The organism is Atopobium sp. oral taxon 199 str. F0494 (assembly GCF_000411555.1).
Taxonomy (GTDB): Bacteria; Actinomycetota; Coriobacteriia; order Coriobacteriales; family Atopobiaceae; genus Lancefieldella.
Map to the genome: position 1 here is coordinate 171,728 of NZ_KE150487.1, position 57,671 is coordinate 229,398.

Below are 57,671 nucleotides of genomic sequence, written 5' to 3' on the forward strand. Positions count from 1 at the left end.
AAATCAATAGTACTCTCGATTAAGAAGAGATTCTACAGTTGCTTTCTAGGGACAGAAGCGATGCATTTCGCATACTGCTCCAACAAACATTGAATGCTATATTGCACAGAGAATCAGAAGAGCAACTTTGTGCTTGCTCTATGAGCGCTCAGATATGCGTACCGACAGTCGTAATGGCACAAAAGAGCGAACTCTAATCGCGAGAGTAGGTACTCTTGAGTTGCAAGTGCCAAGGCATATAGAAACGTACCCTTTAAGACCCTTGTCTTTGAGAACTACAGAAGAAGTGAGGCGGCACTTGTTACCACAATGGCAGAGATGGTTATCTCTGGAGTTTCAACGGCTAAGGTCGGAAGAGTTATGGAAGAAATCTGTGGGAAATCATTTTCAAAACAGAGTGTCTCTGAGGCATACATTGAGCTCGATGTGGCCGTCGATGCATTTTGTAACCATCGCCTTAAGACAACTACCTGTTTGTAGTGGTAGATGCTACCTATATAAAGGTACGAGAGAACCATCGTATCGTGTCAAAAGCACTGATGGTTGCCATAGGACTTACTGATGGTAGGTCAAAGGTAATCGGAATATTTCCCAATGTATCCTCTGTAATAAGACTCATGGGTACTTTTCTTATGGAAGAAAATGAATGTTGGAAAGCTAAGCGTAAGATCTACTACACTCCGGCTTGCAAGGAACTTAAGGCCAAGATCCCAACCTTGGCAAAGATTACCCGTAGCCAAATCGAACTCAAAAAAAGTAGCGTAGACAGTAACAGATTCGATGATTACAAATTTACACACTAATATGGACTTGACTCGAAAGACTTGCTGTCCGTCGTTATTCCTCCTGAAATTCGCCAGCGAGAAGCCTGTTGTATCTCCAACTTCGAAAATATCGAGGCAATCTCACAAGGTATAATAGCCGGTGTTATAAAGTGCGTACGCCATACGTATACAGCAATTATAAAAGCGGAGGGATCTGTGTTTTATGAGTGAGCAGAATCATGCTGCGCGCAAGAAAAATACAACCCGATCCAAAGAGGTGGATGACAGTGCCGCTCAAAAAGAAAGAATCATTGCAGCCGCCTATTCTATTGGGGCAAAACAAGGACTTGCCGCAATTTCCGCACGAGGAGTCGCACGGAATGCGAATGTTTCAGTCGGCTACTTGTACAAACTCTTTCCTTCAAAGAGCGACATCATGGTCGCGGCCGCTGAACGTTACTTTGAGCACACTCTCTTCCAGGAAATATGTCATATCAACGTGGAAGAATCATACGTCGAGTATTGCAAGAGACTTTGGGATTGCACCTCTGAAGCAGTTGCTGTCTTTAGGAGAGACTGGCTAAGGGACTGGAAAGATCTTCCAAAAGCCGATCTTATCGCCGCTCAAATTCGCATGGATACCATGCTTGAACATGCAAAAGCGGGACTTGAAAAAGTTCTCACACAAGATGAGCATATTGATTGGAAAACACTACCGGCAGAAATAGATATAGCGTCTATTACGACGTTTACCGTACGTTCCATGTTGGATTCCCTACGCGAGAAGAACGCCGATTGCACGGTACTGTTTACGCTCCTTGAACGTGGTCTTTACGATACCGACCGGCATAATCTCTGAAACAGCGTCTTGACAAAAGCATCGTGAACCAAACCGTATTGTTGTTCACGCTATGGCAACTAGCATCAATACCGTCCATAAATCACAACCAAATGCTTGAACTAAAAGGTAGAGCAATATGTATGGGACGGTGTCTTTATGCTTGGATTTGCCACGATAGCAATTACGGGTGCGCTTGTTTTTTATACTATTGGCGTTTTTGCCGAGCGTCGATCAGGCACGCTCAAACGAAATCATATCGTGCTTTTTTACTTGGGGCTTGCGTGTGACACAACAGGAACAGCATGTATGTCTTTTATTGCGCAAAACGGCTCTCAGAGTCCGGTACATGCGACGACCGGAGCACTTGCAATTATCCTTATGATCGTACACGCAGTATGGGCAACCGTTGTGTATTCCAAGAAAAATCCTGCAACGCTCGCTCGCTTCCATCGTCTCAGTATTGGAGTTTGGCTTGTGTGGCTTGTACCTTACATTTGCGGCATGCTCATGGGAATACCGGCTCTTGCCATGGGACCAAACTTCGCCCTTGGTATAGCGATTGGCATAGCCTTCGTCATTGGCCTCATTGTATATCGATGCAAACCATGCGCCCGCACGTAGCCATGAAAGGATAATTTGGCGATATAATGTGTCGGCACTACATTACATCAGCCGACCGACAGGAGTTCTTACATGAATCCTTTGATTGTGTACTACTCATATTCAGGCATAACAAGAAAGCTCGCGGAAGATATCGCACTCATTACGGATGGAGAATTGCAAGAGCTGAAACCTCAAGATCCGTATTCCTTTTCATATAACACGGCAGTAAAAGAAGTGCGGGCTCAAATTGAGAAGGGGTATTGTCCCCCGCTGCGTCAAGGTCTTGCAAATATAGATGACTTTAAAACAATCTTCATAGGCTCTCCTAACTGGCTGAAAACGTTTGCACCTCCTGTTCTTTCATTTTTGAGAACAACGGATTTAAGCGGAAAGACAATCATTCCGTTCTGCACACATGGTGGTGGAGGCTTCGGCCACATGCTTGATGACTACAAAAGAGAATGCGGTGCGTCTCATATAAAAAAGGGTATCGCTCTGAAAGGCGATTACAGCTTTGACGAATTACAAAAATGGTTGGAAACGTCAGGAGTTTATCGGGATTCAAGAGACTAAAGAGTGTTCCTTTTCCAGCGCGCTAAGTGTACTCAATTCGCCTACTCTTTCTTTTTATTGTTGCCCTAATCGCTCTACAAAAATGGCAATACGTAGGTATCCATCCAGTTCCAAGAAGCCATATCCCACGACTCCAGGCCCAGCTCTTCTGAAGTTACCACTCTGGCCGACGTACCCTCAACCAGAAGCATGCTGCCATCTCCAACGGCTATCAAATGTGGCGTAAGACTGAACGTATCGCAAAAAATCAACTTTGATTTTGTACGTGCACCATCTTTGGTAGGAATCTCCCATATATCAATGGATTCAACGGGAGTATGTCCAACGATTTGATTGACACCAGGAAGCGGATCTTGATAGAGCTCTGATAAATCCGCCCAAAGTGGACTGGCAATTTCGTTTCCACCACGACCCGGCCCTGCACTGTCAAGTGCCGCGAGAGCTTTATCGTCTCCACGTCGAAACATTTCATTGAGAGCATCGGAAAGCGTACAAGGAGTTTCCCTTTGGTCTGACGTAAGAAAGCGATAAGCCCACTCCCTTGTTATGCCCGCGTGAGTTACTACATAATTGCCCACAACGCATGCCATCTGAACCTTCATATAGGTAAGTGCTTCCGAAACTTCTTTATAGAGATCGGTATGCGTACCAGGCCCTGGAATACCTCGTAGATATTGCATGTCATGGTTGCCAAGGACAAAATCAACATCAAAACCGTGTCTCCTTTTACCGTCAATCCATGTTAAAAAGTCATCAATCGCATCCAACATAATCGAGCGGTTGGAATGCCACTCATCAACATAGTCCCCGCAAAATACAACGCGATTAACATTCAGTTTCTTTATCGCTTGGTCAACCCGACTTAAAATGAGATCTTCTTTAAGGTGCATATCCCCTATGACAAGTGTTTTTGCTTTGTTTTCGGAATTACTCATCTTTGCCTCTCAAGAATTTCCTCAAGCTTTGCAAGGTTTTTACCCTGCTTTTTTGATCTTTTGTAGTCCTTTTAAACTTGACTGTAAATTTCAGCTCTAACATGCCTACTCTCTATTAAGAGCATCCATGGCTTCCTTGACAGAACGATAAGAACCAGAAAGATTCCTACCAACCACCGCATCATCCATTGCTGCAAGTGTCTCAGCATCAAATCCATAAGGGTTAGATGGATCAAAAGGAAAACCGCCACGACGATTGAATGCAGACACAAACATGCGAATGGCATTACTTGGAGATGTTCCAATCTCATCGCAAATGGCAGAAAAGCGATCTTTCTCATCTTTACGAAGCTTTGCAGAAATTGATTCTGTAGCAGCAGTCATCATAATTCCTTACTACAATGTCTGACAATGTCATCTATTCTATTCTAAATAAAGCATTACTAAAACGCTGAACGTAATTCAAAAGTATCCAGTCAAATGAGCTGGCAAAACTACTTACGTGCTTATGCGGTATCACTACATGACACGCTTCTACAGCATCCAAATGCCATTATGCTAGTGCTCACTCACCCGATTTCTACTCCTGGGCAGCTCTCACTTTTTGCTAAGATGCTTGCAAATCTCTCGAAAACCGGCTTTTCTGCACCTTTGGATATACTCGGGATTGCAACCGCCGTTACGGTATATACCACGGGTTTTTCTGCTTCGGAAGCTGTGCCTCCTGTGGGAAGTACCTCCAACGAAGATGCTCCTAGTCTCTCTGAAGCAATTAAGTCTCTGCCGGCTGATGAGCTTGATTCGCTCAATATGCTCATTAGAGACATAATGGAAGGTAAGTGGGGCTTCAGCACCCAGTTTGAAAGAGGACTTGACGCCATTCTTAAAGGGTGAGAATAGCGGAAGGCTTTGTAATACCAACGCCTCATCAGGGGATACTTTAGTTTTTCTTACATAGACTCTCATACCAAACATAGACTTAAGGTTAATACGTTTGCTAGACATCATTTAGCATTACGAATTAGATCTTCTTTAGCTTCATCACCTGAGTCATAAAATCTTGCCCATTTTGTTGAAAATGTATCTATAAAACCGATGCTTTTAACTTTATATTTATCGTGAGTAGGTTGAATACAAATCGGACTATAGTCCTGTTCCGTTTCAACTCGCTTCAAATAAGTAAAGTATTTCTTTTCTTTGCAATACGATGTTACAAAATTGCCTACCGGGATTATCGGATATGTATTTATCGTAGGAGCAGTTAAATCCACCCCATTCCAAATTACCTTGATTTTTACATTTCGAATCGGTCCGGAAGAATTATTACAGAGGTATAGACTGTAAAATTCCGCTCCTCCTTCTTTTTTTACTTCAATCCAAGCATTAACTCCATAAGCTAAGCTTTTTTGATTTCGTTTTTCTTCTTCAATTCGAAACTCTCTATCTTTCTTCTGTTCACTTTTAAATTGCTCAATACTTATTAAAATTGCTGATAATGCTATTATGGCTGCTAAAATTTCTGCTACCGCTCCGATTAATCCTGAGTATGTATTCAATACTTCTAACATCATTTCTCCAATCTATCTCCTTAAACCCACTGTTCATATTGGGCAATTGCCCACAGCGGTATATTGACCAACCAACCGTCATCTCGGTATGAAGACAAAGAAGTTCGAATTGCATGAGATAAGTCAAATTTCTCAACCGCAATTTTTAAACTCTTTGATTGAAGGTTTTCCCCAGCTTTAACCTCAATGGGATACGGTTGACTCTTATACTCCACAGCAAAATCAGTTTCAGCTCTTCCAGATTCAGAAGACCAATATACAGGGGCTTTATTTTGACTCAATAACGATTGAGCAACATATTGCTCAGTTATAGCTCCTTTGAATTCTGTAAATAGACGCATTGAATCTGAAAGTATAATCGCAGGATCCAGATTAGAAAGAGCTCCCAAAAGACCAACATCAAGACAGAAAATCTTAAATGCTTGCGCATCCTCATAGCTCGCAAACGGAAATCTTAATGCGGCAACACGAGAAACTTTATAGAGTATCCCGTAATCAATCAGCCATTGAATGCTTTCCTCAAAGTCTCTTGCCCGTCCACCCTTTCGGACAACCCCATAAATGAATTTTTTATTTTCTTTCGCCAATTGACTTGGCAGTGAATGCCAAACGAGTCTCATACGTTCTTGAATTCTTGCTGGCGCATATTTTCCAAAATCACTTTCATAATCATTGATGATTTGCGACTGAATACGTCTACATGCCGAAAGATTTTGATGTAAAACATACGAATTAACCACTCCCGGCATTCCGCCAACAATCAAGTATTCTTTAAGCTTTGCTTGAAGAATATCCTCTACAGCCTTAAGGTTACTTTTATTCGCCTGAAGAAGTTCATCTGCCAGCGGATCACCTGAAGTTGCGCGAACAAACTCAACAAAACTCATTGGATAGAGTATGAGCTGGTCAACCTTTCCTACAGGAAATGACACTCCTTCTCCGCGCATAGAGATGCCCATATAAGATCCTGCAGCAATAATATGATACTCGCTGGCTTGCTCGCAAAAATACTTAAGTGAGACAAGACCTTGTGGAGCTTCCTGAATCTCATCAAAAAGTATTAATGTATTAGACGGATCAATAACATTGCCAGTACGCAGCTCGATCTGTCGAACTATTTTGTGTGGATCCAAATCTTGTTCAAATAAAGAGCAGGCTGATGGCTCCATTAAAAAGTCGATACGAACAACGTTTTTATATTCTTTCCTAGCAAACTCATTCATTAACCAAGTCTTACCAGTTTGTCTGGCACCTTTCAGAATAAGTGGCTTTCTTTCTATACTATTTTTCCACGCAATGAGGTCTTCCATAAGAGATCTATACATCGCCATCACCTCTTTGTTGAACAAGCTTTCAGGCCAGTATAGCGCTTTTAGTAATAACTTACACATTTCTCGTACGACTTTTGTGAAAATCTTGCACATTTCTCGTACGACTTTTGTGCATATAGGATTCTCATACTCATTAATACTTAGCTTAACGAACACTCTATTACGAGCTTCTCGCTTCTCATATATTTAGTAGTCGCTGCCCATTAAAATCGACTCTTTATGCACAGCGCTCCCTGACTAAATCACTATTCAGCCTTCGGGAACCACGGAATGCAACGATTGACTCGCTTGCAGTAATCTCTATATTCATCACCAAATTGCTCTAGCAACCATTTTTCTTCCGTTGCTCGCATCATTATGGTCAGTAAAGCCCAATACACAAAAGGCAGCAGAAGCAAATAGAGATTGCCATAAATCAGCAAAACACCAGTAAGAACAAAGGTGAATGCAGAGTAAATGGGATTGCGCACCACTGAATATACACCCGTAGTTATCAACTTGTTCTCAATAATATTGTCTTGGAGCTTTTCTTTAATTGCAGCCGAAACCCACAGCCAAATACCCACCGCAAAAAAGATCGTTCCTGCTGTATGAAACATTGCAATGATCGCCCGGATACGGAGGTAAGGCAAAACTCCCATCTGAGATAATACAATGCAAGTCATGGTCAGAACCACGATGGTAATCACATACGCAGGCCCGGCTCCAAGCACTGGGAGATGATCCTTCTCGTCTTTTTGAGGTGTCATGGCCTCAACTCCACTCAATGTATTGTAATGTTAGTGTCATCTAACTGTACGCAAGTAAGTATACCGTACGCACAAGACCCTTCGTATTGAGTAAATGTGCAGAGCACCGTCGTTCGCATTGATTTGTAAATATCTGGTCCAATAAGTCCAGCGTCTACCTTTTGACCAGTCTATACGAATCTAAAATTATTGAATTTGCTAGATTTGTTGTAACATATTGACTGTTAAAAAGCTTATTTTTGCTTTAATAGTGCACCCCTCCCCTGAAAGGATGCTCAATGAAACAACGTCAATTGGTACTGGCACTTGTACTTTTCTTTATACTTTCTTTTGGCGCTGTATTTACTGCTTGTTCTACAGAAACCCCTGAACCGTCTGCTGAAGAGATTGCAGCTCAGAAAGCAGAAGAAGAGAAGAAAGCTGCGATGGCTCCATTCATAGGCATCTGGGAAGCTAAGTCCATCAACGACCCAGATCAGGGAGAAATTGTTGAAAGCGTTTATCCAACTGCAAGAGATGCGTACAAGGCAATTTATGGTTACGATTTTGCTGAGGACGGCACCGGTTTGTTTATTCGTTTTGGTGCTCAAAAGCCATTTACTTGGTCTGTTGATGCTGACGGTAAACTTACGATAACTCTTGCAGGAAACGCCGGAAGCTACACGGCAACCGTAGACTCCAGTACGGGTCAGATGACCATTGAAGGTTCCGACGGATCAAAGGCTATTCTTACGCAGGTCACTAAAACATCTGGTGATTATTCGAGTTTGAAATATAAACCTTTTGACGCAATGGCAGATAGAGGTACTATTGGCCGCAATTTCTCTAGCAAAATTGAATCCTCTATGCGCTTTAAGCTGAAGACTGAAGTGGATAAAGTACTTATTGATAACGATGACATCTATGTCCGGTATATGGGCATAGCAAAAAGTCCAGACGGTTATATGGAAGGCTATGTCTTTGAGATTATCAATAAGTCTGATACATGGATTGCTTGCGATTTTCGATTAGATAATTCAGATCATACGCTGTGGTCCTATGATTCTAACTATCTAGAGCGTGGCGAGAGAGTCTATGCCTTTGTTATTAACAGCTCCAATAAAAAAATGCCTCTCGCCGATCTCACTAAGGCTGAGGGAGTCATTGAGTATTACCACATCAAGGATGGTAAGAGCCTGGAAGATAATCAAAAACAAGATATCGACTTGGCAGTTACTCAGAACAAGTGACTCTAGACCATTACTTACATGGTACGTATGTTATGGGCATGATCTCTCTTGTTTCCCGGCTACATAATCCAACTACTACCAAGGTATTCTTACGCTTATTAGGTACCATAATGTTAAAGGTGGTGATAGTATGCGGGTTCTTCTAGCTGAAGATGAAAAAAGAATGGCTGCAGCCATTGTGGCTCTCTTAAAGCAGGAAAAATACGACGTCGATCACATGGCGGACGGCGTATCCGCACTTCTCGCCTTAGAAAGCAACGTTTACGATATCGCAATCCTTGATGTCATGATGCCTAAAATGAGTGGCTTTGAAGTCTCTCGTAAGGCTCGGAGCAAGGGAATCAACATTCCCATTTTGATGTTGACGGCAAAAAGTCAGCTTGACGATAAGGTCGAGGGTCTTGATAACGGTGCCGATGACTACCTGACAAAACCGTTCCATACCGCAGAACTTCTCGCCCGCTTGCGCGCCTTGGGACGGAGAAGCTCCAGCTTCCAAGATAGTATTCTGCACTTTGGAGATTTATCGCTTGATACTTCAACCGCAACGCTTACCTGTAATTCTTCGGGACAGAGCGTTCGCTTGAGCGAGAAGGAATTGCGCATCCTGGAGTATATGATTGGAAGCCATGGTCGGATTATGACACGCGACCAGCTTGCCATTAAGATCTGGGGTTTTGAAAGCGACGCTGAATACAACAACGTGGAAGTGTATATGTCTTTCACGCGTAAAAAGCTGGCATTCGTTGGCTCAAAAGTAGAGATCAAAGCCGTTCGCGGTTTGGGATATGAATTGAGGGAACAAACTGTTTAGGCAATCCAAAAGAAAAATCATTCTCTCCATTATGGTGTCGCTCGTCCTGTTGTTTGTGGTAACACTGTCCGTAATCCTGTTTGCTAGCTCTCAGGAAATCAGACAGAAAAACATGGACATGCTCAACCGTTATGCCGATCAGTATTCAATGCAGCAGAAATCGGAAACCTCTGGTCAGTCTCACACTGACGGAAAACTGGACAGCCAACCGAAAAACAAGCCAGAAAATCAGCCTCCGGAAGACAAGCCAGACTACGAGCTTTCCACATTCTACTCGGTTACCTTTTCGTCTGACGGAAACGTTCTCTCTGTGTACGATGGAGAAAAAACAATCTATTCAAATGATGAGCTGACAACGCTTGCACGACAAATCTTGAACGAAGGCTACCCTTCCGGAAGAAAAGACAATCTTTCGTATGTAATACGTCAGAAAGACGGCTATATCCTTGTAGCATTTATGGACAACACGGTATCGGAAGGCGGCCTTAGGACGATGATGCGCAATGTTTTCATCGTAGGAGGAGCTTCCATTGTTGTGCTGTTCTTCATTTCTGTGTTCCTGGCAGAGCGAATCATCCGTCCCTTGGAAGAAAACGATACGAGACAAAAACAGTTTATCTCAAATGCAAGCCATGAGCTCAAGACCCCTATTTCAGTAATTGGTGTTAATGCAGAAATATTGTCTCGGGAACTTAGTCAAAATGAATGGCTCTCTAACATCCAATATGAGAATAATCGCATGGGTGAGTTGGTAGAACAGCTCCTTGAACTGTCGAGCGCGGAAAATAAAGAAGTGTCCATGGAAGAGCTTGACTTCTCCTATGTTGTTACGGGAGAAGCTCTCGCCTTTGAGACACTTGCTTTTGAGAGAGGAACAACACTTCAGAGCACTATTGAAGAGGAAATCACTCTTACCGGCAATCAGAATCAGCTCACGCAGGTTGTAGCCGTATTGTTGGACAATGCCCTAAGACACACAACAGGCAACTATATTGATCTGACCCTACAGAAGCGAGCACATAACGCCGTTCTCAGCGTTACCAATGACGGTAAAGAGATTCCACCTGAAAAGTTGGAGCATCTCTTTGACCGTTTTTATCGCGTTGATGAAGCAAGAAATAGTGAGGATCATCACTATGGACTGGGCCTCTCGATTGCAAAAGCGATTGTCGAGAAGCACGGTGGAAGCATTAATGTTTCCTGCTCTGGAGGCAAGGTAACCTTTGTTGTCGTACTTCCGACCAAACTTGCAAGGCATCGTTCTCAAAAATTCTTGTAAATTCAATCTTTGTTCAATCTTCGTTTTTTACTATGTCCTCGTCAGATGCAAGGAAGTAACAAACTTACTTCCTTGCATACATCAAATGAGACGCAAAGGAGGCGCTCATTATGAAATGGACGAGAAGAGACGTAGTGCTTGGTCTGCCTACCTTGATGGCTTTCAACCTTATCGGCTGCACGGCAAAGACCACTGCCGCCACGAACGATGAAACTGCAACTACCGCAGAAACTGATAAAAAGGCATCTGGTGCCACACAGATTACTGCTGCCGAAATTCTGGATGGTTATGCATTCACCAGCACCGTCGCCGATGAAAATGCAGTTCTTGTAAACACGGCGGACGAAGTAACCATCAGCAATTCAACAGTCGATAAAACCGGGAATTCCGACGGCGGAGATAACTGCAACTTCTACGGCCAGAATGCTGCAGTTCTTGTTGAGGGAGGTTCAACCACTACACTCACAAACCTCACCGTTACTTCAGACGCAAAGGGTGCCAACGGTATCTTCAGCTACGGTGGCAACGGAGGCCACAACGGTGGTGATGGCGATGGCACCAAGGTTGTCATCAAAGACTCTATCATCACGACAACCGGCGATGGCTCTGGCGGCATCATGACAACCGGAGGTGGTATCACCAACGCTTCTAATCTGACGATTACCACCAACGGTCAATCTTCTGCAGCTATCCGTACCGACAGAGGTGGCGGAACGGTCTATGTAGATGGCGGCACTTATACTTCCAACGGTCTGGGCTCGCCGGCTATCTATTCCACGGCAGAGATTCACGTTGCTAACGCCGTGCTTGTCTCTAACCTCTCCGAGGGAGTTTGTATTGAGGGTCTGAACTCCATTGAGCTCACCGATTGTGACCTTACGGCAAACAACACCAAGTGCAACGGCAACGCAACCTTCATGGATACCATCATGATCTACCAGTCCATGTCCGGAGATGCGGCAAGCGGCAATTCTACCTTTGCTATGACCGGCGGATCGCTTACCAGCAAGAATGGCCACATGTTCCACGTTACTAATACGAACGCTGACATTGAGCTCAACGGCATTAAGCTCACCAACGAAGACGCTGCTAATGTCCTCATTTCTGTCTGCGATGACGGCTGGAATGGCGGTAACAATCAGGCCACCTTTAACGCTAAGGCACAGGATCTGGTAGGAGCAGTGCTTGTTGGTAATAACTCCACGCTTGCTCTGAACCTTACCGAGGGATCTACGCTTGAAGGCTATGTTGACGGCAACATTGTTAACGCCACTAACCAGACTGTTTCCACCGAGGTCGGCACCGTTACCGTAACGCTGGACAACAACAGCACTTGGACTCTGACGGCAGATAGCTACGTCACCGAGTTTACCGGCACTGCAGCAAACGTTATTACTAACGGTCACACATTGTACGTAAACGGCACGGCACTTACCGGAACTAACTAAGGGAGCACACAAGATGAAAGAAACATCGAGAAGATCAGACAAATAGACAGGCTCTTTTCAAACGAGTTTCTCGATTCAATGTTTCTTCAATCTTCCTCCCTTACGATGTGTTCCACAAACGTAAGGGAGGTGTTTTATGGCAACCGATTTCCGACATGAATGGAAACATGTCATCAACTACGCAGATCTTTTAACACTGCGACATCGGCTCGGAGCCGTCATGGAGCGCGATCCTCACACCATTGACGGAAAGTACCACATCCGCAGTTTGTACTTTGACAATCCAGATGACAAAGCACTTCGCGAGAAAATCGACGGAGTGAACATCAGAGAGAAGTTCCGTATCCGTTTGTATAACCGGGACACCTCACTGATTAAGTTAGAAAAGAAGAGTAAGAGAAACGGTCTTGGTACTAAGTATTCAGCCAATCTAACAGCAGAAGAGGCACAAAAGATTGTAGATGGAAACCTGGATTGGATGATGGCTTCAGATCAGGCGCTGGTACAAGAACTGTATTGCAAGATGCGCCACCAGAGACTAGAGCCCAAAACCATTGTTGATTACACTAGGGAGCCGTTTATTTTCAAGCCAGGAAATGTCCGCGTCACACTTGATTACGACATTCGCACTGGTCAGGAGCGCACTGATTTTCTCGACCCTGAGGTAGTAACTATTCCTGCGGGAGATGCACCCATGTTGGTTGAAGTGAAGTGGGACGAGTTTCTCCCCACCATTATCAAAGACGCGGTTACCCTTCCAGATCGCCGCGTTGGATCGTTTTCTAAGTACGCGCAATGTCGCGTTTACGGTTAGATGAAAGGAGTTTAAGATGACTTTCTCAGATATTTTCAAGTCCAGTTTTCTTCAGAACGTTACCAGTGTCAGTATTTTAGACATGGTACTTGCACTGGTACTTGCATTTGGCGTTGGCCTGTTTATTTTCTTTGTGTATAAGAAGACCTACGTAGGAGTTATGTATTCGTCCTCTTTTGGTGTCACCTTAGTTGCACTGACGATGATTACCACTCTTGTCATCCTAGCCGTTACCAGCAACATTGTGCTGTCCCTTGGCATGGTTGGCGCACTGTCTATTGTCAGGTTTCGTACAGCAATTAAGGAGCCAATGGATATTGCATTTCTGTTCTGGTCCATCGCGGTAGGCATTGTTCTAGCTGCAGGTCTTATTCCTTTGGCGGTTTTTGGCACCGTTATTATCGGCATTATTTTGCTGATATTTGCTAACCAGAAGGACAACACCAATCCTTACATTGTTGTTCTTGCTCTTGACGGCAACGATGCTGAGAAGGCAGCAACTGAGTATCTGGCACAGAACACCAAGAAGTGCGTTGTGAAGAGTAAGACTGCTCGTAAGGATAAGGTAGAGGTCAACCTGGAGGTTCGCCTCAACAACGACAACACCGATTTCATCAACACTTTGGCTACCATACCTGGTGTTCAGAATGCGGTTCTTGTCAGTTACAACGGAGACTATATGGGTTAAGGAGGAAACGACGTGGCCACGGATAAAAATATCAACAAGATTTGTATAGTCGTTCTCGTGTTCACGCTTTTTCTGACCATCGCCTTCATGAATGGCGAAAAGCTGGGAATTACACCTGTAGCAGATCAAGACGCGGAGAATTACACCACAAACGCTTACTTTACGGACAACGATCAAGATGGGAATTGGGCAGACAATGCTTATACCACCCACATTACACTTAACGGTACGAATGGAACTATTAGCGGTAACGGTGCTTACTTCCAGGATGGCAATCTGGTGATTGCAAACGGTGGCTGGTATGAGATAACGGGCACCCTGGATAACGGCAGCATTATTGTTAAGGCAGACAATTCTTCTAAGGTTTGGATTCGCCTTAACGGAGTTTCTGTTACCTGCGCCGACGACGCCTGTCTCAGAATTGATCAAGCCGAGAAGGTCTTTCTCACTCTTGCAGAGGATGCGGATAATACCTTTACAAGCGGTGAAACGTATTCCGAGGAGGCACTGGCAGACAATACCGGTGGTGTAATTTATGCACACGACGATCTAACCATCAACGGTACGGGCAACCTTACTATTACTGCTGGTTACAAGCACGGTATTGATGCTAACGATTCTCTTGTTATTACAGGCGGCAACATTAGCATCACGGCTCCTCAAGATGGCATTCACGCCAATGATGGTTTCAGCTTTACATCGGCTCACCTCACCATTGACGCCGGCGATGACGGTATCCACAGCGACACGTTCATCTACACAGAAGGTGGCGCCATTTTGGTCAACTCCTGCTATGAAGGTCTTGAGGCAAAGACCATCGACATTACAGGTGGAGACATCACCATCTATCCAACTGACGATGGCATTAATGCCAATGGCGATACCGCTACAAACGGAGGTATGGGCGGTGGACCTGGCGGTGGAGGCGCTCCTCCAGGTGGCGACAACGGTAACCAGGGCGGTCAAAGTGACAATGGCGAGAAGAACGACACGACCAAGACTAATGAGACTACTGAAGAGGAGGAAACCTACATTCGCATTTCTGGTGGTACGGTAACCATTATCAACACAACCGGTAACGATGCAGACGGATTGGATTCCAACGGCAGTATCTATATCGACGGTGGCGCCATTCTTGTCAGCCTTCCAGGCGGAAGCACCAACAATGCTATCGACTACGGTAGTGAGAATAACGGTAAAGCCATTGTTACAGGCGGTACGGTACTTGGTTTTGGTGGATCTGGTATGGCTGAGGAGTTCAGCTCTGATTCTACTCAAGTAGCAGTTCTTTATAACTTGGACGAAACCGTAGAAGCGGGAACTACTTTCCGTGTTCTTAATCAAGATGGTACAGAGATTTTAGCCTACACGCCAACCACCACCTATTCTTCCATCGCATTCAGCTCTCCACAGCTGGTTGTTGGAAAGACGTACACCATAGAGTACGGCGATACAACTGCTGAGCTTACTATTGAAAGCACTGCGCAAGCCGTTGGAACAACTGGCGGCATGGGTGGAGGTCCGGGACAGGGACAAGGTGGAGGACCTGACCAGGGCAGTGTCTCTGACCAGGGTGGTGGTCCCGGACAGGACGGCAATCTACCAAGCCAAGGCAGTAATTCAAGCCAAAGTGAAAATATAGGTGACAGCAACCAGCAGAGAGGGCCAGGAGGAACACCTCCACAGCAAAATGGTGGAAACGGTGGTCCAAATGGCCAAGAAGCGGAGAAGAACACTGAAGCTAAGGAGACCAACACAACGACATCTGACAACTTTATTTCTCTTGATGAGATTGACGGGACTGTCTGGAAGCTGTTAGGCGGATCAGTACTTGTGCTGATACCTGCAATTCTCTTCGCAATGAAGTATAAAAAGAGCTGACTCTAGCGGTGGCGGTTGAGTTTTTGCCCGCCACCGCTCCTCGCTATCGCTCGCATCTGAAATAGCATATTATTGTTATCAAGAGTTTTCATTTGCACGTATGTTTTGTGTATACAACTTATGGTGTCCGCTGATTGATTACGTGTTACAACTTGCTCTGTGAGACACCCAAGGAGAGAGGAACTATCATGGCATGCTTTCTTGTCAGCGGTGGAGAAGCCATCGTAGTCACAGCTATTCGCACTAAAGTTAGGAAGAAGGAAGAACAAGAAGGCATCGTCGATGCCAAAGGCAACCAGCTGACAGATCCTTCTCAACATGGAATCTGCTGGACACGCAAACTGAGCTGGCTCATGAACATGCTTTGGGGCGGCGTGCTGCTTCTCTGCATTGAGCACATGTGGCACGGCGAGGTTGTACCGTTTCCTCCCTTCCTCACGGCTATGAATACGCCGGAAGAAATACCGGCCATGCTCGGTGAAATGGCAACGGTTGGCGTGAGTATGGCCATTCTCGTCACCGCTATCTGGTTCGTAACCACACTTGTTGCTGACTATACGGTTAAGCACACAACGCTTCTTGCGGTTCAGGAGGCATAACCATGACCTTAGCCATTACACTTGCATGCGCAGCTATCGCTACGGTGCTTTGGTACGCAAAGGCGCCCGACAACTCCATGAGGTTTGGCGTTCTTGCCCTTATGTATTGGGGTGCCGTGCTTATGTGGTTTGTCGATGGTATCTATCGCCTGTTAGATGGAGAAACGTTCATCGAGATAGCTGATACCGCGGTCATGTTCGATGACGCAATGCTCGGACTTCTCGTCGCTATCGTAGGCCTTGCGGCCTGGACCGTATACCTTATCGTCAAGGATCCCAAACATGTCCTGAGAAAAACAACAGCGCATGTATCATAAACAGTTCAAAAACGGGATTTCCTTTGCGATATTGATTTGGTTGCTGGACATGCTCTGTCTATATCTTACGGGCAGACTTTTGGAAAATGATTATGTGTATTGGGGTCTGAGAATCATTCCCGTTGCTGCAGTAGTTCTTGTCGCTTATGTGCAAAATCATGATTTGAGAAGCCTTGGGTTCTACCCCGACCATCTAAAACACGATGGAATCGTTATGCTTTGTCTACTCGTCATCGAACTGCTGATTGGGGTATATCTATACCATATGCCTTGGGAATACGCAGTTGGTGGCTGGTTGTATTTTATTTTTTGGGTTGTATTGCAGGAAGAACTTGTTTATAGAGGCTTCATTCAATCTCATCTGTTTTCACCACACATCAGTAGAAATGCCAGCTATCTGATTGGCGCAGCAATGTTTTCTGTGTCGCACATCCCCTTTCAGATGCAGATCAGACCGTGGACAGGTTTGTTCACGGTTCAGCTGTGTATTGCATTTCTCTCACACCTCTTATATTGCTGGATTATCGAGAAGCGCGGTACTATCTGCATCCCATTGGCACTTCATGTAGCAGGGGATTTCCTAGAAGTTATTTAATCAGACAGGGAGAGACAAGCGGTCGGATAAATCTCAGGGCTGCTCTGGAAAATACGATCATATAGGTTTTGAAATGCAACCTATCCAAACAACAGCAATCCCACGTGGTAGGCCGCACATCCCAAAAGAAGCGCCGAACAAATGTAGAAGGCAGCAGTTATGCCAACCCACTTTGGCGAATGCGCCTCGGCAACAGTCATGGAACAGCTTGCGGCACACGGCACATTGAACGTAAATGCAAAGATAAATGCAAGCGCTTCTGGCGCCGAGATACGCGCGGCGATAAGCTCACCAATGTTGGGCGCTACGGCCGCTGAACCTGAAACGGCTCCCATAATAACCGCGTTAGGAGTCGATCCACCTGCAAACAACGCAGAAAATACTCCCACAGCCGACTCTTTGACGGCCAATGCACAGACCCAGGCAGTAAATGTTTCCCAACCCATACCAAAGATACGTGTCACCGGTTCAATCGCTATACCAATGGCATAAAGCGCGGAATCTTCTATGTTGCCGCTTGCAGTATAAGTAAGCAACCAAATTCCCAATGTAAATACCGCCACCACTTTAAATGCACGACGGAACATGCTCCAGCATTTGATAAGCGCTCCGCGCAACACGTTCTTCGCACGTGGTTTATGGTAAGGCGGAAGCTCCATAACGAGACCGGATCGATCTCCTTTGGGAACAAGATGCGGTCCGAAGATGATACCAATGAGCCACATAAGCAACAGACTTACCGCAAATATGGCAACAATTACAAGCGGAGCCCCTACACCAAAGAAAGTCACAGCCAGCACGGGTACAATACCCCACGTAGAGCCACATGGAATAGCCCAAGCCATCATCATCGTAAGCATACGCTGACCCCATGAGTCAATAACGCGTGCACCCGAGACACCTCCCATGGTACAGCCAAAACACATGAGAAACGGCATGAGCGATTTGCCCTGCAGACCAAAACGAGAAAGCGTTTCGTCAAACACATAGGAGATACGAGCCATGTACCCCCATTCCTCATATGCGAGAAACACGAGGTTAATGCCAAAAACGTAGCCTGTCATCATAACCGCGAAGCACAAGCTATTGGCAACAACGCCCCAAAGTATACTGGCAAGAATCGCCGGAGCCCCTGCATTAATAAGCGCCGCTGCTGCCATTTGACCCAAACTGGATATGCCGCCGCCCAAAAGCATGATAGGTGTCGCCGGAATGAACGCAAGTACGAAGCCAACCAAAATCATGGCAATGGCAAGCGGTTTTGATGCGCGCGATGCAGTGGCTAAACGGTCAAAACGGGAAAGCGTATGAGTTGCCTTTGGTGCAGTCTCGGCGCCCTCAATGATCTTCTCGATCCACGCAAACTTTGCCGCACCGCGCCCTTGGATGGTGTCAGCACGATGAGACATCTCAATGTTCAACAACTTAGTATCGAGAAGAGGCTTCTTACTCAGTGCATAATCGATGACCTTAAGCAACACATCATAATTTGAACTTTCAGCCGCCACGAATGGCACAACAGGAATGCCGAGGCGCTGCTCAATTTTCTTCGCATTGATGCGTTTACCTTGTTGCTCAGCGACGTCCATGAGATTGAGTACAAGCACACAGGGCACATCAGGAGCAATACAGGCAAAGTCAGCCAGCATATACAGGCTGCGCTCAAGTTGGGAAGCATCAGCCATCACAAGGGTTACGTCAGCCACTCCCGATGTCACAAAATCCGCAGTTATCTGTTCTTCGGGCGAATTCGCTGTGAGTCCATAAGCACCAGGCAAGTCAACAACCTGATACGTTGCATCATCGCGACAAAACTCGCCTTCTTTGCGTTCAACCGTCTTTCCCGGCCAATTGCCCACATGCTGACGAGATCCCGTTAAACCATTGAACAGGGTTGATTTGCCCGAGTTCGGCTGCCCTAAAAGCGCTATGCACGCATCGCCGCTTTTCGTAAATTCAACCGAACCATGCGAGCAGTGCTCACAAGAGGATTTTACACTTGCGCAGGCCTCACAGCTCATGAGAGAACCTCCACTTCGATGTTTTTGCAATCGGCACGATCAATGGCAACCACACTGTCTCGTTCAAACACAAGAAGCGGCCTCCGTTTGGCATTCTGCACCATTTCAATGGAACAGCCTTCGGTAAGCCCTATGGCCGTTACGCGTGACACGAAACGGTCCGTTCCCAAAACGGATGTGATTACCCCTTTTTGTCCCGTTTCCATTTCATTGAGTTTCATGCTATTCCCTTTAATCTCATAAGATGTATTGCTAAACACCTGTTAATTAAGGAGAATATCCAAGAAGTTAGATATATGCAACTCCATTTATCCTAAAATAGCTCCATATCTCGGATGTATTGTTAACGGAAAACAAGACGGAAACCTATGAAAAACTCTTTGCTGTCAGATTTAGTTATCCGCAAGGGTATGACGCTTTCCTTCCAAAACGAGCGTATGGTGGAACTGAAGCTCTCCGACCCTATCGGAAAAGGTACGATGACGGGGTACTTGCTTTCTCCTCATGTTATGGTGTGTTTGGTATATTTTGCATGTGAAGAATGCCCAAACATGGTGCCAGCAAGTCAGTTTTCCGGAAACGATATTGTGGAGCATATTAAAAACGCTACCAAGACTAATTCAGTTCCGAGAAGTACCGAAAACTCGGATACCGACAAGTGGCTTTCAATTAACTACTGCACCGAAGGTCGTTGCGAGACCGATATCCCTCACGCAGGTGTTGCCGTAGTAAGTGAAACCGATGTATGCGTGAGCTTTTCTCACACATCAGATGAGGGCTACGAGCCGCCTCGTTCGTTTCGCTATCCGCTTGCACGATACGTTGGTATCGAAGTATTCGTATGCACCGAGGTTCTCAATGAACCTGAATTCAGTCTTTTACGTGAAGCAGACAACGACGTAGTTTATATATGGAGTCAGGCAGGTCCGTCGGCAATATTTTCAGGTGACAAGGAGCTTATAGCTCAGATGAAACGTGCAAGTTCTGCAGCCCAATCAAGCGATTGGGTACAAGCAAAACTCGCAGTACTTGAGCTTCTTTGGGCGCTCTCTCGTCGCGATTACAACTTGGCTAAGCCGCAAACGCTGCTCACACCGACACAGTTGCACATGGCAAAGACAGCGCGCGATCTAATAGAATCCTCACCCACCCAGCCTCATGACGCGCGAGACATAGCCTCTGAGATGGGTGTTTCCGCAACCACGCTTAACGGTTATTTCCAAAAAATGTACGGCATGACAATTGCTTCGTATGCACGCCAACAGCGAATCCGCTTAGCCAAGGAGACGCTCATGCAGGGAAAACGCGTTTCGATTGCGGCATGTGAGGCTGGGTACAGCAATCCGAGTAAATTTGCTGCCGCATTCAAACGCGAAACGGGCATGACGCCCTCAGAGTTCCGAAAGCAATAATGATTGCTCACTATTCAGACTTAGGAGGAATGTTCAAATCAAGCTCTGTCTTCTGCTTTTGCTCCGTCACAGTACCGTCCTTTGCACTGTTATTACAATAGTCCGTCACATAAAAACGATACGTTAACCGACCGTAAGCTCGTAGCCATTCTCTGACTTTTGTATTCTCCAAGTTATGGACGTAGCCGAACTCACCAATGATGCATCATGTGAAACAAGTAAAAGCGCCCCAGGATATACGGAAAGCAGTCGCTCAAGAGCCTCTGTGGATCCAAGGTCAAGATAATTCGTTGGCTCATCCATCACAAGAAACTCAGGTGATTCCAAAATCCCTAACGAAAGCATGAGCTTTCTCATTTCACCCGGACTTACGGCATCCCCCTCAAGAATACAATCTGGATCTGAGTTGAGCTGCGCCACAATGGAAAGCACTTGTCCACGCTGGGCGCTAGTAAGCTCTCTCATTTTTTTCAACGTTTTTTCTTTCTGCAGCATATCCGGTTCCTGAGGAATATACAGTACCCTTGTGTCAGCATGACCCGTATTTGCAAAGGTTGCGTCCATGAAACTCATATCGATAAGTCTCGCATCAATGAACCTCGTATCAGCGGAAATGCTCGCGATAATTTTCTTAACCAAAGTAGTCTTTCCAGATCCATTGTCTCCAACTAGTCCAATATGATCTGTATTTCCAATAAAGAGCGCCGGCAAGCTGAGCAAAGATTCACCAACGGCAATACGACCAGGTTCCATCCTAAAAAGAACCTTTCGCTTACTCGGTTCAGCGTCAAGCCACACGTGAGCGTCATATCGTTTTTCAACCTTACTGTCAGCAACGTCATCCTCAGCTTTTTCAAGCCTGTCCTGCATACGAGCGGACAATTTGCCCGCCTTTCCGTCTTGACCGGAAACAATGTAGTGGCGCTTTTTTGCTCTCGCATCGCTATCGTTTTTCGCAATGCCCTTCCCGCTCCTACGCGCTTGTACCCGAGATGCCTCTTCTCGGCGGCGCTGAGCTTCTCGCTCTGTTCTCGCCTTTTCTTTTTGCACTATTTCTCGAGCATGAATTGCGCTTGAGCGCTCTAAAGCTACCTGTGAAGATGCCTGTGAATATCCGCCGGGCCGCATGGTAGCGGTGCCGTTTGCTATGAACAGACATTGCGAGCAAAGTGCGTCGAGAAGTTCTCGGTCATGCGAAATAAGTACTCCAACGCCTTTGAACTTTGACAACGCTGTAAACAAAGCCTGCCGGGTGGACGCGTCTACATGGTTGGTGGGCTCATCAACAACAAGCACATCGGGAGCGGACCACAACGCACATGCAACCTGGAGTCGCTTCTGCTGTCCGCACGAGAGCGTGTCATACCGCCAAGGCCAGTCGTCTCCGATGGCCAACTCGTTTCTCAACTTTATTGCTGCCCGATCATAGGCCACAGCAAAGTCTTCGAGATTGCCCGGAGGTTCCTCTGTGCTTTGATCGCAATATGTCGAGAAAAGCAAAGGACTCACAACTCCCACATCAGGTTGCAGAAGGCCGCATACAACACGCGCAAGTGTTGTTTTTCCGGAGCCGTTATCGCCGACAAAACCAGTCCAGCCCGCAGGAAGCGTAGCGGTCACATTGCGTATAGTAGGTTCAACTGCCAACGGATAGGTATATTCAATATTTGATAGATTAAGCTGCATAGTACCTCGGTTCTGCCGAAGGCTATACGGAGCAGCATGCAAATTATAAGCTTCAACTGTATCTAACTTTGAATATATCTAACTGCAAAGATATCGTTATTTAGCGTGTGTTAAGACATGAATAAGCGATGCTGCACCCGTGATAGCCGTCGACGACGTTACGTGTATTCGGGTTTATGAGTATCGCTAGTTCTTCATGCACCTGATCCCTTCTCGTACCGGCGCTTGCCAAAGGCTCCGGCAGACTGTTAAAACCATAGTAGCTTTGGAAACGCATTAAGACAAGAGAGCCTGGTGGAACGAGAAACCCATCTATTGGTTCGTGTATCTGAGATCTATCCGACAACAAGACCTTCATCACGTGTTTCACCAAATCTCTCAGCATCAACGATTCTCTATTAGATGCTAAAAGCTATGATTTCTGCCAGTATCGTAGCAAGTACATCGTATAAATCAAATACTGCACTCGTATTAATACATGACAATAGCTCGTTAATAAAAGACATGAATATGACGGAAACACATATACAAAACAGCACTTTCTTAGAAAATCCAATATTTGAGAAGGCCTTACTTTCACCAAATACTGGGCTAAAGAGCTGTTTTAACATAGCTGTCGCAATCCACGCCCCTCCAAAACTGGGTGTATATCAAAATATAGCTACAACTGAATTGATTGAATAATAGTGTCTTAAAAGTATTGTTATCAGCCAAATCAACAATCCCAAGATTGCTATAATTTCAATGGAACTAATTTCTATTGTTCTTTTATTCAAAATGTAGCACCCCCTATTACATTATAATTTACCAATCCCCACTTCTATAAAAGCCTTACGCCAAAATCATAAAGTGGTGATTGCAGGCACTATACAGCGTGTTTACCAGTAAAATCCATAATTCAGTTAAGCAAACGTCAGTGCTTCTTAGCAGTCATCAGGACGAAGGCAACTTCTTCAGGAACGATTGCCTGACGTTCGGTTATAGCCATGGTCGTAAGCATCGTAAGCACAGATAACATCTCGCTCAAGGTCGTTAAGGTTATTGTAGCCACTCCCGACGAGACTCACTGTTGCAATGGTAAACTTGTCACCCATTTTCCAATCAGCGTAAACGTCTCCATTGCCATGACCCGTAAAATGCTGCCTCACACGTCGCAAAACATGAACACTCTGACCCACGTAGTATTCATCTTGAGAGAGATTGTGCAAAACATATATGCCAGTGAAGTCGCCTTCCTCACCATTGATTGCACTCCACATACGCTTAGCGAGAAACTCTTCAGGAGTCACGTCCGAATTCTTCGACATAAGAGCGTTCATGCGGTCACGACGGAGCGCTTTAGCACGACGAATGAGGAAGATCTCACCTATTATCCAAATGATAGTAACCACAATCAAAGGAATGATAAGGCTTTCCCACATGAGTTCGTCCTCGCCAGGTCGGTATACCTGAAATGAACTTGTCACTTTTCTGGGAAGGTTGCTGCGCATATCCAAGAACCTAAGAATAATCACCACTGCAAGTAAGCTCCACACAAGAAAAAAGCCTTCTGCTATCTTGCCATATTTTTCGAAGTATCTACACCCTTGAGCAGCAAACTTTCTTGCTGCGTATCTATTTCTCCATATACGTGGCATAGGACGTCTTCCTTATAGTTGTGCATAACTGTTCGCTTTGGGAAGATTTGTCAAGGACATAAACAAAATTTTTTTGATAAATTTATATCTTCTCTGTTTCTCTCTTGATTAGCTTTAGTATTTTATCCTTATAAGTTTCCCCTGTACCTTGCTTGAAATGTAGGTTTACAGTATATTTTGTCTTTCCAATATCCATTATTAACTGTTTATGTGGTGGTGCTTTTATCTCTCTTTTTTCTTCTTCCATGTGTTCTCCTTTCCATTTTTAGACAATAAAAAACAGTAAACCTTTTTTGATTTACTGCTTTCGTGTTAGCTTTTATTGAATTGTTAGTTTAGCAAGATAAGAATATCCTACTTGCAATACTCTTTTATTTTATCGGCATATTCAGTCAAAAGATTCTTTGAATAAATTTTTTCATTTCTTGAATTTCTGACTTCTTTCCAAAGAATAGAGGCTACTTTTAATTTATTCGAGTAGTTGTAACTATTTTCGTCTGCACAGAAATCCTTTAAAAATTTATTCCATTGACAAACCGAATTGTCATACTTAGCATAATTTGATTTCCCATAATAAACTTTTAGCATATCTTGAATTGTAAAGCTCAAATCATTTTCTCTTTTTACTTTTCTCCAAGCAGTAGCCATATCAGCAGTAAATTTAAATGGCGAAACATCTGTTAAAATTGAGAAATATTCTCTAAAATGTGTGTTAAAGGAGAACCCGCATGCAAGTAATGGAGTATCTAAGGTAATAGTTTCTACTCGTTTCTTTTCATTTTTTATTGATGACTTTTTAATCAAATCACCCTTAAAGTACTGCTCAATAATATAATTGAGTTCCTGTTTTGTACCTCTGTATTCTAATCCTAATGACTTGCATATCTGTGAAAGTTCTTCACGATACCAATAGTATTTATTAAACTCATAAAATGATGTGATTTTATCAAACTCAGGTCTACTTTCTATCAATATTTTACCTCCTTAAACCAATTTACCTAATTCTTTTCCCGATTTTCATTTTCTTACGCCATTCTGGTGCCAATCCATCATCAGACCAATATTCATCCATATCAACAATCAAATTATCTTCAAGATAGATAAAACTTACTACATGAAAAGACTCACTATTATCTGTTGGAAAAACCCGACAAGCTAAAATAATAGTATCTTCATTTTCTTCAATTCTCTCTATTTCTCCGTTCCAATTCCCCGGATATTCACAATTTGCCCTTATATACTCATCTAAGGTAAATAACTCATTTGTGCAATGCCATTTTATAACGGCATTTTCTTGAAAAAAATTCCTAAGTTCTTCTGCATTTTGTGATAAAACTGTTTTGAAAAATCTATCTATATCCATAGTAATCACCTTAAAACCAATTTGCTTTTTCATCTCTAAACAATGGTGTTTCACTCTCTTTGTAAGGATTGTAGTTATTGCAATTACAACCAAACTCTTTTAGACTTTTTATTTTATTATCGGCTGTCCAAACAATCAAAGAAATACCGTCAAATTCTTCAACTTTCCCCTCATTCATTTTATTTTTGAAGTGCCATTCTACAATAGTTTGATTATCCTTATGAAAAAATTGCTTTATATCCCAAGCAAGCACTTTTCCTCTTGTATTCCATTCATTAAACCAGTGCTTTACTGTTTGACAATTTTCATACTTAGGACTCCAGCTCTCAATATAAATTACATCATCTAAAAAAATATCATCTATACCTAAGTCTTGTTGTATAAGCCACATATTAAACCATAAACGAATGATTTTCTCTCTTTCATCCATGAATTTAAGCACCTCCAAAATCAAATACTTATTTGATTTTATACCATTTTTTCACCCAGTTTTATAGGTCTAACTCATTCCGCTTTACCTGTGATAGTTGTTTTTCTTGTATCTGTAACTGCTCTATACAGTTCTTAACTTTTTCAGCTTGTTCAACTTCTTCTCGTATTTCTAATATTTGATTGTATAGGCTCTTTTTCTCTTTCTTCAGTATGTCCCATGTATTCTCTTTTTTCTAAGATATATCCTACTGTGGTCGGTGTCCAAAAATGCGGGTCTTCTATTCCTCTTTTCTTGGAGCTATGGTTATTTTCAGGGTGATATATTTCTGCATAGGCTGATGGTATAAGGACTTTATCTTTGGTTAGTATATCTGCTATCTGTGTTACTCCATATCCCTCTATTACAAGATTATAAATGCGTTTTACGACCTTTGCACTCTCTTTATCGATAAGTAGCTCCTGTTTGTTCTTAGGGTTTCTGTAATAGCCGTATGGAACGCTTGGTGATACTCTTTTGCCCTCTTCCATTCTTGCTCTGAATATGGATTGTATTTTTCTTGAAGTATCTCTTGCGTACCATTCATTCATAATGTTTAGAAATGGGGTAAAGTCGCTTTCTGCTTGCTTTTCACTGTCTATTCCGTTATTGATGGCAATAAACCTTACTCCCTTTTCTTTGAAAAGTATTTCGGTGTAAAAGCCTACTTTGAGATAATCTCTGCCAAACCTGCTCATATCTTTTACTATCACAGTAGATACTTTGTTTTCTTCTACTGCTTTTATCATCTTTTGAAATCCCTCTCTATCAAAGGTTGTTCCGCTTACTCCATCATCAGTATAGTGATAGATATTTACAAAGCCGTTTCTTTTCGCATAGCTTTCAAGTAGTTGTTTTTGATTGGTTATGGAATTGCTTTCTCCTTGCATTTCATCATCACGACTTAAACGCTCATAAAGGGCTGTTTGTCCTGTTCTTTTCGTATTTGACATGAGAATTACCTCCTTTCCAAGTTTTTATTATTTTCTCTGTCCTTATGAGGTTAATCCTTTTGATGGATTATAAGTATAAGGTCAGAGAGTCAGTAAGGCAAAAGGTGAGATGGGCAGCAATAGAAATCCCCATTTCGTCAATGTTTAGTCGCAATCACCCGCATAGTGGTCGGTTTTATGTGTTACGCGTTAATCTCACTCAACAGGCTAAAGTCCTGAAAAAGCAGGCGCCATTACGACGCCTGCTCAAAAGCACGAGAAATAGATACAGATTTGGTTTAATCAGGTGGCTCTCGTTGAAACAACTACCAACTACACAACCTTCTCAACTCTACGCAAAACCCATGGATGGTTTTGATGCTAAAGGAATATCGATTTTAAAGTCGCATCCACGCAGCTCCATAAGCTGCTTATCGTCAATAGGCTTCTTGGAAGAGTCAATTTTCTCTGCTGTCTCAGCAGCTTCTGCAGATCCGACGTCCTGAGCGGCAGTCCCAGCTAAGACAGCATTTACACGTACAGCCTGTACCACCATAGCGTCCTCAAGCATCGTACGAACTACACGAGCATTACCAAAGTTTGGTAATTGTGCCATTGCGGCAATCTGTTTCTTAAAACGGGGCAATACATCATCCGCTAAAGTAAATCCAAGCTCACAAGCCATAAGGTTCAGAATTTGACCCAGCTCATCAATCGAATAGTCAGGAAACCGAATCTGTGTCTTTATTCGAGATGCGAGCCCTGGATTGCAGCTCATGAAATCAAGTATTTCTTGCTCATAACCAGCAAAAATTACCACCACATCATTGCGCATATTCTCCATACATTGAACGATAGTATTGATTGCCTCATCACCATAACTATGCGACCTGTCATCAATAAGCGAATAGGCTTCGTCGATAAAAATTACTGAGCCTCGAGCTTTCTCAAATAACGCCTGCACTTTAGGTGCCGTAGATCCCACAACCGTGCCCACCAAATCGGCACGACCGCACTCGTAGAAATCACCTACCGATAAGATGCCTTCATCCTTCAAGATCTTTCCTATCAGACGTGCTACCTCGGTTTTTCCAGTACCGGGATTGCCGAGAAATGCCATGTGCATCGGTAAATAATCAGACTCAAAGCCATTGTCGCGCCTATACTTTTGCACTTTCGCGTATGTAAGGCGTTCAAATATAACCTGCTTTACCTTATCCAATCCAATTAAATCTGCAAGCCGCTCTTGTGCAGACTGACTACGTATATCCCGTTTTGATGTCTGTCCTGCGAAAACTTCTCCAAACTGAGCAATGGCATCACTGTCTGCCAAAGACACAATATCGCACCCTTGTAACATCCCAAGCTCATGCTTAAGCTGCAGGGAATCGCTCGCATCTGCATATAAATGAGCCAATCTCAGCTGCTGGGCACCAAGCGAATCTTCAAACAGCTTGCGTACAAATCGTGCATTACCCTGATCTCCTCGGCGACCAGCACCAGAAAGCTTATCCCGTACACAAGTACGCGTCTCATCTGTCAAAGCTACCTGCACATGCTTTGCCATCAACTCAAAGATCTGTTCCAGTTCTTCTGTGGTATAGTCGCCAAACCTCATAGTAAAGCCAATACGCGACCTAAAGCCAGGATTTGTGTCTAACAGTTGTTCCATATGACGAGAATATCCAGCTAGAATAACTACCGTTTCCTCGCGGTTATTTTCCATACCAGCTATCAACGCCGCCACTGTCTCAGGATAGCCAATTAACGTATAAGCTTCATCAACAAACAGTACCGAGCCACGTGCCGCTTCAAATATCTTGGGGACATTACTAGGACTAAGTTCTGAACCAGAAATAACAACCAAACGGCCTTCTCGCAAAACACCTTCACGGTGCAGGATTTCTCCATACAGTTTTGCTACCTCAGTTTTTCCAGTACCAGGATTGCCGGAAAACACCATATGCATCGAGAAGTTCCTTGTGGGCTGTCCCAGCCTTGCAAGCGTGCGATTCATTCTAATACGCAAAACAATATCTTGAATCAGCTGCTTTTGTGCTGATAGGCCAATCAACTCCTGCAAACGCTGCATAGGATCTGCCTGTTTTATCGGAGACTTCAGGTACGTATGATACGCATCTCGATACAAGGGATAGACTTGTTGTGTCTGCGACAGTGTCTGCCAGTCATCAAATATTTGCGTTACCGTGCGGTCGCTGCGGTTAAATTGATATTTTGCAAGTAATGACTCCATTGATGCAGACGGCTCTACCCCACGACGTTTTGCTACTTGTACAAGCTTGTCATATGCATCCGTCTGATTCCAAACAGCCAAACCTTTCTCATATTCTATAGTCAACACAGGAGCCTGTAGCTTATCCGCTAAGCGCCGCATATTCGCCTCATTACCTGCTGCAACCATGAGCACTACTTGCACACGATCGAGATGATTGTTAAGAAGCCCAATAAGCTTTGTAAGTGCTTGATACTTACGAAGGTCAAGGTCCCTATCATTTGGGGACTCGGAATATTGAATAAGTAACAGATTGTCTTCGAAGCAGCTTACGAGGTTATCGTTAAGACACTCTATAACCTCGCTCCTGTATGCGCTCTCCCATTGCGGGCAGTCAAAATTAAGCTTGTACACGTGTGTCGAGGGAACACGACCGGCATCTTGCAGCGCACTGGCCAATACGTTAAAACCCTGCATACCAACAGGAGAACCTGCGCCTTCCAAAATATAATGCACGGGGAAATGATTGTACCTTTCACTATCTGCAGCCACTGTATCAGCACTCTCATAAATGCGTTGCACTTCTTTTGCGAGGTTCCTACCAAATTTTGATTGCAAGGCATCCTTCAATAATGTGTCTTTGCCATGCGCTGTATCAATAAATGATTCCGTAGCAAAATCATTAGACGATTTAAATACGTCATAGAACTCATTTGCGCCCACAACGCTCAACATGGAACGCAGGGAATTCAATCCCTGCGTAGTGACCTCACCCAAAACTTGCATGGCATTGCTTTCCTTAACCGAAAGGTTTTTTCGCAAATCCTTATCGAAACCGAAATTCCAAATTTCGCATGCTCTTACAACTTGGTCCTTCACGAACTCTGTATTATCAACAAACGGCTTGCTGTATACGATGACGCAAAACGATAGTAGACTTCTAAAGCCAAAGCGTGATTCGTACACAGCCACAAAACTTTCTTTATCCAGCTCGCTGTATAAAAATGAGACGCTCTCTGCCATAGGTCGTTTAAAATCCGAATCTATATAGTACTGGTGCGCTACTTCTGCAATGTACGTTCTCATACTCTCTCCTGCCTGCTCGCTCGCTATTCGTTGATAATTACCGTGCTCCATTTCAATACGCAGAGTTGAGCGTCAAATCTTACGTTTTCATATAGCCTCCTAAATTGAGCAGTGGCCAGTGACGTGGCGAGAAGCCCGTCCATCGAGACGCGTTAATGTCTCTCGTTGCAAGACACAACGCATATATGTAGATATAAGTTGTAGGTATTAGTAATACTGTTAGTTAACTACGGTCAGGTTCTCATACATTAACAAGCTAAACAATCCGTTATCCCGGTCTTGTTGCTTGCTTACTTTTACCTCACCGTTTGCTGAAATTACTTCTCAATAGGTACGGGAGCGAAAGTTCCTGTTGTATCTCTTTGCTTGAGCATATGCTCATCCAAACTAGGACTGCCAAACTGCACCGGCAGATATAGGTGTATCCATCTCATTTCTGAACATCGAATCCTCTGTATACGTTTGAACCCAAACAACGCCATGCATACCCCTTTTCTCTTTGTATCCTTCACGTCTTTACATGAACAAGCGCTCGGGACACCTACTGTTTTGGCAACAAATAGACAAAAGGTAACAAATAGTACTTTTAGCTAAGGGACAACAACAAAACGAGGTCAATATATACGAACACAAAATCGCTTCCAATAACGGCGAAAGCGATTATACCCACTGTCTAAAGTATTATTCAGTTCTTTTTAAATATTTTTTCTATCGTGGGATTCGTTATGCATTCGGGCATTCGGTCCTTGGCGAGAAAATCTTTCTTACCTTCAATTATATAGGTAGGGTTTTTTATTTATGCAGGTATATAGAAGTGTAAAACCGTCATTTACTCCCCAACAGATAATCCCGTCCCAAAACTTATCCAGGTGGGTTTTGGAACGGATTTAGCGCTCTCGGTGGCATTTTTCAAAAACCGTACTCCTTATAACGAACTGTACTTTTTCAAATCAGGCTTTGGAAAGAGCTCTTAAATCCAAACTGAGCCCCAACTCGACACGTAAAAGTACTGGGATGATAACAGGTTACTGAGGAGCAAATTCACAACCTACGGAAAACACGAAATGATTGAACGTAGCTGAATTCACGTCCGGAATCACATGGAACCGGCAGGGACTCACCCCGAGCGAAAACTGACAAGACGAGCCCGAGAAAATAGAATACTAGGCCATGCGGAAGGATGTAGATTATTACGATTGTCAAGGAAGCCGAATAAGGTATAGCTACCCCAACCTGCACGTGAGACGAGGATGTTTTTACTAATGCATTCACTTGTATGTACAGACAAGCCAACCTACATAGGTGATCTTAATCTGCAGATAGGATAAAGTTTGAATCCTTGGAGATGTTATTGATTACCTCCTTGGGCAAGAGCGTGAATTCTTTGGACTCTTTTTTATCTTTAGTCCATTCTTTAACCAGATTGAATACCGCTATCCCCATCGGCTGTTCTATACTAAACGTTATGGTACGTAGCTTCTCACCAGTGTGTAGCTTCTCATTAAAAACAATATTACCACTCTTGTTTTTATACTTCTCGACGCCCCACTTTTCTATGCTTCTGGCAAAAATTAGGCAAACGTCACTACTGCGTTCCTCCGCCAAGGGAATCAAGCACTCGCGTACAAACTTCTTTGTTGCCACTACACTGGGCATCTTCTCCAAACAATAATTGGGAATATCCTTCATTCCCTCAGTGTGGTAGGGAAATAGCTCTATTATGGCAGTCATTTTCGAAAGGAGATTGAAAATATCCTCATCTTTAACGCATTGCTCAGGTTTATGTTTCTTATACTCTTTTGCAATATTTCTTACTAAGGATTTGCTTGTGACCTTTTGGTTAAATATTTTTTTCCAATAATCAACCCCTGGTGTATCCATACCTTTAAAGCACCCGCATTTAAACGGGTATTCTATGCCTTGGCTCAGATTATCGATAACAAACCCTTCTCCATCGTCAGTCTTAAAGCAATCGTCTGTGTTGCACCCTTTCTTATACCTAGGATTCAGCACACAGATAAAAAGTTTTGCGTGTAGCAAATCGCCTATAACTACTGTCGGGGGCAAACCTGTTTTATTAACGTTTTTCTCAGTCTTTAGTTCACTATTTTTTCACACTTTTCCCTTATCTCTTTGATAGTAGGTAAGTCACAGGGAAGGAACCTTTTTTCATCGGGTACCTTTTCATCGGATATCTTTTTTGCTTCTTTCTGTTCTTCTAGACTTTCATACACCTTTGGGTACTCGTCATACTGTTTTTTTAGAAATTCGAAATATTCATTCGCCTTTACGCTAATCTCGTCCTTGGAGCTCATCCGATCACCTGCCAAATCAAATAGTGGGGGTTTTCTTAGTAAGAATCTTCTAATGGATTGAAAATGCGCCTTTTGCATCTATCTAAATCCACCTGTCTGAATACCAGGCATTTGCGAACTGTTGTAACGGATATCTATTGAGGCGCTGCTGTAATGTATCCACCTCCTTGTAAAGTAATAATAGCCAGAATCTGTATGCGCACTTTCCCACAGAAAAACATTGAGCAGCCATATGTATTTTTATTATAATTTTGGGCTAAGACTCTTACAACTCTCAACTACACCGACAACGGCGCAAAACCGATAGGGTAACGCTATCCTACATCGGGGATTATTACCCAATCAATTCTCAACGCACAGTGTCCATCCAACCAAAAGCTCAAACATTTAAGACTGAAATATCCGGCATCCGAAGAGGTACAATACCGCTAGGTAAAAACAAATGATAAACGAGCAGTTCAGAGAGATGTCTAGTCCTGCTCTGCCGTTTTATGACCCGTTTTCATGTAGCTGTTACGTCATCTGACTTACGGTTGTTATCTCACCCCTATTGCAAGCCACCTGGTAGTCAGAAGTAACTACACGACATGTAATCGCTAGGCAATATGAAAGTAATAGCCTAGTCTACGGCAACATGATTAGATCGTATCAATTGACTACATGAGAGGAAGCAGTACCGATGGGACGGAACTCTTTCCTACCCAAGAGTGATGATTCATAAACAAAGAGTAGTAGCTTTGATCTAGGGAGACATCTCTCGATAACTTGCAACAGACTACAGCTTGCTGGCATTATCTTCAACGCTCTGTAGTAATTCATCCACTGATAGAACCGTGTCATTTGTACTTGCTCTAAGTCGATAATCGCTAATGTCTACCGTGAAATAAATCCCACTTTTCCTTCTTTATCTCGGTTTCAATATATTCGATAGTTTTGGCTAACCATTCCCTATGTTTCAAATATGAAACTCCCGCTGGCAGTTGTTGTTCAATGGCTTTTAACACGTCTATCTCTCTTTGCTTTGTCGGGATAAATCCGACTTCAAATGATCCACTCATTGATGACCGACGAAGACTCAAATGACCTATCGTGGATCCTTCTTCATCCAATGTCAAAATGTAGGAAAGGGCGCGAATCCTTGTTTGGTCATTGCATTCCGACATTGCCCAACTAATTGCATAGAGATTTTCTATACCTGTCCTGTTCTCCACTACCAGCGATTCAAAGCGACACCAAAACACATCATCTGAGAAGGCCGCAGCATTGTGTATAGGGAAAAGGGACGAAAGCTCGAAGCGTTTAAGAGGTTTATTCAGTACATCATCAATACAAGATTTCAAAAGTTGCCAAGCTATTCCGTCTGATTCAGTCCAAAACACACTAATTCGCTGCATGAGTTCATGCCAGACATCGAAATCAAGCTTTGATGAGTACTCAATAAATCGATTCTTGACTGATGGATTAATTTGCACAATACAGCGCAAAAATGAGAGGTCATAATCGAAATGAGAAAATCCTTCCATCGCACGGAAGTATAAATCAACGATTGGCGATGGATTGGAAGAAAAGCTATTGGTTAGAGCACTTATATGTTTCTCATTCTTGCTCCCAAAGAAGCGCCATACGTTGCTGAAATCCTTGACACTTTCAGAAAATTTTGTTGTGTACAAAAGGGTATAACCAGGATGTTCTAATTCTATTTTCTCCAATGTTGTCAAATCAAAATGGTATCTTCCATCTTCAAGCCTAGCAAGCAATTCGTCGAGTACTTGGTTATCCAGACCTTCGTTAATCACTAGTAAATCAAGACTATCAAATAAGGCTGGATAGGCATTGATATCGAGTGCTTTGCTCAACTCTTTACGAAGATTCTTGGCGCCGATGGTACTAGCAAGGTAACTTAATGCTGCATTTGGGACAACGTGAGCGTCTCCCAGCGACTTCATGAACTCTGCAATTATTTTTAGAGCTGCATTTGGTTTTCTGTTTGCGATTTCCAAAAGAACGTTTTCGATGGCCTGGTTTGCATCCCACTGTTTTTCTAAGAGCAAACTATCTTCAACGAGTTTAGGTAAAACACCTTCCAAACGTTCGTAGGATAGGTCTTTTGGTAAAGTTTTATAGCCTTTTTCTACAGAGGAAAATGCATTCTCACAACCGAGAGCATCGAAAGTCGCTTGAGAGAACTTCTTAAGATTCAAAAGAGGATTTTGACCACAGGCTTCATAAATCTTGTTAATACAAAGAGAACAAGACAAATCACTTGTCGAGTCCTCATCGATATAGAGAGGGATAAAATCTTCGATTTTTGAAAGAACTTCATTCATGCCCTTAGCATGCTTAGCACCTGGCTTTTCACCGTAGAAGGAAAAACGCTGTCTAAAGTTTGACTTAACTCGTTCTTCGTATTCAGTTCCCAACAAGTTAGAGAGCGCTCGGAAGCACTTGGCATGCAGATTGGCTAGCTCAGGAGTGAAATTGTAACTAAGAGCGCTAATTGTATACGTTGTACCATCTAGGCTAACCCGTTCTGCCCTCGATGCAAGATATGCTTCCGTTAGGAAAATCAGGCATACCGCAATGTTACATGAACCTGTTTTGTGATATTCATCGACAAGAACATCGAGTTTTTTGTTCTCGATTTTAAACTCACCATTTTTAATATTGCATGAAAAGGCGTTATTAGCCCCGCACGCCCATCTGTATTGCGACAGCTGTTCGGTGCCCTTTTCAACACATTGCACAAACAGATCTAACGCCATATCCGAGTATTCCTCTAGGTTCATCAGTGAAACTAAAATAGACAGAACCACAGAATCATCCGATGTCACGCTCTCGCCTAAGGCTTCTTCGGAAATATCGGCTCTGGATGACCCTTCAATATGTTTTGCAACATATGCAAGCGCCTTGACCGGAATGAATTGATTGAAAGCAGTCAGGAACTGATTCGCTGCTCGTCTGTTTCCTCTCTCGAGAATATTCCAAGCCTCTTCGCACTCCTTACGGATATAACTGTTCACACTCTCGCTACCACAAACTTCGACCATGGACTTAGCTGCTTTCAGGTATGATGCTCTTGGCATTTCCGAAGTGGACACAATGAAATCTGCATAGCTCCCATGATTTGCTTTTGCAAAATGATGACATATCAGGAAATCTTGAAGATTTTGTTCTTCCATTCGAACGCTCAATTCTTTGTCCGGTGACAGTAGAGTCGTTACGATTTCTTGTTCCGCCAGTTTGGAAATCGTTTCCTCGATTTCGATCTTGTTGTAGCCCATCTTCAATAATTTCTCATAACAGGGATCACCTTCGACGATGTCTAAACCGTCGTAAATTGCAACCACCTCAATAAGGAGTCGCTCTCTGTTGGTATATTTATCGAGAGCTGAATCCATATAGAATTTTAAGAGATCATATGGTTCCCGAACGGCTTCACGATTACCTTCAGTAAGAGAAATAGCTGCCATAATAGCTAACCGTAAATTCCCATTTGCAATCGCTGTTACTCGTTCTCTAAATGATCGATTTATTGTTCCGTATTCGTTTTCAAGTACGATGTTGATTTTTTCTGGTGCTAAGGGAGCCAACTCTATATCGACGTGTTTCAGACGAGTCTCGATCATCGCAACCAGTTCGTTTCGGTACATCTTTCTGCACGTAAAGACAATCTTCAGATTATCGTTGCCTGCGCAGACGCTTAGCAGATGATCCAGCGAAACCTGATTATTTGCATCATCTACCAAAATGATTAGGCTTTCTGACTCTGTCAGGATCAACTCTATATCTTCGTCGATACTGTCCGAATACTTCGAATCGAGTACCAGGAAACCCCAGCTCTTCTCCTCACTGAATTTGCGACAAGCTTCGAGAGCGATTCTTGTTTTCCCGCATCCTGATTGCCCATAAATAAGCACAGCTTTATTTTGGTTAATTGACTTAATGATATCCGACATATCATCGTCTCTATACAAAAGAGGCTTTGACTGATCGGTCGTAAAGCGACCCTGGGAATTGCGTTTAACAAAGGCTTCTGGACTGATGAAGGATCCTTTTCCAAGTGGAATGCCCAGTGTCAGAAATGCCAAAGGAGCATATTTTTTGTCAAGATCTTCTGCTATCGCTTCTGGACCAATGATTTCTATTCTCGAGTCAATGTTTAACACCTCAGCAGTTATCGACGGGTCTAGACGAGGCGTTGTATGACAAAGGACGATACGGTCAATAAGGGATGAATCAATATGTGTCTTGCTTTCGTCTAGGCAATTATGTGCATCTGCTAAAAGCTTTTTTCTGATATCAGATGTTGAACTGGTAAATGCTGCAAAGAAGAACTTGTTGTCTTCAACCGAGTACATATCAGGTACGCCTGTGGTAGTTTTATCTGTACCAAAATTCGATCCGTAATGTACGCAGTTTCCAAGGGAATATCTCCTGCAGAGATACTGGTTCGCGAGCGTTTGAAAACGACCGCCTTCTATCTGCCTTAATTCTTCTTCTATCTGATTGATCCGAGACATTATCCTCCCCCCCCTTTTTTTTATATATTCGTCTTTGCAGTTCTGATACACGATCTCATCGCCGGTCTCCTTCAGCTCGATCTAAGCGAAGTGCCAGTCGCGGAAGGATTTGTTGAGAGGTTTCTTGTAGCCAGAATGGACTAGCATCACCACGTCCCAGCTGCGTACAGCCTACCTTTCCTTCGTCTCTGTCGGCCCCTCTTGCCTCCAGCGCAACAACTCGGGATCCCATGAGGCATCATGCCCAAAGAATCCCCTGAGGGCGGGATTGAAGAACGCGGAGGCGAGCGACGATGCCGCCTCGAACGAGACATACTTCTTGGAAATGCCGCTCTTCTTAGCAAACGCAGCAAAACTCCCGGCCCAAGCTGCAGGCGCCTCAAAGCGCTCCGGCACGCTCATGCCACGTTTAGAGCACTCGCACTCGATCGAGCGGACAAGATCTTCGAAAAAAAGGGTGACGTTCGTTGCATAGTAGACGACATCGACAAGATCTTTCATCCTCGATGAAGGCCAGCCACTTGGCTGCATCTCCATTATGGCACACAGCTTATCGGCTAGCTGGTCGGGAAGCGGATAGACGAGATAATCGCACGACTCGAGCTCCTCAACACAAACCCTGTTGGCGGGAGATATGCGCTCCGCGGGCTGCGTAATGCTGCAGTCGAGCGACAAATCGATGAGGATGGGATCCTTCTCCTCGTGACCCAAGAAAGTCTGGAATCGCAGCTTGAGCAAGCGCGAGTAGCCGTTCTCATCTAGGGATTCCACCCACTTGTCCAACTTGAACGTAAGGAAGTCACTCATATCCTTGCTAGCAAGCGCGACAAGCGCCGCAAGGGCAGCTTCAGACGATTCTCGAGAAGCCGTCGTGAAGTCAATGTCTCGCGTGGCACGACCGTTGGGAATACGCGCGAGCAGCCCACTCCCACCCTTGAGGATGAAGCGCTCATCGGGGTCGCTGAAAACCCTGCACAGAAAGCGGTCACGCAAAGCCTGACGATAGCCATCTCCTAGATCACCTCCACTCTCGCGTATTGCCTTCTTCAGGGCTCTGTCGAACTGGCCGCCGTTCTCGTACGTCATTCGTCCTATCCTTTCGCTAACGTATCGTACAGGCTGACCCCCGCCGGCATACCGAATTTGGACCCTCTTGTGTCGACCGATTCTCTCAGTCTGCCTTCATCTTCGACAAGACCCCTTCCGAGCGCGTCCGTGAGCACGTTCGCAACCAGGCTCAAATCCTCCCCGGAGTCGATTAGATCGACCACCGTACACCCGGGCTTCGTTGCGGGAACGCTAGAGACGATTGCTACGTCCTTCAAGTCGAGCCGACGCTTCCTGAGGATCAGGTTGGGGCGCTTAGTCTGCTTTCTTTCTGGGGTGCAGAACTCGTAGGGCGAAGGGCCGATTTCGCCGATCTCGTAGAGCCACGCCGCCGTCGCCCCCATGGCAACGGGTGCATTTTCAACCAAAATATCGCCAGGACGCCTCCCTGGGTAGATCGACAACCATACTGCGAGAACATCTTCCTCCCGCACGCTCGGCGAACCACCCATGCGGTAGACGCCCTTCGCAAGCCTCTCTATGTTGCCAAACCTCTCCAGTCTCGAGAGCGTGTATCGCTCGACGCCGAGCGCCTCCGCCTGCGCAGCAGTAAAGAGCCCCTTTTGGGAAGAGGCAATGTCATTGATGGTTCGTATGGCTTCAATCGTTTTCATGCTTGCATTGTAGCATAATATGCAACAATGCAAGCATATTGCTTGAGAAAATGCTACCACGTACCTACAAGTGAATAGTTACAGGTAATTGGTATCTGCACTGAACACTACGTAGTTAAAGGCTAGTAGCTTAATCTCGGTTTTTAGAGATGAATAAAAAAAGGTCCGCAATGTCGATTTGAGGGCACAAACCGGATCAAATCTCAGCTCCGGATCCATTTTAGACGAACTCAAACTCTGCATAACTGCAGTTTAGATAGTTAAAGTTGCAACCTACAAGCCACCTCCGCTTTACTCCCACTCGATGGTCGCAGTGCCCGTTTCCGTTAGTCGTCATGTAGTCACTTGAGGAGAGTATTTTCGACCGACCCAAGAATGACATATTTGTCCTACGGAAATAGCGCCAGCGGGGTGGGGAACCCCATGACCCAAGAGTGACGATTCCCGAATGAAAAGTGACAGCTCTAAACTGGGGAAATGCTGATTTTTGCTCAGTAGGTGACTACATGAATATCTTCATGCGACTAACCGACCACCAACAGATTGCGATAACAGCAACATATATACAAGCGATGGAATTGCTTACGCGAACCTCAACATCGACACGGAAAACCGCATCGGAATGCAAAACGCTGCGCAAGCATGCGTGCCGCCCCTGCAACACGAAGCAATATCGATTAGGCATATAATATTGTAAAGATTTTTTTAAATGGAAGGAACACAAATGTTCGGCGCTAAAGAATCAGTGGTCATTGTCGAAGCAAAGGGCTGCGGTAAGTATTGTAAACAGCTATATACGCTTATCGGCACCAATAACGACCGCAAGGATGATGTTATCGGACCGATTGACGGTTCGGTGGAAGCGTCTATTTTCAACGAAAAGCAATTTGCATCCACCCTGCTTTCCTCAGACCAGAAAATTATCTTTGTTGGACGACCTAAGTCTGCCAAGGACTATCTCGATGCCATAGAGACCGAGGCAACGGTACGCCTAGTAGAACATGGCATCAAAATCCATGTGAGCGGAAAGCAGGCGTCCATCGACGTTGCTGGCAATGGCCTCAGTAGCGAAGACTACCATGCATTTCTCGACTACACAAAGGAACATGGACAGGAATTCGAGGACCTGATGAAAGACCTGCGTCAGGAGAAAGGCGAGCAGGAAGGCAAGGTTATCGCACCACTGGCTTTCATTGGAAAGGCGGTAGGTAACGCTGGCACTTCAATTTCGACTGCACTCAAGGACGGGGGCATACGAGACCAACAGTTCCGTTTTGCCATAAAGCTCTTCTACCTGAAATACCTGCGCACGTTCGTGGAAGCGTAGAGTCATGAACGAATTCGAGCAAGGATACGCATTCGCCATAAAACAAGGCGCCGCCACCTGGGGCGCAGCTGCCGAGTCTGAATACGTAGAGCATGTCGAACAGGCCATCAGCAAGCTCTACAAACGTATGAACGCGTACAACTACTACAAGGCTACCATACCTTCACAGGAATCACTGAAGGGCTTCATTGCCGAAGAGTGGGCATCGGGGACTCTCAATGTCGATGCCGCGGTGAAAGGCAAGTCGGCGCTCGCCGAAGTTTTGAAGTCTACGGACCTCGGATCCGTAGACGTAGCCACCTTAGAAGGCGGTATGTACCAGCTTAAGTTTTACCTTGATCCAAGCGCCACCGTAAAGGCACTGGGCACCACACTCAGAGAGGTCTACCAGAGCTCCAAAGCCAGCGCGACCATGAGCTTCGACGAATGGACCGCTTCGAAGGGGTTCACAGGCAAACTTCCGACCGACCTCCTCTATGACGGTCAATGGGGCGTCGTTCCCTCAGACAAGCTGGCAGATTGTCAGATGGAGGCATTCAAAAGGCTATCGAAAGCAAAAGCCCTGGATCGCGCTGACGAAGTATCCCGCTGGAAGAGAGTCTCGGATGCCCTGACCGACAAGCTGGAAACCACAGACGGAATATCCAGCAGGCCACAAACGCTGGAGGATGCCCGCCAGAAGGCAATAGCCATCAGCAGAAACGAGGAGCTTCTCCCCAAGGCGGACGGCATGACCACCGCAGAACTTATCAAGATAAAGAACCTAATGGCACAGTCCTTCAAAGCCGGTGCCACTGCCGCCGCAATATCGGCTGTTGTTAAAATGGCCCCGGAGATATACAAGGCCATTGATTACTTGATAGCAGGAGGAGAGCTCGACGAGGAAAACCTGAAGGCGATCGGAGCTGCCACGCTCGATGGTGGTAAGACGGGTTTCATAAACGGCTCCGCTACAGCAGCAATCACGATCGCCGCTGGAAAGGGAGTCTTTGGGCAGGCGATAAAGACTGCAATCTCCAAACCATTCGGCCCAACGGTTATCGGAACCCTTGTCGTACTGACCGTAGAGACCTGCAGAGACGCATACCTCCTTACGCGCGGTAAGAGGACGGCAGAAGACTTCGCCAACAATCTGGCACAGGACGTCTTTGTAACGATCTTTACGCTCGCTGGCGCAGCAGTCGCCTCTATTATCGCCCCTGAGGCCACAGTACCTATGCTCATCGGATCGGCGGTTGGCTCGGCCGTCGGCTGCCTCGCTTTTGCACCTGTAAAGTCCTGCATTCTGCAGGCCTCTACCGTTTCGGGTCTTACCTTATTCGGCCTCATTGAACAGGACGAGAGTCTTCCTCCGCAACTGTTGAAAGAAATAGGCGTCAAGGGCGCTAGGTTCAAGACCGCTGAATACCGCATAGAACACCATAATATGCCTGACGTGCATACGGCAAACGTAAAGCAAAGCGGACTTCACACACTGGGTGTTAAGCAGTTGCGACGCGATGTTATCGGGATAAACAAGGTGGGTTACGTGCTCGCCTAATACAAACAAAATAAGACGCATCAATCCGGAACCGCTATTGGCTTCAGGTCTTTCTTTTGTCGTGAGTTTCAAGATGCTTGAGTGTGCCGTCGCAAATATATTAAGAAACGCGCAAGAAAACCTAATCACAATCCAGCGAGCCTTGCGTAATCTAGCACTTTATGTAGCCTTGTACGCCCTCCAAACAGGTACATCTCTAATTACCATTGAAGAGACTTTAATCTTTTGCGACCTAAGGGTACCAGATACAAGGCGAGAGACGATTGAGCTATCCCATGAAAGACGACACCCTCCAGATGACACGCGATGCATTCGCGACACCTTGTGCAATATCGGATAATGATGCGAAAATCCCTGAGAATATCGGAAGGAAATACAGAAATCTACCACCCTCCGACATCCAAAGCGAACGACCTTCTTGACAGTCTCATGAACGTATCACAGGTCACCGATTACCTTATACCACTACGTCTTTGGTCCACTCAACGAGCGAATCGTAGCTTACTGTCCCATCTGCAACACCCAGTATGACCTTTAAATAAGCTGTATGGTCAGGTCTGAAATCGATACCAGACATCCTGAGGTAAGTTCCAAGCAGGGCAGCGCCTGTCCTCTTGTTGCCATCAAGAAACGGGTGGTCGGATATGATACCAGAAGCATACCTACACGTCTCCTCAATAGCGCTTGGATACAGGTCCGCACCATCGAAGGTTTGGAACGGCTGCGCTAGCACCGAATCTAGGAATCCTTCATCGCGCAAGTCGCCAAGTCCGCCGAACTGTTCGATTGTCGCCGCATGGATGGCGAGAACTTCTTCTTTAGAGAAACTTAGCATACTCATTTAGCAAGTTCTTCGAACACGTCAGCATACTCATCCATAAAGTCAACAGCCACATCTATGGCATTACCGATTCCTTGAGCTGGCTGGATGACAACCCAAGGCTTGTTGTTTTTTAAGATGGTGACCGACCTGCCAGTCCTATTCACCTCTGCCGTCACACGAGAGAAATTATTCTTGGCCTCTGCAAGGCCCATTGTTAATGTTGCCATCTCCAACCTCCTTATATATTAGCTTAAATTATAGTCAATATATAGGCTATATCAATCGAGGACATAAACAGTCGATACCTGTGAGCCCGATTTGCGACCGCGAATCGGGAGCACTATAAATCGAACGGTTATTTAAGGAAATCTTTTTTAGCAAATCGAAAAAATATCCCGTTAATAGAGAGTTTTAACTTGAAAGCTCTACTCCCACTCAATCGTCGATACTCAAGCATCCGTGAATTCAACACGTGCTTTGATCTGTGTATATACTTACTCTTAATAGCGCGAAATCGTCCCAAAACTAGAACTCACCTAGAACTCAGCGCTAAGCTCCATTTAGCACGCAAAAGTGCTGAAATGGTAACAGGTCACTGAGGAGTTAACTCCTGAACAGTGAAAACGCAAAACAATTTGTGCTTCTGCTTCCCAACGTTCTTATCGCCTATCTTCATAAAACACTTGAGCGCGGGCACAGACTCCCTGCTTAAAACTACAGAGCAATATTTCACCTTGGCAAAAATTAGATCCCCCAAACGGGAACTGCCTGAACGGTTCGCGTGATGAGGTACGGCTCTGGAGTTTGACAAACAACATGACCGAAACCTACCTCATAACCAGGAAGGTTTTCAAGGCAGGCAAAATTCTTCACAGCATCCTTTCTCACCGTCGCTGATACCTTTACCTCAACGGGATGTAGAATATGCCCATCTTGAATAACGAGGTCAATTTCTCTTTTCTTGGCATCGCGGTAGAACCAGACATCGTGCAGACTCTTTCCTGAGTTCATAAAACTCTTAAGAATCTCGGAGACGACAAACGTCTCAAAGATGTGTCCTGCTGCTGCGCCATTTCGCAACTGATCAGGTGTCGTCCATCTGGTTAGATGACATACGAGACCGGTATCCATGAAAAAAATCTTCGGAGTCTTCGTCAGACGCTTATCGATATTTGGCCAGAACGGTTCGATAACGCGCACGATATTGGAAGCCTGAAGAACTGAGAGCCAGGCTTTGACCGTCTTATGATCCACGTCAACGGCGTTTGCAATATCAGAGGCATTCAGAAGCTGACCGGTCCTTGCTGCACATGCAACCATAAAGCTGTAAAACTTTGCTTCGTTCTTTACGCTAACAAGTTCGCGAACATCGCGCTCAAGATAGGCAGCTACGTAGTCGGTGTAGAAGAGATCCCAATCAATGTTGGGGTCTTGCAGCTCTGGCATCGAGCCCCGGTGAATTAAGTTCCAAACGTCCGTTAAGGGCGGATTCGAGGAGCTGGCCATCACTTCTGGGATGTAAGGATGGGGGTTGGAAGAATTACCGGAGAGTTCCCTCAGACTCAAACCGGGCATCTCTAAAATCCGTATCCTTCCTGCTAGGGACTCGCTCACACTCTTCATAAGATGATATGTTTGCGAACCGGTAAGTACAATGCGACCCTTTTCCTCCGATTGATCAACGATCCATTTTATCGGCGAGAAGAGCTCTGGCACACGCTGCACTTCATCGATAATAAGCGGAAGGGCCTTTGATTCGAAAAAGAGGACAGAGTCCTCTTTGGCAAGAAGATAGTCCCTGGGATTTTCCATCGAAACATAGTTAAAGTCATTACCGAGATGCTGTTTGAGTACGGTTGTCTTTCCAACCTGGCGAGCACCGGTCACAAGCACAACTTTTCCCTGCTTTAGCATTGCGTCAATCGTTGGTTCAATTTCACGCTTTATATACATACAAGGACCTCCCAGCAACAGGAGATCATTTTCTCATTAGTATTCAATGTTGTCAAATTTGGGAATTATATTCCCAAATTTATCTTTCTCTTCTGGCTTTCGCGGGTTTCTTTTCCGGAAGCTCAGCATACATACCATCCAGAAGTTCCAGAACAAGCGCCGTATCTTCAAATCTATCAAATACATGCATCAGTGTCTTTGAGCCTTCATACGGATAACGCAATTCTGAATCGGCAAGTAGCCTATCCGATGTAGGCGTTCTCTTCAAAAACAGTTCATTATCGCCAATATCGCCTATCAACTTGCCATTAAGATACACAAGATATCCGCCCATCATGGATCTTATAACGATATCGCCTGCTACAGAAAAGACGTCACGAACATATTCATTGAATTCATTCACCTTGAATGCGCTCCCATCAAATTTGAATTTGTACGACTCAGCCGAGGCCGTCTTAGCAGACGCTTCCCCCCAAGTATCAGGCGGATGCATTCGTCAATCGGACCCAACACTTGAAACCTGCAAGGTCGTGGATTATACGCCGACCGGATCGCCATACTCACGCAACATAGCGTCATGATTAACAACCCACTGCTTCTCATACTTGCGGGCGTCCACACCCGGAACTATCTTACCATCCGCGACGACCTTACGCAGCGTGGATTTGCTCAAGCCCCAGAGCTCACTGGCATCCAAAAACGATATAAGTCCGTCGAAAGGTGTTACCAACTCTGCGCCGTTTTTTCACAGCTCGTCACAAGAGAGGTCCAGGTCGTCGTTCCAGACAATACCATAGCCTCCTTGTTCCACCTTTACGTCCCTGAACAGAGCTTCGTCTCCCAGTATTTTGAAGACAGAAAAACGCTGCATAAGTGGAGCCACATCGTATATTTTTGTGGTTCCATTGGTAAACTGGATATTCAACCTCAGATTAGATAAGGCGGAGACATCCTTTACCTTATGGAATTTCATAGTGCGCCTCCTTTGATCAAGCGAGTCGGGCATCTTGAATTCCTGCGTCTCCGGACATCTTAAAGAGCTCGGATTAGTGTAGTTCTATCCACCCGAGCACCACATCAGCAGCACGGGCAAGTAAGTTGCCACCGATTACCTCACCGGATCTAATGTCAAAGGCTGCGGCATCCTCGCTATAAATTGTATGCACGTGCGGCGGGTTATGCTCCAATCCCAAGAAGTACATACGTATAACTATTCCTTAAAACCTTGCAAGTATTGATGTGTAAGTCCTTTCGTTTTGCTATTTATATCACGTTAACGTGATATAAATAGCAAAGTCTTAGCATACAAATAAACTATCTACGTTTCTCATTGAAATTACCAATCGCAAGATTTTATTCACAAAGCTGGATTTCAATGTCCTCAGCCTCTATAAAAATCTGGCCGTTGCTCATATAATTCTCAAGCTTTTCCGGTTCTGGTCCTACAACCTCATAGAGCACAGTCGGCATGGCTACATCCAACGATAGAGCAAAGTTACTCACCTCGTTCGCCCGGATGTGCGCCACCGTAGGTACGCCACTAAGATCGGTCGGCTTCCTAACTTCCGAATGATCCTCAATGATCAAATGGAAGGCCTTCCCCTCAAAATCGCAGAAACCCACGTTCAAATCATGGAACGCATCCACCTTGTCGAGAAGTTCCGCAAAGCTTTTCGTCCACTCCCCCATCCCGTTACTGCTTTGTTCACCTAAAAACTGGAGAAAATAAGGACGCAAAAAATGTTAGTAGCGGAGGTTTTGAGTTGCAACTACTCCCACTCGATCATCGCATAATCCGTTTTTATGTACTCAGCAGGGTAAGTAAGCTGGGGAAATGAGGCTTTCAACTCATCGGGTGGCTACATACCTATTGTTTATGATGAGGCTTCGTCATCGCGAGTAGATGAGTTTCAAATTCGCATACCTCGCCGCAACAAAACTTCGCTAATCGAATGCGTTCCTCAGAGGTTGGCTCTTTTCCCGATTATGCGAACAGCGTCCATGGCATCCACCACTGAGACCGCAGAGGCATATGGATTCAGACGCGTATACGCGCTCCATATGCGGGCAATTTCATCGGAGCCTTCAATCTCTCGACTAACAAGCTCATAGTCTTTCATAATGTCTGAGGAACCGCGATGCTCCGAGGTCCGCTGTACAGCCTCACGTAGCGTCTCCCAGTCAATCGTCTGTTCGTACAGTCTTACGAGCGTGGCGAGATCGTACAGATCTCGAGCACGCGTGGTAGCGACACCACGCTTCACTACCGCCTCGAACTTCTCTGCGATACACGTCTCTAACGGGTACGACATTAAATGAATCGACCTTTCCCCGAACAGGGTGGAGAACTGGTATTCAATCTCCCTCGGGGTGATGACGTCGCCCGTCGTGACATCAACCTTCAATGGTGCCCTCATACGACCGAATGTCGCAGTCAGATGCGCACGCAATCCGCCGTAGTCGTCGTCCTTGCGGATGGACTCTACTCGCTCGAACGCAAAGTCAATCCCATCTCCCAGGTTAATGGAACAAATATCTCGCATGGCGGCCGAAACTGTCTCCTCGCTCACCGTCAGAGACCTAATAGTCGCATCTAAATCCATGGTGGTACGCTGCGCCACGCCCATCATCGAGGAAAGAAGCAGCCCTCCCTTGATGACGAAGTGTTCACGGTACTGCGTCCTCTCTAGTCTCATGAGAAGTTGCTCGAAGAAATAGCGCTGCACAATCTCTTGGGCGGAAAGGCCGTGCTCTTTTGCCAGAGCCTTCGCTTTGCCTCTCAGGCTCGCATCGTTGAGGATTGTCATGACAGCACCTCCAAGTACATCTGAATCTCTGCTGTTGCGTTTATGACCTTCGCATAACGCATCAGCTGGGGCAAGTCCTTCTCGGGAGAGTCAAAGTACGCATTCATGGCCTGTCCGAGAAGTTGGGTGTCAGCCTCGCCGCGTCTGCGCGCCATCACGAGGTCACAGATGCTGCGTTCGCGGTCGTGAAGCAGCAGCAGCGTGCCCGCGGGAGACTCGCCTTGCACCACACCTAGACCATAGAGCCCCTTGTCCTCATGCGAAACAAGACAGTTGGGAAACTCCCCTACTATGCCATCTTCCTTGTATCCCCGGGGGAGCGAGATCTCGTACACACCCGGCACGATATCAGTCATGCCGTGGAGGTAGAGCGAGCTACTGCAGCGAAAGATAACCTTCGGCCATCGAAGCGAGATGACGGCGAAGTCATCTAACGGTGTATCCGCGAGTGCGAAGACCCCACGGCTCTCCTTGACCGCTACGCCCTGGGAAACGAGCAGCTGCAACATGCTCGATGAGAAGCCCGCCTCACGTGCCTGCTTGGTGGTGATGCGACCGGCGCTTTCATGCATGAACTCTATGAGGGCGTCCTTTTTCGTTTTTCCTCCAGTGGTAAGACATACGGCACTCATACTTATAATATAGTATATATTGCCATATTCTTAGATGCACTTAGATAATTTAAGGCTTGCATGGGGAGCGCAGAAAAAACATTTCAGGCGTGTTGGTGTAGGCGCGCATAGCTACACGGGAATTATTCGACATAAGCAAGCAGACGTTTTCTGCACACTTTTCACTGGCTACCAAAGCGTTATCCCTTACATGGGTTCTTGCTCATATAAAAGATTTTCTATGGTTGAACGGACCGCAGCTTGAACCGTTCTTCCGTTTGACTCGGTAACGATGATTTTTCTTGCCGCTAACCGTATCACCTGTTGGCGATTGATATCTTCATGGTTGACAATCTGCGACAACTGCTTATCTGCTTCTATTTCCAATATTTTCAATAAATTGTTTGGGGAGAAGTCTTCGAAGTAGATACTTTTGTCAATTCGGAAATAGATTGGATCCCCAAGGTTTCTTCTTATGTCTTCTTCAGTAAGGAAGTTACAAGTTAACACAATTAGAAGGCCGCTTATGTCAACTTCATATGTTGTGTCGAGAAAAGTTGGATTGTCAAACAAGGAATAGAATGCCGATCGATATGACGCTCCACATTTGTCCATCTCGTCAAAAAATACAAGATTCGATTCGCGCTCATTTAGCTCATATCCTAATGAGTTGACGTTTGGCTTTCCTCCGAAAAGATAATCCGAATTTGCAAAGGAAAAATCTTCAAACATCGAAAGATGACGCTCTATCATCTTCCCACCAAAGAATGTATCCGCTATTGCTTTTGCAGTTTCGGTTTTTCCCAAGCTGCTATTTCCGTATAACATTAATACGTATGGTTTATTTCGTTTGGTGCTTGCCAGGTAGTTTAGTGTTTTAGCTATTTGCTCTAAGGCATTGTCTTGCCCAATAATTTTCCGCCTGACGTCTTCGATCTTTTTTTGAACATCAGATATTTCTGCAAGAGAGGATCTCGGTTCTTCGATTAATCGAAGGTTGCAATTTTCAGCCTCATACTCGCGGCGTATGTAATGAAAAAGAATCCTGGTGGGGTTGTGTATGTATACAAGCGCATCTTTTTCCGTTACGTCTTCTATTAAACCTCCCAGACGAGCATGTGCACTTTCTACGATTCCATGATAGTGATTGTTTCGCACAATGAGAGAGTCAATTTTTTGAGGCATCTTTCCAGCAGTTCTCACAGTATCGAATAACGTTATAACGTCATTGAACTCAGCTCCTTTTGCAGATAGTTTTTGAAGGTTCTTCTCGAAAAATGAAACTGAGCCAATAATGATGAAGTAGCTACGCATGACTATTGCTCGCTTACATAAGCGCATAAGACGTCATACAGCTTAATATTTCGATTACTTTGCTTATTTTCACTACAAGCTTTTTGTTCCACTTCGATCCCTTCTGGCGAATTACTGGAAAAGTAGATATCCTCCAAGGTTTTGTCCTTTTCAGTAGGGACGTCAAATAGCGATTGCATGGCACTTAATTTCTTTAGATAATCAAAGCTGTCGGAAGGGTAATCGCCAACTTGCATACAGTACAGGTCTAGGACAGACATCGATATGTCATTTCTTTTATAGTTGCTCAAATATGCCTTCTGGTTGAACCTAACGTATTGATTGTTTCCAATATCGTATAAGTCATATCCCTCCATAGAGGTCAACAAGTCCGCCACTTCTCTAATGTTGAAATCTTGGTTATTGGGCTTCGCAAGCTTAAGAAAGGTTGCAGCTACTCTGAATGATGTTAGTGAATTTTTTACGTCATGAAGTTGGACTTTGTTAAATGATTCAAGGCTACTTTCAATAACGCGAAACATACTGATATCCGTTGAAGTTACTGTTGTTCTACTATCCCATTCACGAAGATACTGCAATTCAATCTTTCCGTTGAATAAGAATTTGAGTCTGCCAATAAATGGAACTCCCAATGCTGTAGAGAAATGGGATTTCGCGCTTGCATCTCCATTTAGAAACTTGTTTGAGCTTTGGGAGCTAGTCTCTTGAACAGCACCCCTATTCTCTCTTTGCAGAGCGTTATTGATGGTTTCGCGGTCAAAGTAAACGATCTTCTTCAAGCTGTTTTTCAATTCATATGTCCTTTGTTATCACGTTTCAATGAAGCTTTAACGAGTTACCTGCTAGCACGAGGAGAAAGGGGGAAATAGGAGGTAAAAATTTCCTCTTGGAGAAGGCGAGCGCACTCATTTAGCAAGCTTTTCGAACACGTCAGCATATTCGTCCATAAAGTCGACGGCTACGTCTGCGACGCTGCTACTACCCTGAGCCGGCTGGATCACGACCCAGGGCTTGTTGTTTTTTAAGATAGTGACCGACCTGCCAGTCCTGTTCACCTCTGCCGTCACACGAGAAAAGTTGTTCTTGGCCTCCGCGAGCCCCATCGTCAATGCTGCCATTTCTGACCTCCTATACTACTAGCTAGAATTATAGCCAATATACAGGAGCGTCAATTGAAGATATAGATGGAAAGTGCGTATACAGCTGACCAGCATCGTATTCGATACATCTTATAGGCAGACGATTTTTGTCGAGGATAATCTTTCGCTCATTTTGGAAACTATTTAGGAAGACATTCGTAAATTGCTCCATGAATAGCTTTCTGAATTACGAAAAAAGTGGACATGGTGTTCTCGGCGGTAACGCTAAGGTCATACCCCCGTACATCCATGCTTAATATATGTAGAAATTAAGCATGGACGAACAGTCGCATCCCGAGGCTGCAACAATTGCAAAGGAATCGTCATCTCGCATTATTGTGCCGGTTTTCGGAGCCGAAAATGGCTCCGAAATCGTCTATTGCACACGGTGTTAGTTGCTAACCATCGCGACTAGACGTGCAGGATGAGACTAGATGAAATGGGCTGAAACCCTACTCCCACTCAATGGTTGCGGGCGGCTTCGGTGTAATATCATACGCAACGCGGTTCACACCGGCAACTTCACCGACAACGCGAGAAGAAATACGGCCCAAGAGCTCATACGGTAGTTTTGCCCAGTCCGCGGTCATGGCATCGCTCGACTCAACCGCACGCAGAATCACCGGACGAGCATACGTGCGCTCATCGCCCATAACACCAACGCTGCGGATATCGGGTAGTACAGCAAAGTACTGCCAGACACTATGTGCAGAGTTGCGCTCTCCTGTTTCTTTGAACAGGCGCGCATTGTAGGCATCAATCTCTTCTCGCACAATGGCATCGGCGTTGCGCAAGATCTCCAGTTTCTCAGGCGTTACCTCTCCAATGATGCGAATGGCAAGGCCGGGACCTGGAAATGGCTGTCTGTACACAAGGTTCTCCGGCAATCCCAAGGACACACCCAACTCACGAACCTCGTCCTTGAAGAAGTGATCAAGAGGCTCAATCAGGTCAAAGTGAACGCCTTCGGGGAATGGAATCAGGTTGTGGTGGCTCTTGATGGTCGAAGCCTTGCCGCCCGTCTTGCGAGCACCGGATTCAATAATGTCAGGGTAAATGGTCCCCTGCGCCAAGAACTGAACGCCGTCCAGCTTCTGAGCCTCTTCGAAGAAGACCTTCCAAAACTCGGTGCCAATGAGTCGCCGTTTCTGCTCCGGCTCAATCACTCCGGCAAGCAGCTTTGCATAGCGCTCCTCTGCGTGCACGTGTACCAGCGGTACATTGAACTGCGTACGGAAGACCTGCTCAACCATCTCCGGCTCACCCTTACGGAGCATACCGTGGTTCACAAAGACGCAGGTCAGATGATCGCCGATGGCGCGGTGGACAAGAGCCGCAACAACGGAAGAGTCAACACCACCCGAAAGCGCCAAAATGACGCGACCGTCGCCAACCTTCTGGCGGATCTCTGCCACCTTCTGCTCAATGATGTTGTCCATGGTCCACGTGGGCTCAAGGCCGCAGATATCAAAGAGGAAGTTGGAAAGCATCTGAGAGCCAAACTCGGTGTGATTGACCTCAGGGTGAAATTGCGTGGTATACAGCCGGCGTGCAGGATCCTCCATGGCTGCCACGGGACAAACGTCGGTGGAAGCGGTTACGATAAAGCCCTCGGGCACAGACGAAACCGCATCGCGATGGCTCATCCATACGGTCTGCTTGTCAGGAGTGCGGTCAAAGATCTTGCTGCGTGAACCGGCCTCGTTAAGCGACAGACGCGCCGGGCCATACTCGCCCTTCTCGGTGTGTCCGACCACTCCACCCAACGTTGCCGCAATGATCTGATGTCCATAGCAAAAACCAAAGACCGGAACGCCAAGTGCCAGCACATTCGGATCGATATGCGGAGCATCTTCGGCATAGACGGAAGCAGGGCCTCCGGACAAAATCAACGCCGAGGGCTTCATGGCACTCAGCTCATCGGCAGAAATATCACACGGAACAATCTCGGAGTACACGTGTAAATCACGCACACGACGCGCAATCAATTGCCCATACTGGGCACCAAAATCAAGCACGGCAACAAACTGCTGGGGCCTTGCCTCATTCATGAAATCTCCGCTTCTCCGGCAGACAGACTTGAATCATCCCGCCGGGCTTCTCGCCAGCATAATCCCCGCGCCGGCAACCTGATGTGCCTTTCCATAATACATGCCCCGCAAAGCATTCTCCACAAGAAAACGCGCTACATAGGATTTTGCGAAAGTTTAGCGTATAGTGGTAAACCAACCATCGGGCAAAACGAACACTACACGCAAAGGAGTCCCTGTGGCCAAGTGGTTTTCAAAAAAGTCTCAACACATGCGCGACTTCGATGAGGACGCGTCTGACAGATATGCCGACCGTGCTGACGAAGATGCCGCTGAGGCTGAACTGACAACGGCTCCGCGGACGCTCGGCAATGCGCGGCAGGCAAGCGTCTCTTCCGCCCGTGAGGCTCACGGCACGTTTGATTCCCCGTTTACGCGCGAGCCTTTGATTGGCAACACTAACACACAGGAAGACTGGGGGGCGAGAAGTACCGCGGAAGCAGAACATCGCACGGCGCGCCGCTCCCCCGCCGCGACGTCTTCCGACCCTGCGCGCGCTTCGTCACACGACACGGCGTATAATCCGATGCGCGAGCCTGCTCATAACCCCGCACACGCGAGTCATGCGCGCGTTGGCGTAGCTCAGCACGCCAAGAGCCGCGCGGAAGGCGTGAGTTCCTACGCTCAAAAACGGCGCGGTTCCAAAAGGCATCGCAAACTCAAGATTTTTCTCGGCATCTTTGCCACCCTTTTGATAGCCGCCAGCGCTCTGGCGCTGTGGTGGCTTGTTGACACGAACGCCAAGCTGCGCAGCGGCCTGGACGCCAATCTTCAAAACGCGCTGGTAAAGGCAAAGGATTCCGAGCCGTTCTACATGCTGCTTCTTGGCGTCGACAAGGATGAGGACAGGTCCGAAATTTGGGGCAACGACACTTCAAACTTCCGCGCCGACACCATTATCTTGGCGCGCGTTGATCCTAAGAATCGAAAGATTACTCTCATTTCTATTCCACGCGATACCATGGTCGATATGGGAGCGGATGGCAAGCAGAAAATAAACGCCGCGTACTCGTTGGGTGGCGCGGCAAATATGGTCAAGGTAGTCTCCAAATTTGCCAACGTCAATATTTCACACTATGCAGAGGTCGATTTCGAATCCTTTACTAAGATCGTTGATTCCATCGGTGGCGTAGACGTAGATCTACCGCAGCCGGTCAAAGATATACAGTATGCGGGTATCGATCTTCCAGCTGGTAAACAAACTTTGAACGGCGAGCAGGCGCTCGGGTTAAGCCGCAGCCGTCACGCCTATGACGATTACGGCGGAGGAGACTTTTACCGCGCAGCCAACCAGCGCATGATTCTCATGGCCATCGCAAAGAAGGTTCTGAAGCTCGATCCCGCCGCCATGGCTTCCGCAGTCTCGCAAATCGCCGAGAGCGTCACAACCGATATGAGCGCCACCGATATCGTCGGCCTCGCCCTCCAGTTCCGCGGTATCAGCACGGCAGACGACATGTATTCGGGTCGCACTCCCACGGAATCGCAGCTTATCGATGGCGTATGGTATGAAATTGTCGATAAGGACGCCTGGCGCACCATGCTCGAACGCGTTGAAAAGGGCTTGCCACCGCTTGAAGACGCGAGCGCTGACGAGACAAACGGCGTAACTGGGACCGTTGCGGGCGATCCCACCGCGGAGTCTTCCATTAAACCCGACTATACCGGTGATGTCGCCGTCATGAATGGCACCAACAAGCAAGGTCTTGCGGCGCAAAAAGCATCGGCGCTCAAAACCGCAGGATACAACGCGTTTGCTGAGAACTCAGACGAAGATCTTGATTCCTCTGTTATTGTCTACGATGGCACAAAGGAAGGGCGTGCAAAGGCCTACGGCGTTGCCAAAACACTCAACATTCCTGCAAGCGCTATCAAACCGAACGACGGTTCATACCCAACCGATGTGGACGTCAGCGTTATTCTCGGCGCAGATCAGATAGTGTAAAGAGGTAGTGTAAAGAGGTGATCTAAAGAGATAGCATAAAAAGCCTCTGTACCACAAAAGTACCACGCACTACACGTTAGTCCGCGCAAAGTACTCAAGTGCTACGGCTACACATTAAAGCGGAAATGCATGACATCGCCATCTTGGACGACGTACTCTTTGCCCTCCATGCGAAGCTTGCCGGCGGCCTTGCATCCCGCCTCTCCGCCAAGCTCAACATAGTCCTCATAGCTTGCAACCTCGGCTTTGATAAAACCGCGCTCAAAGTCTGAATGGATGACGCCCGCCGCCTCAGGTGCTTTCGCGCCGATGTGCACGGTCCACGCCTTGACTTCCATTTCGCCGGCAGTAAAGTAGCTCTGAAGACCCAGCAGCTTATAGGCTGCCTGAACAAGCGTTGCAAGACCTGAGCGTTCAAGGCCGAGAGATTCCAGGTACTCGGCGGCTTCCTCAGGGTCAAGATCTGCAAGCTCCGCTTCAACCTCAGCGCATACGGGGATTGCCTCCACGCCGTTCACAAATGGCGCCGGCTCTGACAGCGCATCCTCATCCACATTTACCACATAGAGGATAGGCTTCATAGTGAGCAAAAAGAGGTCGTGAGCAGCAGCGCGTTCATCGTCGGTCATATCCATGTCGGCAGCGCGCCTGCCCTCGTTCAGCCACTCTTGCAGACGTTTTGCCACCATAAGTCTAGGCTGGAGGTCCTTATCGCGTCTGACCTCCTTTTCCAACTTAGGAAGCGCTCGCTCAAGAGTGCCCAGGTCGGCCAGGATAAGTTCCGTCTGGATAATATTGACGTCTTCGTCAGGATTAACGCGTCCTTCGACGTGTACTACGTCGGGGTCGGAAAAATACCGGACAACCTCGCAGATGGCATCGGTTTGGCGGATGTTAGCGAGGAACTGGTTACCCAGGCCCTCCCCCTCATTCGCACCTTTAACCAGACCTGCAATGTCCACGAACTCAACGGTTGCAGGAACAATGCGGCCGGGGTGCACGATGTCAGCAAGCTTCTGCAGGCGAGTATCGGGCACGTCAACGATGCCCACATTGGGATCGATAGTTGCAAACGGATAATTTGCCGCAAGACCACCCTTACGGGTCAGCGCGGTAAACAGGGTAGACTTGCCTACGTTTGGCAAACCGACAATACCAATGGAAAGCGACATATCAATCCTTATCTTCCGGGGCTTCTCTCAGGGCTTCTTCCGCAGTCTCTTGTGCAGCTTCTTCCGTCGTCTCTTCAAGCGATTCAACGAGATTGCCCAGCTGCTTTTTGCCCGTTTCAAGCATACGCCGAGCACGCTCGCGGGTGCGAATACGTATGCGCTCGGCCTCTTCCGCCTGACGGTCATGTACCACAAGCTGCGTGATATCCATAGATTGCATGACAAGAGCGCCAGGTTCGGGACAGACGCGCACGCAAGCGTCACAGTTGGTGCAGAATTGCTGACGAATCAGCAAATTACCGCGCTCATCGATATCGATGGCGTGCATGGTACAGGTCTTCTCGCATTCACCACACAACGTGCAGCGTGTTGAATCCCACACCGGGGCTTCAAGTTTGACGAAATCGGCCAACCCCTCATCATGTTGCAGGGCGCCCATCATGAGACGACGGTCCTGTGTCAGCATGGCCTGGCGGTTATTAGTTGTACGGATGCCGATAGACTCGTCAAGTTGATTCTGCAGCTTATCAAGGGCACGAGCATGCGTATTGATGCGGTCAGCAACGGCCTGCGCTCCCGCAAGCAACGGTGTTGTTCGCGTCACCAGTCGTTCGGCAGCGTTGACGGAACTACTGAGGAACTGGCTGCGCTTATAGGCGCGCGTTAGGTCATGGTCGAGCGCGGACTCGTCCGACTCAAACCCAACGGTCGCTCCCGTCCATGCTTCGGCAACGGCGATATGGTCGCAATAGGTCTGTTCACCTGTGGTCGTGCGGCACTTGTCGCACACGCCAAACGGCAGATAGACCGAAACGTTATCAAAATCAGTCAGAATAGCGAACCATGTATCTCTGGACACCATGCCCACGCACGGCAAACAGATTTCGTTGCCGAGCGGCTTGCGGCCAAGCGCACGCGTACAGGTCACATACGCCTGATTGTACGCTGAGGCCGCGCGAGCTACCTGATCGTAGAGTTTGCGTGGCGCATGGCGGCGCGTGTTGAACACTTCCATCGGGCAAACCGCATCGCACAGACCGCACTGGATACAGTGTTCGGCAATGGACACCGTCTGATTATGAATGTCAATGGCGTCCACCGGACACACGTTTTGACACCGGCGGCATACATTCGCATCACCGGAAGCGCACTGCAGACAGCGATTGGGATTTGCCCATGGCTGTTCTTTGTAATCGGCAGGATCATAGGGCTTGTTTTCAGCATTGTTGCCGCCAAGGCTTCCCATCAGCGCGTCTAAGGGATTTGAAAGCGCCTGCCAGTCGCTCTGAATGTCAATCAGATCGTCAAGAAAATCATGCTTTTCGGCCACGCGCTCCCCTCCCTTCACGCCATGTTCTGCTTCAAGCCTGCCTTGAACCCGTTTCGGGCCTGTTTCGAACCTGCTCCAGGCCTGTCCGCGGTTTAGCATCATGCCCATTTTTATATCTGTCTCGTCAATACCGTGTTCCACCGTTACCGCGGTTCAATATTGTAACCAATCGCGCGGCGAGAAGCCCCTCGGACGGAGGTTCTTCTCGCTTCGAACAAAAAGCCGAGCCCATAAGGACTCGGCTTTGCAACAATCGGTCTTACCCGAACGGGTTTAGTACATGCCGCCGCCCTGGCCGCCTGCAGCAGCCGCATGGCTGATGGCCTCTTCAATGGTGGTATCCTTCGGCTGATCGGTCACGGTAGCCTCAGTGATAAGGATGAGCGACGCGACAGACGCCGCGTTTTGAAGCGTTGTGCGGGTGACTTTGACCGGGTCAAGCACGCCCATCTCAATCATGTCGCCGTACTTACCGGACGCGGAGTCAAGACCCTGACCAGCAGGAAGCGCCTTGATCTTCTCGACTACCACTGAACCCTCAAAACCGGCGTTGTTTGCGATGGTGCGAACCGGAGCTTCAAGTGCCTTACGGATAATCTCAACGCCGATCTTCTCGTCCGCGTCAGCGGTCTTAACGTCGTCGAGCGCAGAGGAAGCCGCGAGGAACGCGACGCCACCACCAGCAACGATGCCCTCTTCGACAGCCGCACGGGTTGCCTGAAGCGCGTCCTCGATGCGATGCTTGATCTCCTTGAGCTCCACCTCAGTAGCCGCGCCAACCTTGATAACCGCTACGCCGCCGGCCAGCTTAGCAAGACGCTCCTGGAGCTTCTCGCGATCGAAATCGGAAGTAGTATTCTCAATCTCGCCCTTGATCTGGTTGATGCGGTCGTTGATGGCCTCTTTGGTGCCGTTGCCGTCAACGATAGTGGTGTTGTCCTTGGTAACCTTGACGGACTTCGCGCGGCCGAGCATCTCAGCCGTGACCTCAGAGAGGTTGTAGCCGAGCTCCTTCATGATGGCCTGGCCGCCGGTAAGAATCGCGATATCCTCAAGCATGCGCTTGCGGCGATCGCCGTAACCGGGAGCCTTAATGGCGCAAACGTTGAGCACGCCGCGAAGCTTGTTCAGGATGAGCGTCGTCAGAGCCTCGCCGTCAACGTCCTCAGCGATGATGAGCAGCGGAGCGCCCTGCTT

At 46.2% G+C, this 57,671-nt stretch carries 55 protein-coding genes and 3 pseudogenes (1 of these 58 cut by a window edge); 20 read left to right on the forward strand and 38 right to left on the reverse strand.

Going from position 1 to position 57,671, the window contains the following annotated elements; translation table 11 throughout:
- Nucleotides 1-133: 133 nt before the first annotated feature.
- The 5 genes and pseudogenes from HMPREF1527_RS08045 to HMPREF1527_RS06810 all read left to right on the forward strand — a co-directional run.
- Nucleotides 134-226: pseudogene (locus HMPREF1527_RS08045) on the forward strand (transposase); the annotation flags it as partial.
- A gap of 26 nt (nucleotides 227-252) precedes the next feature.
- A pseudogene (locus HMPREF1527_RS08050) lies at nucleotides 253-803 on the forward strand (transposase); the annotation flags it as partial.
- A 184-nt stretch (nucleotides 804-987) separates the two neighbouring features.
- Nucleotides 988-1,623, forward strand: a complete 636-nt coding sequence (locus HMPREF1527_RS06800) for a TetR/AcrR family transcriptional regulator (protein WP_016477956.1) — start codon at nucleotides 988-990, stop codon at nucleotides 1,621-1,623.
- A 138-nt stretch (nucleotides 1,624-1,761) separates the two neighbouring features.
- Nucleotides 1,762-2,226: an HsmA family protein gene (locus HMPREF1527_RS06805; protein WP_016477957.1), complete on the forward strand. Its 465-nt coding sequence runs from the start codon at nucleotides 1,762-1,764 to the stop codon at nucleotides 2,224-2,226.
- A 72-nt stretch (nucleotides 2,227-2,298) separates the two neighbouring features.
- A complete protein-coding gene (locus HMPREF1527_RS06810) occupies nucleotides 2,299-2,781 on the forward strand; it encodes a flavodoxin (RefSeq protein ID WP_016477958.1) in 483 nt (160 codons plus the stop codon).
- Between the two features lie 74 nt (nucleotides 2,782-2,855).
- Here HMPREF1527_RS06810 and HMPREF1527_RS06815 read toward each other — a convergent pair whose 3' ends face one another.
- Both HMPREF1527_RS06815 and HMPREF1527_RS06820 read right to left on the reverse strand, forming a co-directional pair.
- Nucleotides 2,856-3,716 carry a metallophosphoesterase gene (locus HMPREF1527_RS06815; RefSeq protein ID WP_016477959.1) on the reverse strand — a complete coding sequence of 287 codons (861 nt, stop codon included), beginning with the start codon at nucleotides 3,714-3,716 and terminating at the stop codon, nucleotides 2,856-2,858.
- A 105-nt stretch (nucleotides 3,717-3,821) separates the two neighbouring features.
- A complete protein-coding gene (locus HMPREF1527_RS06820) occupies nucleotides 3,822-4,100 on the reverse strand; it encodes a type II toxin-antitoxin system RelB/DinJ family antitoxin (protein ID WP_016477960.1) in 279 nt (92 codons plus the stop codon).
- Nucleotides 4,101-4,196: 96 nt separating this feature from the next.
- On the opposite strand from HMPREF1527_RS06820, the gene HMPREF1527_RS06825 reads away from it, so the two are divergent.
- Nucleotides 4,197-4,610, forward strand: coding sequence for a TetR/AcrR family transcriptional regulator C-terminal domain-containing protein (locus HMPREF1527_RS06825; protein WP_016477961.1), 414 nt, complete (start codon nucleotides 4,197-4,199; stop codon nucleotides 4,608-4,610).
- Between the two features lie 110 nt (nucleotides 4,611-4,720).
- Here the strand turns inward: HMPREF1527_RS06825 and HMPREF1527_RS06830 are convergent, their stop codons facing one another.
- The 3 genes from HMPREF1527_RS06830 to HMPREF1527_RS06840 form a co-directional block, all read right to left on the reverse strand.
- Entirely contained in the window at nucleotides 4,721-5,284 is a 564-nt protein-coding gene (locus HMPREF1527_RS06830; RefSeq protein WP_016477962.1) for a hypothetical protein, read from the reverse strand.
- 20 nt (nucleotides 5,285-5,304) lie between these two features.
- A complete protein-coding gene (locus tag HMPREF1527_RS06835) occupies nucleotides 5,305-6,594 on the reverse strand; it encodes an ATP-binding protein (RefSeq protein WP_232209547.1) in 1,290 nt (429 codons plus the stop codon).
- 266 nt (nucleotides 6,595-6,860) lie between these two features.
- Nucleotides 6,861-7,364, reverse strand: coding sequence for an isoprenylcysteine carboxylmethyltransferase family protein (locus HMPREF1527_RS06840; RefSeq protein WP_016477964.1), 504 nt, complete (start codon nucleotides 7,362-7,364; stop codon nucleotides 6,861-6,863).
- A gap of 278 nt (nucleotides 7,365-7,642) precedes the next feature.
- On the opposite strand from HMPREF1527_RS06840, the gene HMPREF1527_RS06845 reads away from it, so the two are divergent.
- The 10 genes from HMPREF1527_RS06845 (at nucleotide 7,643) to HMPREF1527_RS06890 (ending at nucleotide 17,028) form a co-directional block, all read left to right on the forward strand.
- On the forward strand, nucleotides 7,643-8,593 hold the full coding sequence (locus tag HMPREF1527_RS06845) for a hypothetical protein (RefSeq protein WP_016477965.1): 951 nt from the start codon (nucleotides 7,643-7,645) through the stop codon (nucleotides 8,591-8,593).
- Nucleotides 8,594-8,723: 130 nt separating this feature from the next.
- The gene (locus tag HMPREF1527_RS06850) at nucleotides 8,724-9,407 is read left to right on the forward strand and encodes a response regulator transcription factor (protein WP_016477966.1); all 684 of its coding nucleotides are present in this window, start codon (nucleotides 8,724-8,726) and stop codon (nucleotides 9,405-9,407) included.
- Between the two features lie 112 nt (nucleotides 9,408-9,519).
- The gene (locus HMPREF1527_RS06855) at nucleotides 9,520-10,686 is read left to right on the forward strand and encodes a cell wall metabolism sensor histidine kinase WalK (protein WP_232209548.1); all 1,167 of its coding nucleotides are present in this window, start codon (nucleotides 9,520-9,522) and stop codon (nucleotides 10,684-10,686) included.
- 110 nt (nucleotides 10,687-10,796) lie between these two features.
- Entirely contained in the window at nucleotides 10,797-12,134 is a 1,338-nt protein-coding gene (locus HMPREF1527_RS06860; protein WP_016477968.1) for a hypothetical protein, read from the forward strand.
- Between the two features lie 136 nt (nucleotides 12,135-12,270).
- A complete protein-coding gene (locus HMPREF1527_RS06865; protein ID WP_016477969.1) occupies nucleotides 12,271-12,948 on the forward strand; it encodes a polyphosphate polymerase domain-containing protein in 678 nt (225 codons plus the stop codon).
- A 16-nt stretch (nucleotides 12,949-12,964) separates the two neighbouring features.
- Entirely contained in the window at nucleotides 12,965-13,636 is a 672-nt protein-coding gene (locus HMPREF1527_RS06870) for a DUF4956 domain-containing protein (RefSeq protein WP_016477970.1), read from the forward strand.
- Between the two features lie 12 nt (nucleotides 13,637-13,648).
- A complete protein-coding gene (locus HMPREF1527_RS06875; protein ID WP_016477971.1) occupies nucleotides 13,649-15,517 on the forward strand; it encodes a carbohydrate-binding domain-containing protein in 1,869 nt (622 codons plus the stop codon).
- Between the two features lie 188 nt (nucleotides 15,518-15,705).
- On the forward strand, nucleotides 15,706-16,116 hold the full coding sequence (locus tag HMPREF1527_RS06880) for a hypothetical protein (RefSeq protein WP_016477972.1): 411 nt from the start codon (nucleotides 15,706-15,708) through the stop codon (nucleotides 16,114-16,116).
- A gap of 2 nt (nucleotides 16,117-16,118) precedes the next feature.
- Nucleotides 16,119-16,433: a hypothetical protein gene (locus HMPREF1527_RS06885; RefSeq protein WP_016477973.1), complete on the forward strand. Its 315-nt coding sequence runs from the start codon at nucleotides 16,119-16,121 to the stop codon at nucleotides 16,431-16,433.
- A complete protein-coding gene (locus HMPREF1527_RS06890) occupies nucleotides 16,423-17,028 on the forward strand; it encodes a CPBP family intramembrane glutamic endopeptidase (RefSeq protein WP_016477974.1) in 606 nt (201 codons plus the stop codon). Before HMPREF1527_RS06885 ends, HMPREF1527_RS06890 begins: the two co-directional genes overlap by 11 nt.
- An 80-nt stretch (nucleotides 17,029-17,108) precedes the next feature.
- Here the strand turns inward: HMPREF1527_RS06890 and HMPREF1527_RS06895 are convergent, their stop codons facing one another.
- Together HMPREF1527_RS06895 and HMPREF1527_RS06900 are read right to left on the reverse strand one after the other, a co-directional pair.
- Nucleotides 17,109-19,049, reverse strand: coding sequence for a ferrous iron transporter B (locus HMPREF1527_RS06895; protein WP_016477975.1), 1,941 nt, complete (start codon nucleotides 19,047-19,049; stop codon nucleotides 17,109-17,111).
- Nucleotides 19,046-19,270, reverse strand: coding sequence for a ferrous iron transport protein A (locus tag HMPREF1527_RS06900; RefSeq protein WP_016477976.1), 225 nt, complete (start codon nucleotides 19,268-19,270; stop codon nucleotides 19,046-19,048). Before HMPREF1527_RS06900 ends, HMPREF1527_RS06895 begins: the two co-directional genes overlap by 4 nt.
- A gap of 147 nt (nucleotides 19,271-19,417) precedes the next feature.
- On the opposite strand from HMPREF1527_RS06900, the gene HMPREF1527_RS06905 reads away from it, so the two are divergent.
- Nucleotides 19,418-20,461, forward strand: coding sequence for an AraC family transcriptional regulator (locus HMPREF1527_RS06905; RefSeq protein WP_016477977.1), 1,044 nt, complete (start codon nucleotides 19,418-19,420; stop codon nucleotides 20,459-20,461).
- A gap of 123 nt (nucleotides 20,462-20,584) precedes the next feature.
- Here HMPREF1527_RS06905 and HMPREF1527_RS06910 read toward each other — a convergent pair whose 3' ends face one another.
- From HMPREF1527_RS06910 to HMPREF1527_RS06970, 14 genes and pseudogenes are all read right to left on the reverse strand, one after another.
- Nucleotides 20,585-22,147 (reverse strand): ATP-binding cassette domain-containing protein, encoded by a 1,563-nt coding sequence (locus tag HMPREF1527_RS06910; protein ID WP_016477978.1) that lies wholly within the window; start codon nucleotides 22,145-22,147, stop codon nucleotides 20,585-20,587.
- A 953-nt stretch (nucleotides 22,148-23,100) separates the two neighbouring features.
- Nucleotides 23,101-23,664: a GIY-YIG nuclease family protein gene (locus tag HMPREF1527_RS06915; protein ID WP_198009261.1), complete on the reverse strand. Its 564-nt coding sequence runs from the start codon at nucleotides 23,662-23,664 to the stop codon at nucleotides 23,101-23,103.
- 202 nt (nucleotides 23,665-23,866) lie between these two features.
- On the reverse strand, nucleotides 23,867-24,031 hold the full coding sequence (locus HMPREF1527_RS06920; protein WP_016477982.1) for a transposon-encoded TnpW family protein: 165 nt from the start codon (nucleotides 24,029-24,031) through the stop codon (nucleotides 23,867-23,869).
- Nucleotides 24,032-24,138: 107 nt separating this feature from the next.
- Nucleotides 24,139-24,756, reverse strand: coding sequence for an SAP domain-containing protein (locus tag HMPREF1527_RS06925; protein WP_016477983.1), 618 nt, complete (start codon nucleotides 24,754-24,756; stop codon nucleotides 24,139-24,141).
- 22 nt (nucleotides 24,757-24,778) lie between these two features.
- A complete protein-coding gene (locus tag HMPREF1527_RS06930; RefSeq protein ID WP_009525608.1) occupies nucleotides 24,779-25,147 on the reverse strand; it encodes a nuclear transport factor 2 family protein in 369 nt (122 codons plus the stop codon).
- A gap of 10 nt (nucleotides 25,148-25,157) precedes the next feature.
- Complete coding sequence (locus HMPREF1527_RS06935) at nucleotides 25,158-25,577, reverse strand: hypothetical protein (protein WP_016477984.1); 420 nt, start codon at nucleotides 25,575-25,577, stop codon at nucleotides 25,158-25,160.
- 61 nt (nucleotides 25,578-25,638) lie between these two features.
- Nucleotides 25,639-25,788: pseudogene (locus tag HMPREF1527_RS07995) on the reverse strand (conjugal transfer protein TraA); the annotation flags it as partial.
- Nucleotides 25,730-26,569, reverse strand: coding sequence for a recombinase family protein (locus HMPREF1527_RS06940; protein ID WP_016477985.1), 840 nt, complete (start codon nucleotides 26,567-26,569; stop codon nucleotides 25,730-25,732). The pseudogene HMPREF1527_RS07995 and the gene HMPREF1527_RS06940, both read right to left, overlap by 59 nt.
- Nucleotides 26,570-26,900: 331 nt before the next feature.
- A complete protein-coding gene (locus HMPREF1527_RS06945) occupies nucleotides 26,901-29,867 on the reverse strand; it encodes an AAA family ATPase (RefSeq protein ID WP_016477986.1) in 2,967 nt (988 codons plus the stop codon).
- A 1,308-nt stretch (nucleotides 29,868-31,175) separates the two neighbouring features.
- Nucleotides 31,176-31,748 carry a hypothetical protein gene (locus HMPREF1527_RS06950; RefSeq protein WP_156825496.1) on the reverse strand — a complete coding sequence of 191 codons (573 nt, stop codon included), beginning with the start codon at nucleotides 31,746-31,748 and terminating at the stop codon, nucleotides 31,176-31,178.
- 215 nt (nucleotides 31,749-31,963) lie between these two features.
- Nucleotides 31,964-32,260, reverse strand: a complete 297-nt coding sequence (locus HMPREF1527_RS06955) for a hypothetical protein (RefSeq protein ID WP_016477988.1) — start codon at nucleotides 32,258-32,260, stop codon at nucleotides 31,964-31,966.
- A gap of 788 nt (nucleotides 32,261-33,048) precedes the next feature.
- Nucleotides 33,049-36,702 carry a hypothetical protein gene (locus HMPREF1527_RS06960; protein ID WP_016477989.1) on the reverse strand — a complete coding sequence of 1,218 codons (3,654 nt, stop codon included), beginning with the start codon at nucleotides 36,700-36,702 and terminating at the stop codon, nucleotides 33,049-33,051.
- Between the two features lie 171 nt (nucleotides 36,703-36,873).
- The gene (locus HMPREF1527_RS06965) at nucleotides 36,874-37,788 is read right to left on the reverse strand and encodes a nucleotidyl transferase AbiEii/AbiGii toxin family protein (RefSeq protein ID WP_016477990.1); all 915 of its coding nucleotides are present in this window, start codon (nucleotides 37,786-37,788) and stop codon (nucleotides 36,874-36,876) included.
- Between the two features lie 5 nt (nucleotides 37,789-37,793).
- Nucleotides 37,794-38,423: a type IV toxin-antitoxin system AbiEi family antitoxin domain-containing protein gene (locus HMPREF1527_RS06970; RefSeq protein WP_016477991.1), complete on the reverse strand. Its 630-nt coding sequence runs from the start codon at nucleotides 38,421-38,423 to the stop codon at nucleotides 37,794-37,796.
- Between the two features lie 724 nt (nucleotides 38,424-39,147).
- On the opposite strand from HMPREF1527_RS06970, the gene HMPREF1527_RS06975 reads away from it, so the two are divergent.
- Together HMPREF1527_RS06975 and HMPREF1527_RS06980 are read left to right on the forward strand one after the other, a co-directional pair.
- The gene (locus HMPREF1527_RS06975; protein WP_016477992.1) at nucleotides 39,148-39,750 is read left to right on the forward strand and encodes a hypothetical protein; all 603 of its coding nucleotides are present in this window, start codon (nucleotides 39,148-39,150) and stop codon (nucleotides 39,748-39,750) included.
- Between the two features lie 4 nt (nucleotides 39,751-39,754).
- Entirely contained in the window at nucleotides 39,755-41,290 is a 1,536-nt protein-coding gene (locus tag HMPREF1527_RS06980) for a hypothetical protein (RefSeq protein ID WP_016477993.1), read from the forward strand.
- Between the two features lie 457 nt (nucleotides 41,291-41,747).
- Here the strand turns inward: HMPREF1527_RS06980 and HMPREF1527_RS06985 are convergent, their stop codons facing one another.
- The 14 genes from HMPREF1527_RS06985 to guaA all read right to left on the reverse strand — a co-directional run bounded on the left by HMPREF1527_RS06985 (nucleotide 41,748) and on the right by guaA (nucleotide 51,988).
- Nucleotides 41,748-42,131 (reverse strand): type II toxin-antitoxin system death-on-curing family toxin, encoded by a 384-nt coding sequence (locus HMPREF1527_RS06985; protein WP_016477994.1) that lies wholly within the window; start codon nucleotides 42,129-42,131, stop codon nucleotides 41,748-41,750.
- The gene (locus tag HMPREF1527_RS06990; RefSeq protein ID WP_016477995.1) at nucleotides 42,128-42,340 is read right to left on the reverse strand and encodes a type II toxin-antitoxin system Phd/YefM family antitoxin; all 213 of its coding nucleotides are present in this window, start codon (nucleotides 42,338-42,340) and stop codon (nucleotides 42,128-42,130) included. The genes HMPREF1527_RS06985 and HMPREF1527_RS06990 overlap by 4 nt, the downstream gene beginning before the upstream one ends.
- A 517-nt stretch (nucleotides 42,341-42,857) precedes the next feature.
- Complete coding sequence (locus HMPREF1527_RS06995) at nucleotides 42,858-44,066, reverse strand: ATP-binding protein (protein ID WP_016477996.1); 1,209 nt, start codon at nucleotides 44,064-44,066, stop codon at nucleotides 42,858-42,860.
- 79 nt (nucleotides 44,067-44,145) lie between these two features.
- Nucleotides 44,146-44,469, reverse strand: coding sequence for a TfoX/Sxy family protein (locus HMPREF1527_RS07000; protein WP_016477997.1), 324 nt, complete (start codon nucleotides 44,467-44,469; stop codon nucleotides 44,146-44,148).
- Between the two features lie 132 nt (nucleotides 44,470-44,601).
- Complete coding sequence (locus HMPREF1527_RS07950) at nucleotides 44,602-44,796, reverse strand: helix-turn-helix domain-containing protein (RefSeq protein ID WP_035434205.1); 195 nt, start codon at nucleotides 44,794-44,796, stop codon at nucleotides 44,602-44,604.
- A gap of 15 nt (nucleotides 44,797-44,811) precedes the next feature.
- On the reverse strand, nucleotides 44,812-45,039 hold the full coding sequence (locus tag HMPREF1527_RS07955) for a DUF2442 domain-containing protein (RefSeq protein ID WP_016477998.1): 228 nt from the start codon (nucleotides 45,037-45,039) through the stop codon (nucleotides 44,812-44,814).
- Between the two features lie 73 nt (nucleotides 45,040-45,112).
- Entirely contained in the window at nucleotides 45,113-45,280 is a 168-nt protein-coding gene (locus tag HMPREF1527_RS08055; RefSeq protein ID WP_369745458.1) for a DUF4160 domain-containing protein, read from the reverse strand.
- A 139-nt stretch (nucleotides 45,281-45,419) separates the two neighbouring features.
- Nucleotides 45,420-45,755 carry a hypothetical protein gene (locus HMPREF1527_RS07020; RefSeq protein WP_016478000.1) on the reverse strand — a complete coding sequence of 112 codons (336 nt, stop codon included), beginning with the start codon at nucleotides 45,753-45,755 and terminating at the stop codon, nucleotides 45,420-45,422.
- A 272-nt stretch (nucleotides 45,756-46,027) separates the two neighbouring features.
- Nucleotides 46,028-46,873, reverse strand: a complete 846-nt coding sequence (locus HMPREF1527_RS07025) for a nucleotidyl transferase AbiEii/AbiGii toxin family protein (protein WP_016478001.1) — start codon at nucleotides 46,871-46,873, stop codon at nucleotides 46,028-46,030.
- Entirely contained in the window at nucleotides 46,870-47,505 is a 636-nt protein-coding gene (locus tag HMPREF1527_RS07030) for a hypothetical protein (RefSeq protein ID WP_016478002.1), read from the reverse strand. The genes HMPREF1527_RS07025 and HMPREF1527_RS07030 overlap by 4 nt, the downstream gene beginning before the upstream one ends.
- A 186-nt stretch (nucleotides 47,506-47,691) precedes the next feature.
- On the reverse strand, nucleotides 47,692-48,798 hold the full coding sequence (locus HMPREF1527_RS07035; RefSeq protein WP_016478003.1) for an AAA family ATPase: 1,107 nt from the start codon (nucleotides 48,796-48,798) through the stop codon (nucleotides 47,692-47,694).
- 2 nt (nucleotides 48,799-48,800) lie between these two features.
- Nucleotides 48,801-49,589, reverse strand: coding sequence for a DUF6414 family protein (locus HMPREF1527_RS07040; RefSeq protein WP_016478004.1), 789 nt, complete (start codon nucleotides 49,587-49,589; stop codon nucleotides 48,801-48,803).
- 114 nt (nucleotides 49,590-49,703) lie between these two features.
- Entirely contained in the window at nucleotides 49,704-49,916 is a 213-nt protein-coding gene (locus HMPREF1527_RS07045; protein WP_016478005.1) for a type II toxin-antitoxin system Phd/YefM family antitoxin, read from the reverse strand.
- Nucleotides 49,917-50,389: 473 nt separating this feature from the next.
- Nucleotides 50,390-51,988: a glutamine-hydrolyzing GMP synthase gene (guaA, locus tag HMPREF1527_RS07050; protein ID WP_016478006.1), complete on the reverse strand. Its 1,599-nt coding sequence runs from the start codon at nucleotides 51,986-51,988 to the stop codon at nucleotides 50,390-50,392.
- A gap of 217 nt (nucleotides 51,989-52,205) precedes the next feature.
- Here guaA and HMPREF1527_RS07055 point away from each other — a divergent pair, with 217 nt between their 5' ends.
- A complete protein-coding gene (locus HMPREF1527_RS07055; RefSeq protein ID WP_016478007.1) occupies nucleotides 52,206-53,972 on the forward strand; it encodes an LCP family protein in 1,767 nt (588 codons plus the stop codon).
- Between the two features lie 107 nt (nucleotides 53,973-54,079).
- Here HMPREF1527_RS07055 and ychF read toward each other — a convergent pair whose 3' ends face one another.
- The 3 genes from ychF to groL form a co-directional block, all read right to left on the reverse strand.
- Nucleotides 54,080-55,144, reverse strand: coding sequence for a redox-regulated ATPase YchF (gene ychF / locus HMPREF1527_RS07060; RefSeq protein WP_016478008.1), 1,065 nt, complete (start codon nucleotides 55,142-55,144; stop codon nucleotides 54,080-54,082).
- Between the two features lies 1 nt (nucleotide 55,145).
- A complete protein-coding gene (locus HMPREF1527_RS07065; protein WP_232209549.1) occupies nucleotides 55,146-56,474 on the reverse strand; it encodes an ATP-binding protein in 1,329 nt (442 codons plus the stop codon).
- Nucleotides 56,475-56,747: 273 nt separating this feature from the next.
- Nucleotides 56,748-57,671: the 3' portion of a chaperonin GroEL gene (groL, locus tag HMPREF1527_RS07070; RefSeq protein ID WP_016478010.1), read on the reverse strand. Its footprint extends 717 nt past the window's final position; 924 of the gene's 1,641 nt are visible here — the last part of the coding sequence; its start codon lies off the right edge, out of view; it ends in the stop codon at nucleotides 56,748-56,750.

Coding starts and splice junctions, on each gene's coding strand:
- HMPREF1527_RS06800 (WP_016477956.1), top strand. CDS start 988: ATGAGTGAGCAGAATCATGCTGCGCGCAAGAAAAATACAACCCGATCC.
- HMPREF1527_RS06805 (WP_016477957.1), top strand. CDS start 1,762: ATGCTTGGATTTGCCACGATAGCAATTACGGGTGCGCTTGTTTTTTAT.
- HMPREF1527_RS06810 (WP_016477958.1), top strand. CDS start 2,299: ATGAATCCTTTGATTGTGTACTACTCATATTCAGGCATAACAAGAAAG.
- HMPREF1527_RS06815 (WP_016477959.1), bottom strand. CDS start 3,716: ATGAGTAATTCCGAAAACAAAGCAAAAACACTTGTCATAGGGGATATG.
- HMPREF1527_RS06820 (WP_016477960.1), bottom strand. CDS start 4,100: ATGACTGCTGCTACAGAATCAATTTCTGCAAAGCTTCGTAAAGATGAG.
- HMPREF1527_RS06825 (WP_016477961.1), top strand. CDS start 4,197: ATGAGCTGGCAAAACTACTTACGTGCTTATGCGGTATCACTACATGAC.
- HMPREF1527_RS06830 (WP_016477962.1), bottom strand. CDS start 5,284: ATGTTAGAAGTATTGAATACATACTCAGGATTAATCGGAGCGGTAGCA.
- HMPREF1527_RS06835 (WP_232209547.1), bottom strand. CDS start 6,594: ATGGAAGACCTCATTGCGTGGAAAAATAGTATAGAAAGAAAGCCACTT.
- HMPREF1527_RS06840 (WP_016477964.1), bottom strand. CDS start 7,364: ATGACACCTCAAAAAGACGAGAAGGATCATCTCCCAGTGCTTGGAGCC.
- HMPREF1527_RS06845 (WP_016477965.1), top strand. CDS start 7,643: ATGAAACAACGTCAATTGGTACTGGCACTTGTACTTTTCTTTATACTT.
- HMPREF1527_RS06850 (WP_016477966.1), top strand. CDS start 8,724: ATGCGGGTTCTTCTAGCTGAAGATGAAAAAAGAATGGCTGCAGCCATT.
- HMPREF1527_RS06855 (WP_232209548.1), top strand. CDS start 9,520: ATGGACATGCTCAACCGTTATGCCGATCAGTATTCAATGCAGCAGAAA.
- HMPREF1527_RS06860 (WP_016477968.1), top strand. CDS start 10,797: ATGAAATGGACGAGAAGAGACGTAGTGCTTGGTCTGCCTACCTTGATG.
- HMPREF1527_RS06865 (WP_016477969.1), top strand. CDS start 12,271: ATGGCAACCGATTTCCGACATGAATGGAAACATGTCATCAACTACGCA.
- HMPREF1527_RS06870 (WP_016477970.1), top strand. CDS start 12,965: ATGACTTTCTCAGATATTTTCAAGTCCAGTTTTCTTCAGAACGTTACC.
- HMPREF1527_RS06880 (WP_016477972.1), top strand. CDS start 15,706: ATGGCATGCTTTCTTGTCAGCGGTGGAGAAGCCATCGTAGTCACAGCT.
- HMPREF1527_RS06885 (WP_016477973.1), top strand. CDS start 16,119: ATGACCTTAGCCATTACACTTGCATGCGCAGCTATCGCTACGGTGCTT.
- HMPREF1527_RS06890 (WP_016477974.1), top strand. CDS start 16,423: ATGTATCATAAACAGTTCAAAAACGGGATTTCCTTTGCGATATTGATT.
- HMPREF1527_RS06895 (WP_016477975.1), bottom strand. CDS start 19,049: ATGAGCTGTGAGGCCTGCGCAAGTGTAAAATCCTCTTGTGAGCACTGC.
- HMPREF1527_RS06900 (WP_016477976.1), bottom strand. CDS start 19,270: ATGAAACTCAATGAAATGGAAACGGGACAAAAAGGGGTAATCACATCC.
- HMPREF1527_RS06905 (WP_016477977.1), top strand. CDS start 19,418: ATGAAAAACTCTTTGCTGTCAGATTTAGTTATCCGCAAGGGTATGACG.
- HMPREF1527_RS06910 (WP_016477978.1), bottom strand. CDS start 22,147: ATGCAGCTTAATCTATCAAATATTGAATATACCTATCCGTTGGCAGTT.
- HMPREF1527_RS06920 (WP_016477982.1), bottom strand. CDS start 24,031: ATGGAAGAAGAAAAAAGAGAGATAAAAGCACCACCACATAAACAGTTA.
- HMPREF1527_RS06930 (WP_009525608.1), bottom strand. CDS start 25,147: ATGGATATAGATAGATTTTTCAAAACAGTTTTATCACAAAATGCAGAA.
- HMPREF1527_RS06935 (WP_016477984.1), bottom strand. CDS start 25,577: ATGGATGAAAGAGAGAAAATCATTCGTTTATGGTTTAATATGTGGCTT.
- HMPREF1527_RS06940 (WP_016477985.1), bottom strand. CDS start 26,569: ATGTCAAATACGAAAAGAACAGGACAAACAGCCCTTTATGAGCGTTTA.
- HMPREF1527_RS06945 (WP_016477986.1), bottom strand. CDS start 29,867: ATGAGAACGTACATTGCAGAAGTAGCGCACCAGTACTATATAGATTCG.
- HMPREF1527_RS06950 (WP_156825496.1), bottom strand. CDS start 31,748: ATGGATACACCAGGGGTTGATTATTGGAAAAAAATATTTAACCAAAAG.
- HMPREF1527_RS06955 (WP_016477988.1), bottom strand. CDS start 32,260: ATGCAAAAGGCGCATTTTCAATCCATTAGAAGATTCTTACTAAGAAAA.
- HMPREF1527_RS06960 (WP_016477989.1), bottom strand. CDS start 36,702: ATGTCTCGGATCAATCAGATAGAAGAAGAATTAAGGCAGATAGAAGGC.
- HMPREF1527_RS06965 (WP_016477990.1), bottom strand. CDS start 37,788: ATGACGTACGAGAACGGCGGCCAGTTCGACAGAGCCCTGAAGAAGGCA.
- HMPREF1527_RS06970 (WP_016477991.1), bottom strand. CDS start 38,423: ATGAAAACGATTGAAGCCATACGAACCATCAATGACATTGCCTCTTCC.
- HMPREF1527_RS06975 (WP_016477992.1), top strand. CDS start 39,148: ATGTTCGGCGCTAAAGAATCAGTGGTCATTGTCGAAGCAAAGGGCTGC.
- HMPREF1527_RS06980 (WP_016477993.1), top strand. CDS start 39,755: ATGAACGAATTCGAGCAAGGATACGCATTCGCCATAAAACAAGGCGCC.
- HMPREF1527_RS06985 (WP_016477994.1), bottom strand. CDS start 42,131: ATGAGTATGCTAAGTTTCTCTAAAGAAGAAGTTCTCGCCATCCATGCG.
- HMPREF1527_RS06990 (WP_016477995.1), bottom strand. CDS start 42,340: ATGGCAACATTAACAATGGGCCTTGCAGAGGCCAAGAATAATTTCTCT.
- HMPREF1527_RS06995 (WP_016477996.1), bottom strand. CDS start 44,066: ATGTATATAAAGCGTGAAATTGAACCAACGATTGACGCAATGCTAAAG.
- HMPREF1527_RS07955 (WP_016477998.1), bottom strand. CDS start 45,039: ATGAAATTCCATAAGGTAAAGGATGTCTCCGCCTTATCTAATCTGAGG.
- HMPREF1527_RS07020 (WP_016478000.1), bottom strand. CDS start 45,755: ATGGGGGAGTGGACGAAAAGCTTTGCGGAACTTCTCGACAAGGTGGAT.
- HMPREF1527_RS07025 (WP_016478001.1), bottom strand. CDS start 46,873: ATGACAATCCTCAACGATGCGAGCCTGAGAGGCAAAGCGAAGGCTCTG.
- HMPREF1527_RS07030 (WP_016478002.1), bottom strand. CDS start 47,505: ATGAGTGCCGTATGTCTTACCACTGGAGGAAAAACGAAAAAGGACGCC.
- HMPREF1527_RS07035 (WP_016478003.1), bottom strand. CDS start 48,798: ATGCGTAGCTACTTCATCATTATTGGCTCAGTTTCATTTTTCGAGAAG.
- HMPREF1527_RS07045 (WP_016478005.1), bottom strand. CDS start 49,916: ATGGCAGCATTGACGATGGGGCTCGCGGAGGCCAAGAACAACTTTTCT.
- guaA (WP_016478006.1), bottom strand. CDS start 51,988: ATGAATGAGGCAAGGCCCCAGCAGTTTGTTGCCGTGCTTGATTTTGGT.
- ychF (WP_016478008.1), bottom strand. CDS start 55,144: ATGTCGCTTTCCATTGGTATTGTCGGTTTGCCAAACGTAGGCAAGTCT.